Origin of the sequence: Kitasatospora sp. NPDC057936, from assembly GCF_042887525.1 — a bacterium.
GTDB lineage: Bacteria > Actinomycetota > Actinomycetes > Streptomycetales > Streptomycetaceae > Kitasatospora.
Map to the genome: position 1 here is coordinate 1 of NZ_JBHVPD010000053.1, position 57,391 is coordinate 57,391.

The 57,391-nt window shown below is 72.3% G+C and carries 48 protein-coding genes (1 of these 48 cut by a window edge); 35 read left to right on the plus strand and 13 right to left on the minus strand.

Translation table 11 applies throughout. The features are described 5' to 3' along the window. The first annotated feature begins 85 nt into the window (after positions 1-85). From ACFVU9_RS25595 to ACFVU9_RS25685, 19 genes are all read left to right on the plus strand, one after another. A complete protein-coding gene (locus tag ACFVU9_RS25595) occupies positions 86-2,617 on the plus strand; it encodes a SpoIIE family protein phosphatase (RefSeq protein ID WP_387597130.1) in 2,532 nt (843 codons plus the stop codon). A 265-nt stretch (positions 2,618-2,882) separates the two neighbouring features. Next, a complete protein-coding gene (locus tag ACFVU9_RS25600; protein ID WP_380438124.1) occupies positions 2,883-5,483 on the plus strand; it encodes a SpoIIE family protein phosphatase in 2,601 nt (866 codons plus the stop codon). Positions 5,484-5,576: 93 nt separating this feature from the next. Then, positions 5,577-7,382 carry an ABC transporter family substrate-binding protein gene (locus ACFVU9_RS25605; protein WP_387597133.1) on the plus strand — a complete coding sequence of 602 codons (1,806 nt, stop codon included), beginning with the start codon at positions 5,577-5,579 and terminating at the stop codon, positions 7,380-7,382. Between the two features lie 220 nt (positions 7,383-7,602). Next, entirely contained in the window at positions 7,603-9,507 is a 1,905-nt protein-coding gene (typA, locus tag ACFVU9_RS25610; RefSeq protein ID WP_380438128.1) for a translational GTPase TypA, read from the plus strand. 431 nt (positions 9,508-9,938) lie between these two features. Beyond that, entirely contained in the window at positions 9,939-11,564 is a 1,626-nt protein-coding gene (locus ACFVU9_RS25615; RefSeq protein WP_380438130.1) for an ABC transporter substrate-binding protein, read from the plus strand. 88 nt (positions 11,565-11,652) lie between these two features. Further along, a complete protein-coding gene (locus ACFVU9_RS25620) occupies positions 11,653-12,597 on the plus strand; it encodes an ABC transporter permease (protein ID WP_380438133.1) in 945 nt (314 codons plus the stop codon). Beyond that, positions 12,590-13,531 carry an ABC transporter permease gene (locus ACFVU9_RS25625; protein ID WP_380438135.1) on the plus strand — a complete coding sequence of 314 codons (942 nt, stop codon included), beginning with the start codon at positions 12,590-12,592 and terminating at the stop codon, positions 13,529-13,531. Before ACFVU9_RS25620 ends, ACFVU9_RS25625 begins: the two co-directional genes overlap by 8 nt. Before the next feature lie 19 nt (positions 13,532-13,550). After that, positions 13,551-14,600, plus strand: a complete 1,050-nt coding sequence (locus ACFVU9_RS25630) for an ABC transporter ATP-binding protein (RefSeq protein ID WP_380438137.1) — start codon at positions 13,551-13,553, stop codon at positions 14,598-14,600. Beyond that, positions 14,593-15,615: an ABC transporter ATP-binding protein gene (locus tag ACFVU9_RS25635; protein ID WP_380438139.1), complete on the plus strand. Its 1,023-nt coding sequence runs from the start codon at positions 14,593-14,595 to the stop codon at positions 15,613-15,615. Before ACFVU9_RS25630 ends, ACFVU9_RS25635 begins: the two co-directional genes overlap by 8 nt. A 226-nt stretch (positions 15,616-15,841) precedes the next feature. Then, positions 15,842-17,461, plus strand: a complete 1,620-nt coding sequence (locus ACFVU9_RS25640; RefSeq protein ID WP_380438141.1) for an ABC transporter substrate-binding protein — start codon at positions 15,842-15,844, stop codon at positions 17,459-17,461. A gap of 70 nt (positions 17,462-17,531) precedes the next feature. Further along, positions 17,532-18,458 carry an ABC transporter permease gene (locus ACFVU9_RS25645; protein ID WP_380438143.1) on the plus strand — a complete coding sequence of 309 codons (927 nt, stop codon included), beginning with the start codon at positions 17,532-17,534 and terminating at the stop codon, positions 18,456-18,458. A gap of 76 nt (positions 18,459-18,534) precedes the next feature. Further along, positions 18,535-19,449: an ABC transporter permease gene (locus tag ACFVU9_RS25650; RefSeq protein ID WP_380438272.1), complete on the plus strand. Its 915-nt coding sequence runs from the start codon at positions 18,535-18,537 to the stop codon at positions 19,447-19,449. A gap of 16 nt (positions 19,450-19,465) precedes the next feature. Then, entirely contained in the window at positions 19,466-20,518 is a 1,053-nt protein-coding gene (locus ACFVU9_RS25655; protein WP_380438144.1) for an ABC transporter ATP-binding protein, read from the plus strand. Then, positions 20,508-21,605 carry an ABC transporter ATP-binding protein gene (locus ACFVU9_RS25660; protein WP_387597140.1) on the plus strand — a complete coding sequence of 366 codons (1,098 nt, stop codon included), beginning with the start codon at positions 20,508-20,510 and terminating at the stop codon, positions 21,603-21,605. Before ACFVU9_RS25655 ends, ACFVU9_RS25660 begins: the two co-directional genes overlap by 11 nt. Before the next feature lie 512 nt (positions 21,606-22,117). Next, the gene (locus ACFVU9_RS25665) at positions 22,118-23,740 is read left to right on the plus strand and encodes an ABC transporter substrate-binding protein (RefSeq protein ID WP_380498029.1); all 1,623 of its coding nucleotides are present in this window, start codon (positions 22,118-22,120) and stop codon (positions 23,738-23,740) included. A 95-nt stretch (positions 23,741-23,835) separates the two neighbouring features. Continuing rightward, positions 23,836-24,780 carry an ABC transporter permease gene (locus tag ACFVU9_RS25670; RefSeq protein WP_380438150.1) on the plus strand — a complete coding sequence of 315 codons (945 nt, stop codon included), beginning with the start codon at positions 23,836-23,838 and terminating at the stop codon, positions 24,778-24,780. Beyond that, on the plus strand, positions 24,773-25,702 hold the full coding sequence (locus ACFVU9_RS25675) for an ABC transporter permease (protein WP_380438152.1): 930 nt from the start codon (positions 24,773-24,775) through the stop codon (positions 25,700-25,702). The genes ACFVU9_RS25670 and ACFVU9_RS25675 overlap by 8 nt, the downstream gene beginning before the upstream one ends. 63 nt (positions 25,703-25,765) lie before the next feature. Then, entirely contained in the window at positions 25,766-26,815 is a 1,050-nt protein-coding gene (locus tag ACFVU9_RS25680) for an ABC transporter ATP-binding protein (RefSeq protein WP_387597196.1), read from the plus strand. After that, on the plus strand, positions 26,808-27,827 hold the full coding sequence (locus ACFVU9_RS25685; RefSeq protein ID WP_380438153.1) for an ABC transporter ATP-binding protein: 1,020 nt from the start codon (positions 26,808-26,810) through the stop codon (positions 27,825-27,827). Before ACFVU9_RS25680 ends, ACFVU9_RS25685 begins: the two co-directional genes overlap by 8 nt. Before the next feature lie 85 nt (positions 27,828-27,912). Here ACFVU9_RS25685 and ACFVU9_RS25690 read toward each other — a convergent pair whose 3' ends face one another. From ACFVU9_RS25690 to ACFVU9_RS25710, 5 genes are all read right to left on the minus strand, one after another. Next, positions 27,913-29,625 (minus strand): ABC transporter family substrate-binding protein, encoded by a 1,713-nt coding sequence (locus ACFVU9_RS25690; RefSeq protein WP_387597145.1) that lies wholly within the window; start codon positions 29,623-29,625, stop codon positions 27,913-27,915. Positions 29,626-29,799: 174 nt separating this feature from the next. Continuing rightward, the gene (locus ACFVU9_RS25695) at positions 29,800-32,229 is read right to left on the minus strand and encodes a hypothetical protein (protein ID WP_387597147.1); all 2,430 of its coding nucleotides are present in this window, start codon (positions 32,227-32,229) and stop codon (positions 29,800-29,802) included. A 239-nt stretch (positions 32,230-32,468) separates the two neighbouring features. Continuing rightward, a complete protein-coding gene (locus ACFVU9_RS25700) occupies positions 32,469-32,972 on the minus strand; it encodes a DUF6113 family protein (protein ID WP_380438159.1) in 504 nt (167 codons plus the stop codon). Continuing rightward, positions 32,969-33,901 carry an N-acetyl-1-D-myo-inositol-2-amino-2-deoxy-alpha-D-glucopyranoside deacetylase gene (mshB, locus tag ACFVU9_RS25705; RefSeq protein ID WP_387597150.1) on the minus strand — a complete coding sequence of 311 codons (933 nt, stop codon included), beginning with the start codon at positions 33,899-33,901 and terminating at the stop codon, positions 32,969-32,971. The genes ACFVU9_RS25700 and mshB overlap by 4 nt, the downstream gene beginning before the upstream one ends. Before the next feature lie 48 nt (positions 33,902-33,949). After that, positions 33,950-34,144 carry a DUF2304 family protein gene (locus tag ACFVU9_RS25710; RefSeq protein ID WP_380438163.1) on the minus strand — a complete coding sequence of 65 codons (195 nt, stop codon included), beginning with the start codon at positions 34,142-34,144 and terminating at the stop codon, positions 33,950-33,952. 313 nt (positions 34,145-34,457) lie between these two features. Here ACFVU9_RS25710 and ACFVU9_RS25715 point away from each other — a divergent pair, with 313 nt between their 5' ends. From ACFVU9_RS25715 to ACFVU9_RS25730, 4 genes are all read left to right on the plus strand, one after another. Continuing rightward, positions 34,458-36,611, plus strand: a complete 2,154-nt coding sequence (locus ACFVU9_RS25715; RefSeq protein WP_387597153.1) for a prolyl oligopeptidase family serine peptidase — start codon at positions 34,458-34,460, stop codon at positions 36,609-36,611. A gap of 199 nt (positions 36,612-36,810) precedes the next feature. After that, positions 36,811-37,785: an ABC transporter ATP-binding protein gene (locus ACFVU9_RS25720; RefSeq protein WP_387597156.1), complete on the plus strand. Its 975-nt coding sequence runs from the start codon at positions 36,811-36,813 to the stop codon at positions 37,783-37,785. Next, the gene (locus ACFVU9_RS25725; protein ID WP_387597159.1) at positions 37,782-38,504 is read left to right on the plus strand and encodes an ABC transporter permease; all 723 of its coding nucleotides are present in this window, start codon (positions 37,782-37,784) and stop codon (positions 38,502-38,504) included. Before ACFVU9_RS25720 ends, ACFVU9_RS25725 begins: the two co-directional genes overlap by 4 nt. A gap of 8 nt (positions 38,505-38,512) precedes the next feature. Next, entirely contained in the window at positions 38,513-39,772 is a 1,260-nt protein-coding gene (locus tag ACFVU9_RS25730) for a sensor histidine kinase (RefSeq protein ID WP_380498021.1), read from the plus strand. A gap of 104 nt (positions 39,773-39,876) precedes the next feature. Here ACFVU9_RS25730 and ACFVU9_RS25735 read toward each other — a convergent pair whose 3' ends face one another. After that, a complete protein-coding gene (locus ACFVU9_RS25735; protein WP_387597162.1) occupies positions 39,877-40,473 on the minus strand; it encodes a hypothetical protein in 597 nt (198 codons plus the stop codon). Between the two features lie 353 nt (positions 40,474-40,826). Between ACFVU9_RS25735 and ACFVU9_RS25740 the strand changes: the two genes are divergently transcribed. The 3 genes from ACFVU9_RS25740 to ACFVU9_RS25750 are packed head-to-tail and all read left to right on the plus strand — an operon-like array spanning position 40,827 to position 43,733. After that, on the plus strand, positions 40,827-41,417 hold the full coding sequence (locus ACFVU9_RS25740) for a TnsA-like heteromeric transposase endonuclease subunit (protein ID WP_380438175.1): 591 nt from the start codon (positions 40,827-40,829) through the stop codon (positions 41,415-41,417). Continuing rightward, positions 41,414-43,111 (plus strand): Mu transposase C-terminal domain-containing protein, encoded by a 1,698-nt coding sequence (locus tag ACFVU9_RS25745; RefSeq protein WP_387597165.1) that lies wholly within the window; start codon positions 41,414-41,416, stop codon positions 43,109-43,111. The genes ACFVU9_RS25740 and ACFVU9_RS25745 overlap by 4 nt, the downstream gene beginning before the upstream one ends. Next, positions 43,104-43,733, plus strand: coding sequence for a response regulator transcription factor (locus ACFVU9_RS25750; protein ID WP_359963282.1), 630 nt, complete (start codon positions 43,104-43,106; stop codon positions 43,731-43,733). The genes ACFVU9_RS25745 and ACFVU9_RS25750 overlap by 8 nt, the downstream gene beginning before the upstream one ends. Positions 43,734-43,773: 40 nt before the next feature. Here the strand turns inward: ACFVU9_RS25750 and ACFVU9_RS25755 are convergent, their stop codons facing one another. Together ACFVU9_RS25755 and ACFVU9_RS25760 are read right to left on the minus strand one after the other, a co-directional pair. Further along, a complete protein-coding gene (locus ACFVU9_RS25755) occupies positions 43,774-44,646 on the minus strand; it encodes a transglutaminase family protein (RefSeq protein ID WP_380438180.1) in 873 nt (290 codons plus the stop codon). Positions 44,647-44,703: 57 nt separating this feature from the next. Further along, positions 44,704-45,720, minus strand: a complete 1,017-nt coding sequence (locus ACFVU9_RS25760) for a GNAT family N-acetyltransferase (RefSeq protein ID WP_387597169.1) — start codon at positions 45,718-45,720, stop codon at positions 44,704-44,706. A 131-nt stretch (positions 45,721-45,851) separates the two neighbouring features. Here ACFVU9_RS25760 and fdxA point away from each other — a divergent pair, with 131 nt between their 5' ends. Further along, on the plus strand, positions 45,852-46,178 hold the full coding sequence (fdxA, locus tag ACFVU9_RS25765) for a ferredoxin (RefSeq protein ID WP_030061559.1): 327 nt from the start codon (positions 45,852-45,854) through the stop codon (positions 46,176-46,178). A gap of 20 nt (positions 46,179-46,198) precedes the next feature. Next, positions 46,199-47,350, plus strand: a complete 1,152-nt coding sequence (dapC, locus tag ACFVU9_RS25770; RefSeq protein ID WP_380503123.1) for a succinyldiaminopimelate transaminase — start codon at positions 46,199-46,201, stop codon at positions 47,348-47,350. A gap of 101 nt (positions 47,351-47,451) precedes the next feature. Here the strand turns inward: dapC and ACFVU9_RS25775 are convergent, their stop codons facing one another. Together ACFVU9_RS25775 and ACFVU9_RS25780 are read right to left on the minus strand one after the other, a co-directional pair. Beyond that, complete coding sequence (locus ACFVU9_RS25775) at positions 47,452-48,225, minus strand: hypothetical protein (RefSeq protein ID WP_387597175.1); 774 nt, start codon at positions 48,223-48,225, stop codon at positions 47,452-47,454. Positions 48,226-48,517: 292 nt separating this feature from the next. After that, positions 48,518-49,582 (minus strand): hypothetical protein, encoded by a 1,065-nt coding sequence (locus tag ACFVU9_RS25780; RefSeq protein ID WP_380503127.1) that lies wholly within the window; start codon positions 49,580-49,582, stop codon positions 48,518-48,520. Between the two features lie 145 nt (positions 49,583-49,727). Here ACFVU9_RS25780 and dapE point away from each other — a divergent pair, with 145 nt between their 5' ends. Continuing rightward, on the plus strand, positions 49,728-50,804 hold the full coding sequence (gene dapE / locus ACFVU9_RS25785; RefSeq protein WP_380438190.1) for a succinyl-diaminopimelate desuccinylase: 1,077 nt from the start codon (positions 49,728-49,730) through the stop codon (positions 50,802-50,804). A gap of 113 nt (positions 50,805-50,917) precedes the next feature. Beyond that, positions 50,918-51,727, plus strand: coding sequence for a TIGR00730 family Rossman fold protein (locus ACFVU9_RS25790; RefSeq protein WP_380438192.1), 810 nt, complete (start codon positions 50,918-50,920; stop codon positions 51,725-51,727). A 69-nt stretch (positions 51,728-51,796) separates the two neighbouring features. On the opposite strand, the gene folP is transcribed toward ACFVU9_RS25790, so the two are convergent. Continuing rightward, the gene (folP, locus tag ACFVU9_RS25795) at positions 51,797-52,609 is read right to left on the minus strand and encodes a dihydropteroate synthase (RefSeq protein ID WP_380438276.1); all 813 of its coding nucleotides are present in this window, start codon (positions 52,607-52,609) and stop codon (positions 51,797-51,799) included. 118 nt (positions 52,610-52,727) lie between these two features. Between folP and ACFVU9_RS25800 the strand changes: the two genes are divergently transcribed. Then, on the plus strand, positions 52,728-53,198 hold the full coding sequence (locus tag ACFVU9_RS25800) for a DivIVA domain-containing protein (RefSeq protein WP_380438194.1): 471 nt from the start codon (positions 52,728-52,730) through the stop codon (positions 53,196-53,198). Next, complete coding sequence (locus ACFVU9_RS25805; RefSeq protein ID WP_380438196.1) at positions 53,195-53,815, plus strand: DNA-3-methyladenine glycosylase I; 621 nt, start codon at positions 53,195-53,197, stop codon at positions 53,813-53,815. Before ACFVU9_RS25800 ends, ACFVU9_RS25805 begins: the two co-directional genes overlap by 4 nt. 8 nt (positions 53,816-53,823) lie before the next feature. On the opposite strand, the gene ACFVU9_RS25810 is transcribed toward ACFVU9_RS25805, so the two are convergent. Next, positions 53,824-54,624, minus strand: coding sequence for an enoyl-CoA hydratase-related protein (locus ACFVU9_RS25810; protein ID WP_380438198.1), 801 nt, complete (start codon positions 54,622-54,624; stop codon positions 53,824-53,826). Between the two features lie 298 nt (positions 54,625-54,922). Between ACFVU9_RS25810 and ACFVU9_RS25815 the strand changes: the two genes are divergently transcribed. Further along, positions 54,923-55,090, plus strand: coding sequence for a DUF3117 domain-containing protein (locus tag ACFVU9_RS25815; RefSeq protein WP_014137929.1), 168 nt, complete (start codon positions 54,923-54,925; stop codon positions 55,088-55,090). A 135-nt stretch (positions 55,091-55,225) separates the two neighbouring features. Here ACFVU9_RS25815 and ACFVU9_RS25820 read toward each other — a convergent pair whose 3' ends face one another. Next, positions 55,226-55,858, minus strand: coding sequence for an O-methyltransferase (locus tag ACFVU9_RS25820; RefSeq protein ID WP_329928162.1), 633 nt, complete (start codon positions 55,856-55,858; stop codon positions 55,226-55,228). Between the two features lie 288 nt (positions 55,859-56,146). Here ACFVU9_RS25820 and sigE point away from each other — a divergent pair, with 288 nt between their 5' ends. Further along, positions 56,147-56,878 carry an RNA polymerase sigma factor SigE gene (sigE, locus tag ACFVU9_RS25825; protein WP_380438278.1) on the plus strand — a complete coding sequence of 244 codons (732 nt, stop codon included), beginning with the start codon at positions 56,147-56,149 and terminating at the stop codon, positions 56,876-56,878. Then, a protein-coding gene (locus tag ACFVU9_RS25830; protein WP_380438200.1) for a zf-HC2 domain-containing protein crosses the window boundary here: on the plus strand, positions 56,875-57,391 show its 5' portion. 485 nt of this gene lie beyond the right edge of the window; the window shows 517 of its 1,002 coding nt (coding positions 1-517); the start codon lies at positions 56,875-56,877; the stop codon falls past the right edge of the window. The genes sigE and ACFVU9_RS25830 overlap by 4 nt, the downstream gene beginning before the upstream one ends.

Sequence of the window (57,391 nt, forward strand, 5' to 3'; positions counted from 1 at the left end):
GTGGGCTCGGAGATGTATAGAAGAGACCGGTGCCGAGGCCGGCACCCCGCGGCCCGCGCCGACCCTCGACGTCCCTGCCCCGGGTTTGCGCAGCCGGCCCGCCCGCCCGTTCCCCGGCGGGCCCACCGAGCCGCCGGGCGGGGCCGGCAGCCCGGCCGAGGGCAGTCTGCTCGACATGCTCAAGGTCGCCATCGCGATCCTCGACACGGCCGGCCGCGTGGTGCTCTGGAGCCCCGCCGCCGAGGAGCTGCTCGGCTGGCCGAACGAGCTGCTGGTCGGCCGCCGGATCGACGAGCTCATCCCGGACCACGACCAGGTCGCCCGGATCCAGGCCGCCATCCGGGACACCCTGCGCAACGGCCGCTGGGCCGGGCCCGCCGAACTGCGCGACCGGGACGGCGTGCCGGTCGCCGTGGACGCCCGGATCTCGCTGCTGGTGGACGGCGACGGCACCCCGTTCCTCCAGGTCAACCTGGCCGAGGCGGCCGCCGTCCGGGCTGTCGAGCGCGACCTCGCGGTGCGTGACGCGCTGTTCGAGCAGTCCCCGCTCGGCATCGCCGTCCTCGACACCGACCTGCGCTACACCGCCGTCAACCAGACGCTCGCCGAGATGAACGGCGTCGCCACCGACGACCACGTCGGCCGCACCACCGGCGAGACCCTGCCCGAGCGGGCCGCCGACGAGATCACCGCCATCCAGCGCCAGGTGCTGGCCACCGGCGAGCCGGTCATCGACGTCACCCTCGCCTCGCCGGTCACCGCCCGCTCCGGCTACCGCTCGATCTCCTACAGCCGGATGACCGACCGCTCCGGCCGGGTGCTCGGCATCTCCGGCACCGTCATGGACGTCACCGAGCGCTACCGGGCCGTCGCCAAGGTCGAGCACGCCCGGCGCCGGCTCTCCCTGCTCAACGAGTTCGGCTCGCGGGTCGGCGACCTCCTCGACGCCGCCCGGATCGCCCAGGAGCTGGCCGGCTCCGTCGTCCCCCGGCTCACCGACCACTCCGCGGTGATCCTGCTGCAGGCCGTCGCCCACGGCGACGACCTGCCCCGCCACGGCCACGACCGGCGCACCTCGCTGCTCCAGCTCGGCACCGCCTCCGTCCAGGACGGCCCCGAGGTCGACGTGATGCTGCGCCGCGGCGCCCGGATCACCTTCGCCGAGGACTCCGCCTGCGGCCGGGTGCTGCGCACCGGCGTGCCCGAGCTGCTCTCCGGCGCCGACCAGCTGAACGACGTCACCTACCCGGGCGACCCGAAGATGCAGGCCGCGCACGACCTCGGCGTGCACTCGATGCTCGTCGTCCCGCTGCGCGCCCGCGGCATCGTGATCGGCCTGCTGCTGGTCAGCCGGGCCGGCTACCGCGAGGGCTTCGACCGGGACGACCTCGCCTTCACCGTCGAACTCGCCGACCGGGCCGGCAGCTCCCTCGACAACGCCCGCCTCTACGCCCGCGAGCGCACCGCCGCGCTCACCCTCCAGCGCACCCTGCTCCCGCAGCAGGTCCCGCAGCCCACCGGCGTCGAGGTCGCCTACCGCTACGTGCCCGGCTCCAGCGGCACCGAGGTCGGCGGCGACTGGTTCGACGTCATCCCGCTGCCCGGCGACCGCACCGCGCTGGTCGTCGGCGACGTCATGGGCCACGGCCTGCGCGCCGCCGCGACCATGGGCCGGCTGCGCACCGCCGTCCGGGTGCTCGCCGCCCTCGACCTGCCGCCGGACGTGCTGCTGCGGCACGTCCACGAGCTCGCCGACGACCTCGCCCAGGGGCCGGACGAGGCGCTGCTCGCGACCTGCGTCTACGCCGTCTTCGACCCCGGCACGGCCCGGCTGACCGTCGCCAAGGCCGGGCACATCCCCCCGGTGCTCGTGGTGCCCGGCCAGGAGACCGAGGAGCCGACCCGCACCGGCGGCCCGCTGCCCGGCGGCACCGGCCGGATCCTCGACCTGCCCTCCGGCGCCCCGCTCGGCGTCGGGGGCGTCCCGTTCGAGTCGGTCGAACTGAAGATCCCCGAGGGCAGCCTGCTCGCGCTGTGCACCGACGGCCTGGTCGAGTCCCGGGACAAGGACCTGGACGTCGGCCTCGGCCGGCTGGTCACCGTCCTCCAGGAGCCGCACGCGTCCATCCAGGCCGCCTGCGAGGCCGTGCTCGACACCATGGAGCAGGGGCGCGAGCCGGACGACGTCGCGTTGCTGCTGGCCCGGCTCGGTCACGGCCAGGCCGGCACCCCGACGGCCGGCTGGACGCTGCCGGCCGAGCCCACCGCCGTCTCCCGGGCCCGGCGGCTGGTGCGCTCCACGCTCGCCGAGTGGGGCGTCGAGGCGCTGACCGACATCGCGGAGCTGCTGGTCAGCGAGCTCGTCACGAACGCCGTCCGGTACGCCAGCGCCCCGATCGGGGTCCGGCTGACGCTCGGCGAGACGCTGCTGGTGGAGATCTCCGACCCGCTTCCCGACCCGCCCCGCGAGCGGCACGCGGCCGAGGCGGACGAGGGCGGCCGGGGCCTGGAGCTGGTCCGCCGGCTCGCACTGCGCTGGGGCGCCAGGGCCGAGGGCATCGGCAAGGTCGTCTGGTTCGAGCAGGCGCTCCCGGGTAATGAGCCCGACGAGCCGTGAGGCGTGCGGCGGGCGAGGGCGTGAGCCGGCGCGGAGGACCAGCGGGACGCGAGTAGAACGGAGCTGCATATGCCACCTGGCGGCCAGGGGGAGCGCGCACTCCGGCAGGGGGCGCGGGCGTGGCATTGTGGTTGCGCGGGCGGTAGGACAAAAACCTTCGCCCGATCTGATGTTGTGATGTTGAGGGCGTGTGAACGCACCCCTCGATGATGAATACTCGGTCTTCTCGACATCCGGACGGTCGCGGGTTGGAGGGGTCGGTCCGTTGAACAGCACCCCGGCGCGGAACGCGCCGAGCAGCAGCGGTCATGCCGCCGTGCCCGGGCAGGCCGGTTCACCGCACCTGCCCGCCCCGGTGACGGCCCGCGCGGCCGCCGCGGCCGAGGGCCGGCACGGCGCCGCCGCCCACGTCGGCACCCACGCGGGCGCCGGCTCGGTCTACGACTACATCCGGGTCGCCACCTTCGCGATCGGCCCCGACGGGCGGATCAGCCAGTGGAGCGAGCGCGCCGCCGAGTTCTTCGGCGTCCCCGCCACCGACGCGGTCGGCGCCGACCCGATCACCACGTTCGTGCCGCGCGAGCTCTGGCAGCGCGGCCGCGCCCGGCTGGAGCGCACCCTCGGCGGCGAGGAGTGGACCGGCACCACCCCGTACCTCGACGCCGCCGGCGGCGAGGGCCTGGCCGAGCTGTACCTGATGCCGGACACCGCCCTGCCCGCCGGCGCCACCTGTCTCGCCGTCGACCTCGGCCGGCTGCGCCGCGTGGAGACCGATCTCGCCGCCTCGGAGGCGGTTTTCGGCCAGACCCCGACCGGCTTCGTCCTGTTCGACGACCGGCTGCGCCTGCAGCGCGTCAACGACGCCTTCGCCTCCGGCATGGGCCTCGCCCCGGTCGACCTCGAAGGCCTCACCCCGCACGACCTCTTCCCACCCTCCGAGGCCGACCGGCTGAGCGCCGCCCTGCGCAAGGTGCTCGCCACCGGTGAGCCCGTGTTCGACCTGCGCTTCCACGGCGTCGTCCCCACCCGCGAGGGCAACCGGCTCTGGGCCGTGTCGCTCTACCGCCTCAACGGCGCCGCGGGCCAGCCCATCGGCGTCGCCGGGCAGGTCTCCGACGTCACCAGCCGGCACGTCGCCGAGCGCGAGGCCGACGGCGTGCGCCGCAACCTCGCGCTGCTCAACGAGGCCAGCGCGCACATCGGCTCCACCCTCGACCTGGAGACCACCGCCAAGGAGCTGCTGGACGTCGTCGTCCCGCCGTTCTGCGACCTCGCGACCGTCGACCTGTACACCGCGCTGCTCTCCGGCGAGAGCGTCCCGAGCGCCGGGCGCCTCGGCGACACCGTCCTCACCGACGGCAGCGGCGAGCTGCGCCGGGTCGCCGTCTCCAGCGTCGTCGGCGGCGCCTCCTCGGTGCTCGGCTCGGTCACCGGCCTGCCCATCGCCGAGGCCGGCGGCACGCTCTGCTACCCGCGCCGCTCCCCGCACGCCCGGGCCCTGCGCACCGGCCGCAGCGTCGTCCCCGAGCCGGGGCCCGACCCGCTGCTGCGCTCCACGCTGATCGTCCCGCTGGTCGCCCGCGACCAGGTCCTCGGGCTCGTCCAGCTCTCCCGCGCCATCGGCAGCGAGCCCTTCGACGCCCGCGACGTCGCCATCGCGGAGGAGCTCGTCGCCCGCGCCGCCGTCTGCATCGACAACGCCCGGCTCTACCGCCGCGAGCACGAGCGGGCCCTGATCCTCCAGCGCAGCCTCCTGCCGCCCGGCAACCCGGCCGCCAGCGGCCTGGAGATCGCCTGCCGCTACCTGCCCAGCAACAACAACACCGAGGTCGGCGGCGACTGGTTCGACGTCATCCCGCTGCCCGGCAACCGCACCGCGCTCGTCATCGGCGACGTCATGGGCCGCGGCCTGCGCGCCGCCGTCGCGATGGGCCAGCTGCGCACCGCCGTGCGCACTCTCGCGATGCTCGACCTCGACCCCGCCGAGGTGCTCGGCGCCCTCGACGAGATCGCCCGCGGCCTCGGCGACGACTCCGTACCGGCCGGCCCGGCCAGCCCGTACGGGCGGCTCACCTCGACGGCCGACGAGGAGGCCCGCGAGGTCTACCTGGCCACCTGCGTCTACGCGGTCTTCGACGCCGTCACCCGGCGCTGCGTGTTCGCCAACGCCGGCCACCTGCCGCCGGTCCTGCTCAGCCCCGGCGAGCCCGCCCGGATGCTCGACGTGCCGCCCGGCCTGCCGCTCGGCGTCGGCGGCGAGCCCTTCGAGGAGGTCGAGCTGACCCTGCCCGACGGCGCCGTCCTCGGCCTGTACACCGACGGCCTCGTGGAGAGCCGCAAGCACCAGCTGGACGAGGGCCTGCGGGCCTTCCGCACCGCGCTCTCCGCCGAGGGCAAGGGCCTGGAGGACCTCTGCGACCACGTCCTCGGCGAGCTCAACCCGCACCACGGCGAGGACGACATCGCCCTCCTGATGGCCAAGGTGCACGCCTTCCCCGAGGACAGCGTCGGCAACTGGTTTCTGCCGCCCGAGCCCACGTCCGTCGCCAAGGCCCGCGAACTCGCCTGCAGCTGGCTGCTCGCCCGCGGCCTGGACGAGCTCGTCGACACCACCGAGCTGCTCGTCAGCGAGCTGGTCACCAACGCGCTCAAGCACGGGCGGGGCGAGATCCGGCTGCGGCTGCTGCGCGACCGCGGGATGGTCTGCGAGGTCTGGGACGACGGCTACGCCCAGCCCCGGCAGCGCCGCGCGCAGGAGACCGACGAGGGCGGGCGCGGCCTGCAGCTCGTCAGCCTGCTCGCCGAGCGCTGGGGCAGCCGGCGGACGCCCAAGGGCAAGATCGTCTGGTTCGAGCTGGCGCTCTGAGGCGTCCGGGGGATCGGCCGTCCGGGTGCAGTCGCCCGGCGGCCCGCCGTGTCGGCGCGGGCGCGACCGGCCGGTCGGCGTTCGATGGCCGCCATGCGCGTCCGCCAGCTCACCGCCGCAGCCGCCGCGCTGCTGCTCGCCGCCGTGCTCGGCGGCTGCTCCGACCGCCCGGCCCCGGCCCGGCCCCCGGCCCCCGAGCCCGCCCCCGAGGCCACCGCCGCCACCGGGGACGTCCGGCCCGCCGACCGCGCCGCCGTCCGGGACGGCGGGACGCTGCGCTGGGCGGTGGACCGCGTCCCCGCGACGCTCAACGTCTACCAGCCCGCCGCGACCGCCGACTCGGCGCTGCTCGCGCACGCCCTCTACCCGTCGCTCTTCCGGCCCGACGGGCACGGCCGGCTCGTCCCCGACCCGGACTACCTGGCCGGCGCCGAGTCCACCCCGCCCGGTCAGCGGCCGCAGGTCGTCACCTACCGGCTCAACCCGCACGCCGTCTGGAGCGACGGCACCCCGCTGACCGCCGCCGACCTGATCGCCCAGCGGGCCGCGCTCTCCGGCCTCGACCCGGCGTACCGGGGCGGGCACCCGGCCGGGTACGACGCCATCGACTCGATCGGCCAGGGCGCCGACCCGCACGAGGTCAAGGTCACCTTCCGGCGGCCCTGCGCCGACTGGCCGTCCCTCTTCGGACCGCTGTACCCGGCCGCCGAGACGTCCACCGCGGCGGCGTTCAACCAGGCGCTCGCGGGCGGGGGCCACCTCGGCGCCGGGCCGTACGCGGTGTCCCGGTACGACGCCGAGGACGGACGGGTGACGCTGGAGCGCAACCCGCTCTGGTGGGGCGACCGGCCGAAGGCGGACCGGATCGACTTCCTCGCGGCGGCCCCCGAACGGCGCCTCGACGCCCTGGACCAGGACCTGCTGGACATCGCCCCGGTCACCGCCGCGGTGGACCGGGCGGTGCCCCCGGCGCCGTCCGCGAGCCCCTCCGCGGCCGCACCGCCCGCCGCCGCACCGCCCGCCGCCGCGCCCGAGGCGGCCGCGCTCGCCCTGCGGCGGGCCGAGTCGCTGCCCGGGATCACCGTGCACCGGGCCGCCGCCGCCTCGCTCACCCAGCTCACCCTCAACGCCGCCCGGGGCCCGCTCACCGACCCGGCGCTGCGCCTCGCGCTCGGCCGGGCCGTCGACCGGCGGCGGGTCGCCGCCGCGGCCCTCACCCCGCTCGGCGTCGCCCCGGCCGCCCTGGGCAGCCACCTCCTCGCGGGGGACCAGGACGGCTACCGCGACAACAGCGCGGCCGCAGGCCCGGCCGACGCCGCCCGGCTCTTCGACGAGGCCGGGTGGAAGCGGCCGGACGGCGGCGGCACGCGGGCCAAGGACGGCAAGCCGCTCACCCTCGACCTGCTCGTCCCGGCGGGCTCCGCGACCGCCAAGCGCACTGCCGACGCCCTCACCGCCGGCCTCGCCGAGCAGGGCGTCGCCCTGCGGACGGTGACCGCGCCCGCCGACACCTTCGTCAAGGACCACCTCGCGGTGGGCGACTACGACCTCGCCCTGTTCTCCTGGCCGGCCGGCCCCAGTCCGGCGAGCGAGCAGCGGCCCGCCTACGCCAAGCCCCGGCCCGACCCCGACGGCGCCCTCGACCCGGGCAGCAACTACGCCCGCAGCGGCACCGAGGAGATCGACCGCCTCTTCGACCGGGCGGCCGGCGAGCTCGACCGGGCCACCCGTCTGGACCTGCTCCAGGAGGCCGACGTCCGGATCTGGCAGCTCGGCCACTCGGTGCCGCTCTACCAGCGGCCGGAGCTGGTGGGCGTCCGCTCGGGCGTGGCCGGGGCCGGGGTGTGGGGCTTCGACTGGCCGCGCTTCCAGGACGTCGGGTGGGCCGTGACGCCGTAGCCCGGCGTGACCCGGCTGTGATCTTGATCCCGCCGGACGGGCTCGTTTCTGCCCCGGTGCGCCCTTCCCCGTACCATAGGAGAAAGCCGGGGCGTGTCCAGATGCCCGGCGGGTGGACCGGTAGTAGCAGGCGAACGGGTGACGGCGGCCGACGGCGGCCGCAAGTGCGCGTCTCGCGGCCGGGCGCCGTAACCCACGATTCCGGGAGAATCCGCTAGGCATGCCCACGCGCAACGACATCCGTAACGTCGCCATCGTCGCCCACGTCGACCACGGCAAGACCACCCTGGTCGACGCCATGCTGAAGCAGGCCGGCGCCTTCGCGGCCCACCAGCACCTCGACGACCGCATGATGGACTCGAACGACCTGGAGCGCGAGAAGGGCATCACCATTCTCGCGAAGAACACCGCGGTCAAGTACCACCCCAAGGATGGTGGCGCTCCGATCACCATCAACATCATCGACACCCCGGGCCACGCCGACTTCGGTGGCGAGGTCGAGCGCGGTCTGTCGATGGTGGACGCGGTCGTGCTCCTCGTCGACGCCTCCGAGGGCCCGCTGCCGCAGACCCGCTTCGTGCTCCGCAAGGCGCTCTCGGCCCGTCTGCCCGTCATCCTCTGCATCAACAAGACGGACCGCCCGGACTCCCGGATCGACGAGGTCATCAACGAGACCTACGACCTCTTCCTGGACCTGGACGCCGACGAGGACCAGATCGAGTTCCCGATCGTCTACGCCTGCGCCCGTGACGGCGTCGCGTCGCTGACGAAGCCGGAGAACGGCACCGTCCCGGCCGACAGCACCAGCCTGGAGCCGTTCTTCTCCACCCTGCTGGAGCACGTCCCGGCCCCGAGCTACGACGAGGACGCCCCGCTCCAGGCCCACGTCACCAACCTGGACGCCGACAACTTCCTCGGCCGCATCGCGCTGCTGCGCGTCGAGCAGGGCGAGCTGCGCAAGGGCCAGACCGTGGCCTGGATCAAGCGCGACGGCTCGATCCAGAACGTCCGCATCTCCGAGCTGCTGATGACCGAGGCGCTCACCCGCAAGCCGGCCGAGGTCGCCGGCCCCGGTGACATCTGCGCCGTCGCCGGCATCGGCGACATCATGATCGGCGAGACCCTGGCCGACCCGGAGAACCCGATCGCGCTGCCGCTGATCACGGTGGACGAGCCGGCCATCTCGATGACCATCGGCACCAACACCTCGCCGCTCGTCGGCCGTGGCGGCAGCGGCAAGGGCGCGGACGCCAAGGCCGGCGCCAAGGTGGACCGCAAGGTCACCGCCCGCCAGGTGAAGGACCGCCTGGACCGCGAGCTCATCGGTAACGTCTCGCTGCGCGTCCTGGACACCGAGCGCCCGGACGCCTGGGAGGTGCAGGGCCGTGGTGAGCTGGCGCTGGCCATCCTGATCGAGACCATGCGCCGCGAGGGCTTCGAGCTGACCGTCGGCAAGCCGCAGGTGGTCACCAAGGAGGTCAACGGCAAGACGCACGAGCCGGTCGAGCGCCTCACCGTGGACGTCCCCGAGGAGCACATGGGTGCCGTCACCCAGCTCATGGGCATCCGCAAGGGCCGGATGGACAACATGTCCAACCACGGCTCGGGCTGGGTCCGCATGGAGTTCGTCGTGCCGTCCCGCGGCCTGATCGGCTTCCGCACCGAGTTCCTCACCAACACCCGCGGCACCGGCATCGCCCACTCGATCCACGAGGGCCACGAGCCGTGGTTCGGCACGCTGACCACCCGCAACAACGGCTCGCTGGTCGCCGACCGGGCCGGCGTGGTCACCGCCTTCGCGATGACCAACCTGCAGGAGCGCGGCGTGCTCTTCTGCGAGCCGGGCACCGAGGTGTACGAGGGCATGATCGTCGGTGAGAACTCGCGCTCCGACGACATGGACGTGAACATCACCAAGGAGAAGAAGCTCACCAACATGCGGTCGTCGAACGCCGACGTCGCCGAGTCGATCGTCCCGCCGCGCAAGCTCTCGCTGGAGCAGTCGCTGGAGTTCTGCCGCGAGGACGAGTGCATCGAGGTGACCCCGGAAACGGTTCGCATCCGCAAGGTCGTCCTCGACCAGAAGGACCGCGGCCGCACCGCTTCGCGCGCCAAGAAGGCGTGATCCCGACGGTTTGATCGGCCTTTGGCCGGAAAGCTCCGCCCCCCTTTCCACTGGAGAGGGGGGCGAACTTTTTCAATCACCCCAAGTTGTCGATGCGCGTATAAACGGAATAGCGCCTATCACAGTGGAGTGTCCGCTGAGCGAACATGACAGTCCGTCATTCATGACGACTGTCCGTTTGGTACCTGTCTGGCTATGTCTCATATGTCCGGTTTTCGAAACTTACCGACCGTTCATGTGACCTAATTGAGATCGGCAGTGGTCACTTTCGTGTCCGTGCGTGACGGATAGTGGAGCCAGTCAGGCTCGGGTCAAGGGTTAACGCGCAGGGGTGCGCGCCGAAACCACGAGCGCGGACGGCACAGCGGATCCGGTATCAACCAACCGCGGTGCTCTCCTCGTTGGAAAGTCGATTTCAGGAGGCATCCCCCATGCGTGGTGCAACCCAGACCAAGTGGCTCGTTGCGGCGACCGCGATCGCCCTGGCCGCGACCGCTTGCAGCACCAGCTCGAAGAGCAGCGACTCGGCCTCGAAGGACGGCGGCAGCATCGCCGTCCAGCTCGGTGAGCCCCAGCACGGTCTGGTTCCGCAGAACACCGCGGAGTCCGAGGGCACGCAGGTCGTGTACTCGCTGTTCACCGGTCTGGTCGACTACGACATCAAGACCAACGCGCCGAAGCTCGCGATGGCCGAGTCGATCGACTCCGCGGACAGCACGACCTGGACGATCAAGCTCAAGGACGGCTACACCTTCCACAACGGCGAGAAGGTCACCGCCAAGTCCTTCGTGGACGCCTGGAACTGGGGTGCCAACCAGGACAACGCCGCCGAGGGCCTGCCCTTCTACGACAAGATCCTCGGCTCCGACGAGCTGGCTCCGGGCAAGGGCAAGACCCCGACCGCCAAGGAGCTCAAGGGCCTGAAGGTCGTCGACGACAAGACCTTCACCGTCACCCTGAAGGCGCCGTTCTCGCAGTTCAAGACGATGCTGGGTTACAACCCGTTCTACCCGCTGCCGACGGCGTTCTTCTCTGACCCGAAGGCGTTCGGCGAGCACCCCATCGGCAACGGTCCCTTCCAGATGGACGGCGACTGGGACCACAACAAGCAGATCAAGATCAAGCGTTACGACAACTACGGTGGCACCAAGGCCCACCTGCAGAACGTGACCTTCAAGATCTACGACAACCTGGACACCGCGTACAACGACCTGCGCGCCGACAACATCCAGGCCACCAACAAGCTCCCGATCTCCGCGATGTCCACCGTCGCCAGCGAGTTCGGCGACCGCTACATCAACAAGCCGGAGTCGGGCATCGGCTACATCGGCTTCCCGATCGCCTACAACCCGGCCTACCAGAAGCCGGAGATCCGCAAGGCGATCTCGATGGCGATCGACCGTGACCAGATCACCAAGACGATCTTCGCCGGCACCCGCGTCCCGGCCTCGGACTTCGTCAGCCCGCTGATCAACGGCTACCGCAAGGACGCCTGCGGCGACGCCTGCAAGTACGACCCGGCCAAGGCCAAGGACCTCTTCACCCAGGCCGGCGGTCTGCCGGGCAACACCCTGGAGCTCGGCTACAACGCCGACGGCGGCCACAAGGAGTGGATCGAGGCCGTCGGCAACCAGCTGAAGAAGAACCTCGGCGTCGAGGTCACCTTCAAGCCGTTCGAGAAGTTCGGCAAGATCCTGGACGCGCTCCAGGCCAAGCAGTACCAGGGCGCCTTCCGCATGGCCTGGTCGATGGACTACCCGTCGATCGAGGACTACCTGCGCCCGATCTTCTCCAAGGTCGCCATCGACAGCGGCTCGAACTACGGCGGTTACGTCAACGACCAGTTCGAGAGCCTGCTGACCCAGGCCGACGGGGCGAAGACCGAGGACGAGGGCATCAAGCTCTACCAGCAGGCCGACGACATCCTGATCAAGGACATGCCGTACATCCCGGTCTACACGTACCAGTCCTCCGCTGCGTACACCAAGAAGATCAAGAACTTCAACACGGATGCGCAGATGCGCTACAACCTGGCCGAAGTTGAGATGGCCGGCTGATCCGGTAGTCAGACGATCGGGGGCGGGTGGACCGGACCACAGTCCGGCTCGCCCGCCTCCCTTCCTTGTCCGAAAGTATGGAGGTCTGATGGGCCGCTATGTGATCCGCCGGTTGATACAGGCGATCCCTGTTCTCATCGGTGCGACGTTCCTGATCTATTTCATCGTCTTCTCGCTGCCGGGTGACCCGGTGCAGGCGCTGGCCGGTGAGAAGCGCGCCGACCCGATCGTGGCGGAGATGATCCGTCAGAGGTACCACCTGAACGACCCGTTCCTCGTTCAGTACTGGCACTACATCTCGGGCGTCTTCCAGGGCGACCTGGGCGAGAGCCTGCAGGGTCGCAGCGTGAGCGACATGATCGGCGACGCCTTCCCCTACACCCTGAACCTCGGCATGGTGGCGTTCGTCATCGAGGCGGTCGTCGGTGTGGCGGCGGGTGTCATGGCGGCCCTGCGCAAGGGCAAGTTCCTCGACCAGCTGGTCCTCCTGAGCACCCTGCTGGTCATCTCGGTCCCGGTCTTCGTCACCGGCTTCATCCTCCAGCTGGTGCTCGGCGTCCAGCTGAAGAACTCGTACGGCATCGACTTCTTCTCGGTCTCCTTCAACGAGGAGGACGGAATCCGGGCCTACCTGCTGCCGGCCTTCGTCCTCGCGTCGCTCTCGCTCGCGTACGTCGCCCGACTGACCCGCACCAGCCTGATGGAGACCATGCGCGCGGACTACGTCCGCACCGCCGTCGCCAAGGGCCTGAAGCGCCGTCGGGTGATCGGCCGGCACGCCCTGCGCAACGCGCTGATCCCGATCGTCACCTTCCTCGGCGCCGACCTCGGTGGCCTGATGGGCGGTGCGGTGATCACCGAGAAGATCTTCAACATCCACGGCATCGGCGGTCTGCTCGCCCAGGCCGTGTACCAGAAGCAGGGCACGATCATCGTCGGCGTCGTCACGCTGCTGGTGATGATCTACCTCGTGACCACCCTGCTCGTGGACATGCTGTACGCCGTGCTCGACCCGAGGATTCGCTATGAGTGACACCATCACCAAGGACGCCTCGGCGCCGGCCGGGGACAACAGCCCGAAGGCCGCGCCGGCGAAGAAGCAGAAGCCGGAGCGCGTTGCCAGCCTGTGGTCGGACGCGGTCCGCGACCTGCGCCGCAACCCGATGTTCATCATCGGCGGCGTGCTGGTGCTGGCGCTGATCGTCATCTCGATCGTGCCGCAGTGGTTCACCGACGGCAGCCCGTTCGACAACAACGCGTGCGACCTGTCGCACTCGCTGGAGCGTCCGAGCGCCGACCACTGGTTCGGCTACGACGTCCAGGGCTGCGACAACTACACCCGCACCATCTGGGGCGCCCGCAACTCGATCATCGTCGGCATCCTGACCACCACCATGGTCACCGTGGTCGGCTCCCTCCTCGGCCTGCTGGCCGGCTGGAAGGGCGGGATCGTCGACTCGGTCCTGTCGCGGTTCACCGAGATCTTCTTCTCGATCCCGACCCTGCTCGGCGGCATGCTGATCATGTCGATGCTCGGCAAGGGCAACGCCTACACCGTCTCCCTGGTGATGGCCGTCCTCGGCTGGCCGCAGATCTACCGCATCATGCGCGCCTCGGTGCTGGCGAACAAGAACAACGACTACGTGATGGCCGCCCGAGCCCTGGGCGCGGGTGCCGGCCGGATCACCTTCCGGCACATCCTGCCGAACGCCATCGCGCCGGTCATCGTCGTCGCCGCGATCAGCCTGGGTGTCTACATCGGCGCCGAGTCCGCCCTGTCCTACCTGGGCATCGGCGTCCAGTCGCCGGAGATCTCCTGGGGCCTGATGATCAGCGACGCCCAGGTCCGCTTCCTGGCGGCCCCGCACGTGCTGCTCTTCCCCGCCGCGGTCCTGAGCGTCACCGTGCTGGCCTTCATCATGCTCGGCGACGCGGTGCGCGACGCCCTCGACCCGAAGCTCCGCTGAGAGAAGAGGTGACGACCCGATGACCACCGTGATCGAGAAGAACCAGAAGAGCGGCCGGCTCGAAGTTGGCACCCCGCTGCTGGAGGTCAAGGACCTCCACGTGGAGTTCCACACCCGGGACGGCGTCGCGAAGGCCGTGAACGGAGTCAACTACTCCGTGGCCGCCGGTGAGACCCTGGCGGTGCTCGGCGAGTCCGGCTCCGGCAAGTCGGTGACCGCCCAGACCATCATGGGCATCCTCGACATGCCGCCCGGCAAGATCAGCCAGGGCCAGATCCTCTTCCGCGGCCAGGACATGCTGGCCATGAAGGAGGAGGAGCGCCGGCAGATCCGCGGCCAGAAGATCGCGATGATCTTCCAGGACGCGCTGTCCTCGCTGAACCCCGTCATGACCGTCGGCGCCCAGCTGGGCGAGATGTTCCGGGTGCACCGCGGCGCCTCCAAGAAGGAGGCCCGGGAGAAGGCCATCGAGCTGATGGAGCGGGTCCGCATCCCCGCCGCCAGGCAGCGCGTCGGCGACTACCCGCACCAGTTCTCCGGCGGCATGCGCCAGCGCATCATGATCGCGATGGCGCTCTCCATGGAGCCCGACCTGATCATCGCCGACGAGCCCACCACCGCCCTGGACGTGACCGTCCAGGCCCAGGTGATGGACCTCCTCGCCGAGCTGCAGGCCGAGTACAACATGGGCCTGATCCTGATCACCCACGACCTCGGCGTGGTCGCCGACGTCGCGGACAAGATCGCCGTCATGTACGCCGGCCGGATCGTCGAGACGGCCCCGGTGCGCGACCTGTACGCCAACCCGGCGCACCCGTACACCAAGGGCCTCCTGCGTTCCATCCCGCGCCTGGACCAGAAGGGCCAGGAGCTGTACGCGATCAAGGGTCTGCCCCCGAACCTGCTGAAGGTCCCGGCCGGCTGCGCGTTCAACCCCCGCTGTGACGTCGCCACCGACCTGTGCCGCACGGAGATCCCGGCGCTGCACCAGGTGACCGACAAGGACGGCAAGGAGCTCACCGGCCGCCGCAGCGCGTGCCACCTCTGGAAGGAGACCCTCCATGGCTGAGCCCATCCTGGAGGTCAAGGACCTGGTCAAGCACTACCCGCTGACCCAGGGCATCCTCTTCAAGAAGCAGGTCGGCGCGGTCAAGGCGGTCGACGGCATCTCCTTCGACCTGATGAAGGGCGAGACGCTCGGCATCGTCGGCGAGTCCGGCTGTGGCAAGTCCACGCTGGCCAAGGTGCTGATGAACCTGGAGCGGGCCACCTCCGGCCAGGTGCTGTTCAAGGGCGAGGACATCTCCAAGCTGACCGGCCAGGCCCTCAAGGCCGTGCGCCGGAACATCCAGATGGTGTTCCAGGACCCGTACACGTCGCTGAACCCGCGCATGACGGTCGGCGACATCATCGGCGAGCCGTTCGAGATCCACCCCGAGGTGGCGCCGAAGGGCGACCGCCGCAAGGCCGTCCAGGACCTCCTGGACGTCGTCGGCCTGAACCCGGAGTACATCAACCGGTACCCGCACCAGTTCTCCGGCGGTCAGCGCCAGCGCATCGGCATCGCCCGCGGCCTCGCGCTCAAGCCCGAGATCATCATCTGCGACGAGCCGGTCTCCGCCCTGGACGTGTCCGTCCAGGCGCAGGTGATCAACCTGCTGGAGCAGCTGCAGAGCGACTTCGGGCTCTCGTACATGTTCATCGCCCACGACCTCTCCATCGTCCGGCACATCTCCGACCGCGTCGGCGTGATGTACCTCGGCAAGATGGTCGAGATCGGCTCGGACGAGGAGATCTACGAGAACGCCACCCACCCGTACACCCAGGCGCTGCTCTCCGCGGTGCCGGTGCCGGACCCGACGGCGCGCGAGCACCGCGACCGGATCATCCTGACCGGCGACATCCCCTCGCCGGCCAACCCGCCGTCCGGCTGCCGCTTCCGCACCCGCTGCTGGAAGGCGGAGGACCGCTGCTCCGAGGAGATGCCGCTGCTCGCGGTGCCCTCGCTGCTCAAGGGCGCGGCCGCGCACGAGTCGGCCTGTCACTTCGCCGAGGTGCGCGAGACGGAGACGGCCGCGGCCTGACCGACGGCACCCGTGACGCACCCGGAAGGGCCCGTGGCTTCCCGCCACGGGCCCTTCCGGCATTCGGTAGGTCCGGTGCTGCGTAGATCCGGCGCTGCGTCGATCCGGCGCTGCGTCAACTCCGCGGGCGGTCACCGCACCCATCCGGGGGTACTCGACTCGCGCCGTCGCCGGGGCGCGCTTCTCATGGGGTGTGATGCGACACACACCCTGAGGAGGGACCTCCATGCCCGTAGCCGCCCGTGCTCGTTGGGTCCTCGCCGCTGCGACGTCCGTGGCCCTGGTGGCCACCGGGTGCAGCAGCAGCGGGGGCGGCAGCAGTTCGTCGGACACCAGCAAGACCTTCAGCTACCAGAGCAGTGAGCCGCAGAACCCGCTCCAGCCCGCCAACGCGAACGAGACCGGCGGCGGTCGCATCATCCAGAACCTGTTCAAGGGGCTCGTGGACTACGACCCCGGCACCGCGAAGATCCGCATGCAGGTCGCCGACAAGATCGACACCAGCGACTCGCAGACCTACACCGTCACGCTGAAGGACGGGTGGAAGTTCCACGACGGCACCCCGGTGCACGCCAAGAACTTCGTCGACGCCTGGAACTGGGGCGCGGCCACCACCAACAACCAGATCAACAGCTCCTGGTTCTCCGACATCGAGGGCTACAAGGACGTCCACCCGGCCACCGGCCAGCCGACCACGGACAAGATGTCCGGCCTGAGCGTCACCGACGACCTGCACTTCACGGTCAAGCTGAGCAACAAGGTCTCGTACTTCGAGTACAAGCTCGGCTACATCGCCTTCTCGCCGCTGCCGGACGGCTTCTTCAAGGACCCGGCCGGGTACGGGCAGAAGCCCGTCGGCAACGGGCCGTACCAGTTCGTCAGCTGGTCCCACAACCAGCAGGTGGTCACCAAGGCCTTCCCGGACTACCAGGGCGTGGACAAGCCGAAGAACGGCGGCGTCGTCTTCAAGATGTACAACACGTCCGAGGCCGCCTACGCCGACCTCCAGTCCAGCAACCTCGACGTGATGGACCAGGTGCCGCCGTCCGCGCTGGCCACCTACAAGAGCGACCTCGGCGACCGGGCGATCGACTCCCCCCAGGGCGCCATCCAGAACGTCGGGTTCACGCTCTACCAGGCCGACTGGTCCGCGCCCGACAAGGCCAAGGTCCGCCAGGGCATCTCGATGGCGATCGACCGCGACACCATCACCAAGACCGTGCTCCAGGGCTCCCGCAAGGCCGCCAGCGCCTGGGTGGCCGAAGGCGTCGAGGGCTACAAGGAAGGCGCCTGCGGCGACTTCTGCAAGTTCGACCCGGCCAAGGCGAAGACGCTGATCACCGAGGGCGGCGGTGTCCCCGGCAACAAGCTGACCATCCTGTACAACGCGGACGGCGGCCACAAGGAGTGGGTCGACGCGGTGTGCAACTCGATCCGGCAGAGCACCGGGGTGGACTGCACCGGCGACCCGAAGCCCGACTTCAAGACCGCGCGCGCGGCGATCACCGGGCACCAGGTCAACGGCATGTTCCGGACGGGCTGGGTGCAGGACTACCCGCTGAACGCCAACTTCCTCGCGGACGTGTACCGCACCGGCGCCGCGTCCAACGACACGGGGTACAGCAGCCCGCAGTTCGACCAGGCCGCCAAGCAGGCCGACGAGGCCGCCAGCGTCGCCGACACGGTCACCGGCTACCAGCAGGCCGAGGCGGTGCTGCCCGGCGACATGCCGGCCATCCCGCTCTGGTACTACCGCACCAACTCGGGCTACTCGACCAAGGTGCAGAACGTGAAGTTCGACTCCTTCGGCAACCCGGCCTGGACCCAGGTCGAGGTCAAGGGCTGATCCCCTCTCCCGCCGGCCCCGCCCTCACCGCACGGAGGGCGGGGCCCGGCCACCTCGGAAGGAGGCTCGGATGGGCAGTTACGTGCTGCGTCGGGTGCTGCAGATGATCCCGGTGTTCCTCGGCACCACGCTGCTGATCTTCCTGATGGTCTACACGCTGCCGGGCGACCCGGTGGCGGCGCTGTTCGGCGAGAAGGCCGCCGATCCGGCCGTGGTGGCCAGCATCAAGCACAAGTACTACCTCGACCAGCCGGTCTGGAAGCAGTACCTGCACTACATGGGCAACCTCTTCCAGGGGGACTTCGGGACCAGCTTCACCGGCCGTCCGGTCACCGACATCATGGCGGACGCCTTCCCGGTCACCATCCGGCTCGCGCTGCTGGCCTTCGTGTTCGAGATGGTCCTCGGCCTGTGCCTCGGGCTCGTCTCCGGCCTCAAACGCGGCAGCCTCCAGGACACCCTGGTGCTGATCCTCACCCTGCTGGTGATCTCCATCCCGGTCTTCGTGCTCGCGTACATCGCGCAGACGGTGTTCGCCACCAACCTGGGCTGGGTCACCCCGACGGTGCAGGACAGCTACGACCTGTCCCAGCTGCTCCTGCCGGCGATGGTGCTCGGCTCGCTCTCGCTCGCGTACGTCGCCCGGCTCACCCGCACCTCCATCGGCGAGAACCTGCGGGCCGACTACATGCGCACCGCGGTCGCCAAGGGCCTGCCCCGGCGGACCATCATCTCCCGCCACCTGCTGCGCAACTCGCTGATCCCGGTGGTCACGTTCCTCGGCACCGACCTGGGCGCCCTGATGGGCGGCGCGATCGTCACCGAGGGCATCTTCAACGTGCAGGGCATCGGCAACGTCCTGTACCGGGCGATCAACCAGAAGGAGGGGCCGACGGTGGTCGGCATCGTGACCGTCCTGGTGATCGTCTACCTGGTCGCCAGCCTCCTCGTCGACCTGCTCTACGCGGTCCTGGACCCGAGGATCCGCTATGCCTGACATCCATGACGAAGAGTCCTTCGAACCGCACCCCAAGCCCGGCGTCTCGCGCCTGGACTACGCGGGCGAGCAGGGCATGGCCGTCGAGCAGGACACCCTGGTCGAGGCCGACCCGGTCAAGCGCGAGGAGGCCCGCAGCCTCTGGGGCGACGCCTGGCGGGACCTGCGGCGGCGCCCGATCTTCCTGATCTCGGCGGTGCTCATCCTGCTGCTGGTCGTCATGGCGATCTTCCCGTGGGCGTTCACCGACGCCGACCCGCGCAAGGCCGACCTGGTGCACAACTACCTGCGCCGGCCGGACTGGTCGGACGTGTTCGGGGCCGGCTGGTTCGGCTACGACGGACAGGGCCGGTCGATCTTCGCCCGCGTCGTGTACGGCGCCCGCGCCTCGATCACCGTCGGCATCTGCGTCACCGCGGCGGTCACCGTGCTCGGCGGCCTGGCCGGCATGGTCGCCGGGTACTTCGGCGGCGGCGTGGACGCGGTGATCTCCCGGATCGTCGACATCTTCTTCGGGATCCCGCTGCTGCTCGGCTCGCTGGTGCTGCTGAACGCGTTCGCCACCCGCACGGTGTGGAGCGTGGTCATCGCCCTCGGCTTCCTCGGCTGGACCCAGATCGCCCGCGTCATGCGCGGCGCCGTGCTGACCGTCAAACAGGCCGACTACGTGGTGGCCGGACGGGCACTCGGGGCCGGGACCGGACGGCTGATGTTCCGGCACATCCTGCCGAACGCGATCGCGCCGGTGATCGTCGTCGCGACCATCGCGCTCGGCGGCTACATCGCGACCGAGGCGACGCTGAGCTTCCTCGGCATCGGCCTGCAGGACCCGACCATCTCCTGGGGCATCGACATCTCCTCCGCCCAGAAGGTGATCCGGACGGCGCCGTACGTCCTGTTCTTCCCGGCCGCGGCGCTCTCCGTCACCGTGCTGGCCTTCATCATGCTGGGCGACGCGGTGCGCGACGCCCTCGACCCGAAGCTTCGCTGAGCGAGGGGAACGCATCGTGACTACAGCTGTGGACACCACCGAACCCGGGCGGGACGCGCCGTACGAGGGACCGCTGCTCGACGTGCGCGACCTGCACGTCGAGTTCGTCACCCGGGACGGCGTGGCCCGGGCGGTCAACGGGGTCAACTACAGCGTCCGGGCGGGGGAGACGCTGGCGGTGCTCGGGGAGTCCGGGTCGGGCAAGTCGGTGACGGCGCAGGCGATCATGGGCATCCTGGACATGCCGCCGGCCCGCATCCCGCGCGGCGAGATCCGCTTCCGCGGCCAGGACATGCTGAAGATGGGCCGGGAGGAGCGGCGGCGCATCCGCGGCCGGAAGATCGCGATGATCTTCCAGGACGCGCTGTCCTCGCTCAATCCGGTGCTCAGCGTGGGCTTCCAGCTCGGCGAGATGTTCCGGGCGCACCAGGGGACGTCCCGCAAGGAGGCCAAGGACAAGGCCGTCGAGCTGATGGACCGCGTACGCATCCCGGCGGCGGCGCAGCGGGTGAACGACTACCCGCACCAGTTCTCCGGTGGCATGCGTCAGCGCATCATGATCGCGATGGCGCTGGCCCTCGAACCGGACCTGATCATCGCCGACGAGCCCACGACGGCGCTGGACGTGACGGTGCAGGCCCAGGTGATGGACCTGCTGGCGGAGCTCCAGGCGGAGTTCCAGATGGGCCTGATCCTGATCACCCACGACCTCGGCGTGGTGGCCGACGTCGCGGACAAGATCGCGGTGATGTACGCGGGGCGGATCGTCGAGACGGCGCCCGTGCACGAGTTGTACGCGCGCCCGGCCCACCCGTACACCCGGGGCCTGCTGGATTCGATCCCGCGACTGGACCAGAAGGGCCAGGAGCTCTACGCCATCAAGGGGCTGCCGCCCAACCTGCTGCGGATCCCGAAGGGCTGCGCGTTCAACCCGCGCTGCCCGCGGGCGCAGGACGTCTGCCGGGCCGAGGTGCCGGAGCTGTACCCCGTGACCGAGGAGGACGGCACCGCGCTGGCCGGGCGGGGCAGCGCGTGCTTCTTCTGGAAGGAGACCCTCCATGGCCGGTAACGGGGCGAGTGCGCTGGGGGCGACCACGGCGGCGGCGACCACGCCGGAGGAGCTCGTGTTCGACCAGAACGTGGCGCGCGGCGAGCCGATCCTCGAAGTCCGCGACCTGGTCAAGCACTTCCCGCTGACGAAGGGGGTGCTGCTCAAGAAGCAGGTCGGCGCGGTGAAGGCGGTGGACGGGGTCTCCTTCGACCTGATGCAGGGGGAGACGCTGGGCATCGTGGGCGAGTCGGGCTGCGGGAAGTCCACGCTGGCGAAGGTGCTGATGAGCCTGGAGCCGGCCACCGGGGGATCCGTCCGGTACAAGGGCGAGGAGATCTCCCGGCTGTCGGGGTCGGCGCTGAAGGCCGTGCGGCGGAACATCCAGATGGTGTTCCAGGACCCGTACACGTCGCTGAACCCGCGCATGACGGTCGGGGACATCATCGGAGAGCCGTTCGAGATCCACCCGGAGGTGGCGCCGAAGGGCGACCGCCGCAAGGCCGTTCAGGATCTGCTGGACGTCGTCGGGCTCAACCCGGAGTACATCAACCGGTATCCGCACCAGTTCTCCGGCGGTCAGCGTCAACGCATCGGCATCGCCCGGGGGTTGGCGCTCAAGCCGGAGATCATCATCTGTGACGAGCCGGTCTCCGCCCTGGACGTGTCCGTCCAGGCGCAGGTGATCAACCTGCTGGAGAAGCTCCAGGGCGAGTTCAACCTCTCGTACATGTTCATCGCGCACGACCTCTCGATCGTCCGGCACATCTCCGACCGCGTCGGCGTGATGTACCTCGGCAAGATGGTCGAGATCGGCTCCGACGCGGAGATCTACGACCACGCCACCCACCCGTACACCCAGGCGCTGCTGTCGGCCGTGCCGGTGCCCGACCCGACCGCGCGGGAGTCGCGGGACCGGATCGTGCTGACCGGGGACGTCCCCTCGCCGGCGAACCCGCCGTCGGGCTGCCGCTTCCGCACGCGCTGCTGGAAGGCGCAGGAGCGGTGCGCGGTGGAGGTCCCGCTGCTCGCGGCGCCGTCGTGGCTGGACGGGGCGGCCCGGCACGAGTCGGCGTGTCACTTCGCGGCGGAGCGCGAGATCGGGTAGAGCGCGGCGGAGCGCGAGATCAGGTAGAGCGCGGCGGAGCGCGAGATCGGGTAGAGCGCGGCCGAGCGGGACAACGGGAGGGGGGCCGCCGCGGCCGGGTAACAATTCGGTCGACGTCGCGGCAAGGCGGCGCACACCAAGGGCGCGTCCTCGATTCGAGGGCGCGCCCTGCGCTGTGCTGCGCAAACGCCGGAAAAAGATCGATTACTCCTCGTAAACGCGCGAATACCGGAGATCATCGTCCGCCTTCCGGAGATCGGAACGGGTGATCCCGTATGCGATATGCGGGAATTTGGCGAGCATTGTCCGGGCCGGGTCCGGCGCGTAATTGAAAAGAGATGTGACGCGGATTCCGAAAGCCGGTCGGTTGATCGATAGTTGCTTTGCGCGTATCAGTGGTCACCTCGCCAACTGTGCGGATCGGCCCTGAGATGTCGGCCTCCGTCACGCCCGGCACACCGAGTGGCGGGGCCGCCGTTCGTTCGCAAGCCCCCAAAACGAGGAGCAGTTGAATGAGGCTCACCAAGACGATGCGCCTGACCGCCCTGGCGGCCTGCACGGCGCTCGCGATCTCCGCGTGCACCACGGGCAGCGACAAGAAGCCCCCGGCCGGCAAGACCGGCGGGTCGATCAGCGTCCAGCTGGGTGAGCCGCAGAACGGCCTGGTCCCGCAGAACACCGCGGAGTCCGAGGGCACCCAGGTCGAGTACGCGCTCTTCACCGGGCTGGTCGACTACGACCCCAAGACCAGCACGCCCAAGCTCGCCATGGCCGAGTCGATCGACTCCCCGGACTCCACCGTCTGGACGATCAAGCTCAAGGACGGCTACACGTTCCACAACGGCGAGAAGGTGACCGCGCAGTCCTTCGTCGACGCCTGGAACTGGGGCGCCGACCAGGACAACGCCGCGCAGGCCCTGCCGTTCTTCGACAAGGTCCTCGGCTCCGACGAGCTCGCGCCCGGCAAGGACAAGAAGCCCACGGCCACGGCGCTCAAGGGCCTCAAGGTCGTGGACGACAAGACCTTCACCGTCACCCTCAAGGCGCCGTTCTCGCAGTTCAAGACCATGCTCGGGTACAACGCCTTCTACCCGCTCCCGAAGGCGTTCTTCAACGACCCGAAGGCCTTCGGCGACAACCCGATCGGCAACGGCCCGTTCCAGATGGACGGCCCGTGGCAGCACAACCAGCAGATCAAGGTCAAGCGCTACGACAACTACCCGGGCAAAAAGGCCAAGCTCGATTCGGTCACCTTCAAGATTTACGACAAGCTGGAAACCGCGTACAACGACCTCCGCGCGGACAACATCCAGATCACCAACAAGCTGCCGATCTCGGCGATGGCGACGGTGGCCCAGGAGTTCGGTGACCGCTACATCTACCAGCCGGAATCCGGCGTCGGCTACATCGGGTTCCCGATCGCGACCAACAAGGCGTTCGCGAGCCCCGACCTGCGCAAGGCGATCTCGATGGCGATCGACCGCGAGGCCATCACCAAGACGATCTTCTCCGGCACCCGCAAGCCGGCCGACGACTTCGTCAACCCGATCATCCCGGGTTACCGCCAGGGCGCGTGCGGCGACGCCTGCAAGTACGACCCGGCGAAGGCGAAGGCGCTCTACACCCAGTCCGGCGGCCTGCCCGAAAACAAGCTGGAGATCGGCTACAACGCGGACGGCGGCCACAAGGAGTGGATCGAGGCCGTCGGCAACCAGCTGAAGAACAACCTCGGGATCGACGTCACCTTCAAGCCGTTCGAGAAGTTCGGCAAGATCCTCGACGCGCTGGGGGCCAAGCAGTACTCCGGCGCCTTCCGCATGGCCTGGTCGATGGACTACCCGTCGATCGAGGACTACCTGCGCCCGATCTTCTCGAAGATCGCCATCGACAACGGCTCCAACTACGGCGGCTACGTCAACGAGGACTTCGAGGCGCTGCTCGCCAAGGCCGACCAGGCGAAGACCGAGGACGAGGGCCTGAAGCTGTACCAGCAGGCCGACGACATCCTGCTCAAGGAGCTGCCGTACATCCCGGTGTACACCTACATGAGCTCCGGGGCGTACACCAAGACCGTCAAGAACGTCATCATCGACGCCCAGAACCGGATCGACCTGACCTCCGTCGAACTCGCCTGACCCGACTCCCGCTGACCGGTGCGTCCCGCAGGGCGGCGCGGGAAACCCCCGTGCCGCCCGCCGGTGACGCGCCCCAACCACGAGGAGGCCGCCACATGGGCCGCTATGTGGTCCGTCGGGTCATCCAGGCCGTACCTGTGATCCTCGGCGCGACGTTCCTGATCTACGCACTGGTCTTCCTGCTGCCCGGTGACCCCATCCAAGCGCTGGCCGGTGAGAAACGCGCGGACCCGACGGTCGTCGCGATGCTGCACGACCGGTACCACCTGGACGATCCGTTCTTCCTCCAGTACTGGCACTACCTGGTCGGCCTGTTCCAGGGCGACTTCGGCGAGGACTACCGCGGCCACGCCGTCGTCGACGTGATGACGCGGGCCTTCCCGTACACCATCAACCTGGCCGGGACCGCGCTGGTCATCGAGATGGCGGTGGGCGTTACCGCCGGTGTGGTCGCCGCCCTGCGGCGCGGCCGGTTCATCGACAACCTGGTGCTGATCTCGACCCTGATGGTCATCTCGATCCCGACCTTCGTGATCGGCTTCGTGCTCCAGTTGCTCCTCGGGGTGAAGCTCCACAACGACTACGGCATCGACTTCTTCCCGGTCTCGTTCAACGAGGACGACGGCTTCCGCGCGTACCTCCTGCCGGCCTTCGTGCTCGCGTCCACCTCGCTCGCCTACATCGCCCGGCTCACCCGGACCAGCCTGACCGAGGTGATGCGGGCCGACTACGTGCGCACGGCGGTGGCCAAGGGCCTGAGCCCGCTGCGCGTCGTGGTGCGGCACGGGCTGCGCAACGCGCTGATCCCGATCGTCACCTACCTCGGCATGGACCTGGGGTCGCTGATGGGCGGCGCGGTGATCACCGAGGGCATCTTCAACATCCCCGGGATCGGGCACCAGCTGTTCCAGTCGGTGTACCTGCGCGAACGCACCATCGTGGTGGGCGTCGTGAGCGCCCTCGTCATGGTGTACCTCCTCACCAACCTGGTGGTCGACCTGCTCTACGCCGTTCTTGACCCGAGGATCCGCTATGAGTGAGCCGACGAACGCGCTGGACACGACGGCCCCGGTGACCGCGGCGGCGGCCGCCAAGGGCGACAAGGAGCGGGTGGGCAGCCTCTGGACGGACGCCTGGTACGACCTGCGGCGCAACCCGCTCTTCATCATCGGCGGGCTGCTGGTGCTGCTCATGGTGGTGATGGCCGTCGCCCCGCAGCTGTTCACCGACAAGGACCCGAACTCGGCCGGCTTCTGCGAACTCTCGTCCTCGCTGCAACGCCCCTCCGCGGACCACTGGTTCGGCTTCGACGTCCAGGGCTGCGACGTCTACACCCGGACGATCTGGGGCGCCCGCAACTCGATCATCGTCGGCATCCTGACCACGTCGCTGGTGGTCCTGGTCGGCGGCACGCTCGGGCTGCTGGCCGGCTGGATGGCCGGGTTCTGGGACAGCCTCCTGTCGCGCATCACCGAGATCTTCTTCGCGATCCCGCTGCTGCTCGGCGGCATGCTCATCATGTCGACCTGGCAGAAGGGCAACGCCTGGACGGTCTCGGCGGTGATGGCGGTGCTCGGCTGGCCGCAGATCTACCGGCTGATGCGCTCGGCGGTGATCTCCAACAAGCACAACGACTACGTGGTCGCCGCGCGCGCGCTCGGGGCCGGCACCGGGCGGATCGTCACCCGGCACATCCTGCCGAACGCGGTGGCGCCGGTGATCGTCGTCTCGACCATCAACCTCGGCGTGTTCATCGGCGCCGAGGCCGCGCTGTCCTACCTGGGCATCGGCATCCAGTCCCCGGCGATCTCCTGGGGCCTGATGATCAGCGACGCCCAGTCCCGCTTCCTGAACGCCCCGCACGTACTGCTCTTCCCGGCCGCCGTGCTGAGCATCACCGTGCTGGCGTTCATCATGCTCGGCGACGCGGTGCGCGACGCCCTCGACCCCAAGCTGCGCTGAGGAGGGCCGCGGACCATGACTGACACGACGAAGCCGTCCGGCACGAGGGACGGCGGGGCGCGCCTGAGCGCGATCGAGGTGACCGGCCCGCGCCGGGAGAACCTGGTGCCCGGCACGCCGCTGCTCGAAGTCGACGACCTGCACGTCGAGTTCGTCACCCGGGACGGCATCGCCAAGGCCGTCAACGGCGTCAGCTACTCGGTGTCGGCCGGGGAGACGCTGGCGGTGCTCGGCGAGTCCGGTTCGGGCAAGTCGGTGACGGCGCAGGCGATCATGGGCATCCTGGACATGCCGCCGGGGCGGATCACGGCCGGCAAGGTGCTGTTCCGGGGCCAGGACCTGCTGACGATGAGCCCCAAGGCCCGGCGCGCGGTGCGCGGCCGGAAGATCGCGATGATCTTCCAGGACGCGCTGTCCTCGCTCAACCCGGTCCTCAGCGTGGGCTACCAGCTCGGCGAGATGTTCCGGGTGCACCAGGGCGCCTCGCGCAAGGAGGCGAAGGACCGCTCGGTCGAGCTGATGGAGCGGGTGCGCATCCCGGCGGCGGCGCAGCGGGTGGACGACTTCCCGCACCAGTTCTCCGGCGGCATGCGCCAGCGCATCATGATCGCGATGGCGCTCTCGATGGAGCCCGACCTGATCATCGCGGACGAGCCCACCACTGCCCTGGACGTGACCGTCCAGGCCCAGGTGATGGACCTGCTGGCCGAGCTGCAGTCCGAGTTCCACATGGGGCTGATCCTGATCACCCACGACCTCGGCGTGGTGGCCGACGTCGCGGACAAGATCGCGGTGATGTACGCGGGGCGGATCGTCGAGACGGCGCCCGTGCACGAGCTGTACGCGCGCCCGGCCCACCCGTACACCCGGGGGCTGCTCAACTCGATTCCCCGGCTGGACCAGAAGGGGCAGAACCTGTACGCCATCCAGGGCCTGCCGCCGAACCTCCTGCACATTCCGGCCGGCTGCGCGTTCAATCCGCGCTGCGACCGGGTGCAGGACCGCTGCCGGTCCGAACTTCCGCCGCTCGTCCCGGTGCTGGACGCGGAGGGCAGGGACCTGCCGGGCCGGCACAGCGCCTGCCACTTCTGGAAGGAGACCCTCCGTGGCTGAGCCGATCCTGGAGGTCCGGGACCTGGTCAAGCACTACCCGCTGACGCAGGGGATCCTCTTCAAGCGGCAGGTCGGCGCGGTGAAGGCGGTGGACGGCATCTCCTTCGACCTGGTCACCGGGGAGACGCTGGGCATCGTCGGCGAGTCCGGCTGCGGGAAGTCCACGCTGGCCAAGGTGCTGATGAGCCTGGAGCGGGCGACCGCGGGCCAGGTGCGCTACAAGGGCCAGGACATCACCCGGCTGTCGGGGTCGGCGCTGAAGGCCGTGCGGCGGAACATCCAGATGGTGTTCCAGGACCCGTACACCTCGCTGAACCCGCGCATGACGGTCGGCGACATCATCGGCGAGCCGTTCGAGATCCACCCGGAGGTGGCTCCGAAGGGCGACCGCCGCAAGGCCGTCCAGGATCTGCTGGACGTCGTCGGGCTCAACCCGGAGTACATCAACCGGTATCCGCACCAGTTCTCCGGCGGTCAGCGTCAACGCATCGGCATCGCCCGGGGGTTGGCGCTCAAGCCGGAGATCATCATCTGCGACGAGCCGGTGTCGGCGCTCGACGTGTCCGTCCAGGCGCAGGTGATCAACCTGCTGGAGCAGCTGCAGACCGAATTCGGCCTGTCGTACATGTTCATCGCGCACGACCTCTCGATCGTCCGGCACATCTCCGACCGCGTCGGCGTGATGTACCTCGGCAAGATGGTCGAGATCGGCTCGGAGGACGAGATCTACGCCCATCCGACCCACCCGTACACCCAGGCCCTGCTGTCGGCCGTGCCGGTGCCCGACCCGACCGGCCGCGAGCAGCGCGAGCGCATCCTGCTCAGCGGCGACCTGCCGTCGCCGGCGAACCCGCCGTCCGGCTGCCGCTTCCGCACCCGCTGCTGGAAGGCGCAGCAGCGGTGCTCCGAGGAGGTGCCGCTGCTCGCGGTGCCCGCGCTGCTGGAGGGCCCGGCCGCGCACGAGTCGGCCTGCCACTTCGCCGAGGTGCGGGACGTGATCGGGAGCGCCTGAGCCCGTTCCCCGGCCGGGTCGCGGAGTCCGTCGACTCCGCGGCCCGGCCGCGTGGTTCCGGGGGGCCGTCAGCCCCCGGGGGCGGTCACTTCTCGAAGCCGACGTTCTCCCAGACGATGTCGGACAGGCCCTGCGCGCCGATGTTGGCGAGGTTGGCGCGGGCGCCGTACAGCTGCGGCCGCTGGTAGAGCGGGAGCATCCCGGCCACCTTCCACAGCTCGGCGTCGGCCTGGTTGATGGCCTCGGAGGCGGTGGCGGTGTCCGGCGCGGCGGCGGCCCGGTCGAGGGCGGCGTCGACGGCGGCGCTGCCGGTGCCGGCGTGGTTGTTGCCGCTGTTCTGGACGAAGCTGGCGCGGCTGCCACTGGCGGGGAAGGGCGTGCCGAGCAGCGCGTACACGGCGAGGTCGAAGTCCTGGCGGTTGACGTACTTGTCGAAGAACTCGTTCGGGCCGGCCTGGACGGTGGTGACCTTCACGCCGACGCCCTTGAGCATCCCGGTGAGGCTCGCGGCCTCGCTCTGGGCGGTGGCGACGCCGGCCGGGACGACCAACCGCAGGTTCAGCTCGCGGCCGTCCTTGTGGCGGACGTCGCCGTCGAGCTTCCAGCCGGCCGCGTCGAGCTTGCGGCGGGCCTCGGCGGGGTCGTAGCGGCTGAGGCCGAGCGAGTTGTCGCGGTAGGCGTTCTGGTTGGCGACCAGCAGGTGGTTGTTGAGCGTGGCCGGCGGCCAGTCCAGGCCCTTGAGGTCCTCGCGGGCGATCGCGTCCCGGTCGATCGCCTGGAACACGGCCTGGCGCACGGTCGCGTCGGTGAGCAGCGGGCTGCGGCCGTTGAGGGTGAGCTGGCGGAAGTCCGGCCCGCCGGCCCGCCGGACGACGGCGCCCTTGGTGCGCTTGATGGCCTCGTACCCGGCCACGTCCGGGCCGTTGTTGAAGAGGTCGATGTCGCCGCGGCCGAAGGCGGCGGCCATCGTCGCGGGCGTCATGGCGTGGAAGACGATGCGGTCCAGCAGCGGCTTGTCGCCCCACCAGGCCGGGTCGGCGACCAGGGTGACGGTCTGGGCCGCCGGGTCCAGCTTCTCGACCTTGAACGGGCCCGCGGTGACCGGGATGGCGTCCAGGTAGGCGGTGTTGAACAGGTCGGGGCCGCTCACCCTGCTCGCCGGCAGCAGCGGGGCGTTGGCGGCGCCGTTGAACATCGACTGCCACTCGGAGAAGGGCTGGTCGAAGGTCATCACGGCCTGGAAGTCGTCCTTGCCGGGCACCACCGAGGAGACCAGCTCGAAGCCGGTGCTGCTGGAGGACTTGTACGCCGGGTCCTTGCCGTTCATCGCGCGCCAGTCGGCCTCGATGTCGCGCCAGGTGATCGGGGTGCCGTCGGACCAGTGGGCCTTCGGGTTGAGCGTCCAGACGACCACCTGGTGGCCGTCCCTGAGCTCGGCGTGGGCGTCCTGGAGGTAGGCCGGGTTAGGGGTCTGGGTGCCGGCCGCGTCGGAGCGGAAGAAGGTGGGCAGCAGCGCCTTGGTGACGCTGCCGGTCGAGGACTCGGTGCCGTCGGCGTGGATCGGCGACCACTGGTGGGAGAACTGGGTGATCGCGAGGTTCAGGGTGCCGCCCTGGCGCAGCTGGGCGCGGTCGCGCGGATTGATGTCCGTCGCGGTGGACTTGGGCGACTTCGGGACGGACGCCATCGCGTCGCCGGGTGAGCCGTCCGGCTGGGACGCACACGAACAGAGCGTCAGCGAGAGCGCGAGCGCGGTGAGGCCGGCGAGCAGGGCCGTCCGGTGGTGGAGGCGGCCCATTGGCGTGCTCCCGAGGCAGGTGTGGCGGATGGTGTGGCGTCACATCTTGGCGAGCGGGACGGGAGTTGTCGAGGGGGAGGGCCGGGGAGCGGCCGAGGGGGCGGGCCGAGGGGCGGGCCCGCTCCTTCACGGGGAAGGCGGCGGACCCGCCCCTCGGCGGTCGGGCGCGGTCGCTCAGGCGACGGTGAACTTGAAGGTGCGGTCCTTGTCGCCGCTCTTGTCGAGCAGCGGGGTGAGCGCGTCGGCGACGTCCTGCGCGGTGATCGCCGCGGACTGGCCGTTCTTCTTGATCTTGACCTTGTCGAAGACGTTGCCGAGCTGGGCGTTGAGCGCGTCCAGGTCCCACTTGGGCGTCAGCTTGCCCGAGGCGTCCGGCACGAGGGTCAGCGCCTTGGCGGCGGTCAGCTTGCCGAAGTTAAACGTCTTGGCGCCGGCCGTGATGTGGATCGGGCCGCTGACCGCGGACTTGCCGAGGCCGTCCGCGGCGGCCTGCAGGGCCTGGGCGGAGACCTTCGGCTGGGCGGCCGTGACGTTCAGCGCGATCGGCTGGTCGGGCTTGCCGGCGGCGCGGTCGCGGTAGGCCTGCTCGACCACGGCGACGGCGCTCGCGGAGTCCAGCGCCTGACCGGCCTTGCCGGGCACGACGACCGGGTCGCCGGTGTCGCCGAACTTGACGTAGCCCTCCTGCAGGCCCTGGCCCGCCCCGGCGGCCAGGCCGTCGAGCGCGGCCTTGAGCTTGGCCCGGTCGACCTTGACCTCCGGCGCGACGTTCTTCGTGCCGCCCTGAAGCGACTTGATGACGTCGACCGGGCTGTAGCTGTGCTGGGTGAGGCCGTCGACGGTGGCCGTGGTGTCGAAGCCGAGTCCGGCGACGGTCGGGTCCAGGTCGACGCTCTGGTCGCCGATCTTCAGCTTGAGCGGCTGCTGGCCGGCCTTGCCCACCGTCTCGTCGAGCTGGTGGATGGCCTGGTCGCGGTTGTTGCCGCCGATGTCGGTGCCGAGCACCACGGTGCCCTTGGGGATGTCCGACTGGTTCAGCATCAGGCCGGTGCCGTACGCGGCGGCGCCGAGGAACAGGACGCCGCCGATGCCGTAGACGCCGAGCTTGACGATCTTCTTGCCGGCGCCGCCCTTCTTCTTGGCCTTGCCCTGCGCCTTGGCGGGCGCGGCCTTGGCGGGCTCCGCGGCGGCGGGGGCCGGGCCGCCGGCCTCCGGGCGGGGGCCGGGCGGGGGGGCCGGCAGCGGGGTGACCGCGGTGGCCTCCGGGTCGCGGCCGGGCTGCCGCGCGCCGGCCGGGGCGGCGCCGAACGGATCGGTGCCGAACGGGCCGGTGCCGAACGGGTCGGCGGGGGAGGCCTTGCCACCCGGCGCGCCCGGCGCGGCGGGGGCTCCGGGGAACAGGCCGCCGGGGGCGGCGAACGCGTCCTGGCCGGCGGGCGCACCGGGGCGCTGCGCGGCGAACGGGTCGGCGCCGGTGGGCGCGGAGGCGAACAGGCCCGGCTGCTGGCGGCCCTCGCCGGCACCCCGGCCGGCGCGCTGGGCGCCGTCCTGGGGCAGGCCGGGTATGGCGGCCGGCGCCGGAACGTCCTCGCGGATCGGCGCGAAGCCGTCGACGGAGGTGTCCTCGGGGTCGGCCGCGCCGCCGGCCGGGAAGGGCCGGGCGCCCTGCGGGCCGCGGTTCTGCGGGCGGCCGTCCGGGGCGCCGGCACCCTGCGGACCGCGCTTCTGCGGACGGCCGTTCTGCGGGCCGCGCGGACCGGCGGGGGTCGCCGCGGCGGGAGGAACGGGGGCGAACGGGTCGGCGGCGAACGGGGCCGCCGCGGCCTCGTACACGCCGGGCTCGTCGGCCCGGCCCTCCGGGCCGCCGAACGGCGCGGGAGCCGGGGCGGGCGCGGCGCCGTTGGCCTGCGCCTGGGCGGGGACCGGACGGCCGCCCTGCCGGGCGGAGCCCTGGCCGGAGCGCTGGGCGCCGTTCTGCGGGGCGCCGTCGGGGCGCGCGCCGTTCGGTTGGGGCTTGGGCCGGGCCTGGGCCTTGGCCTGCGGCTGGGCCTGGGGCTCGGCTCCGGCGCCCGGCGCACCGGCCGGGACCGGGGCGGGCGCGGCCTCGCCGGGCGCCGACGCGGCCTTCTTCTGCCGCGGCCGGAACCACGCGCCGGTCGACTCGGACTCGGAGGTCGCCGGCGGGATCGGCGGGATCTGCCACTCCGGCGGCAGGTTCGGCGGCGTCGCCGTGCGGCCGCCGCCCTCCATCACGCCGAGGACGGGGGAGGAGGGCGCGGAGCGGTGGCGCGCGCCGCCCGCCTCGGGGGCGGACGCCGGGGCCTCGTCGCCGGGGCCCTCCTCGTTCTTGACGGCGCTGCGGACGACGACCGGCGGGATCGGGCGCGAGCCGGGGATGTTGATCCGGACCCGGGTGGTCAGGGTGGTCTCGGTCTTCGGGACCTCGTCCTCGCCGCCCGACGCCGCGCCCTGGGCGGCACCGTTGCCGGCCCGGTCGCCGCCGGGCAGGCCCGGTGTGCCGTAGGGCGGGGTGCCCGACGGGTAGGCGTCCGGGCCCGTGCGCCGGGGCGTCGGGTGGGCGTTGTCAGATTCGCGGCTGCTCAATGCTGCTCTGCTCCGGGTTCGCGGGCGGGCCGTGCGGCGCGACCGCGGTTCGTGGTCGCCGGGCCTGGGGCGGGCGGCGGTCGGGTACGGCGTTCTGCGGCACCACCATACTGGGAAGAACTGAGCGGTGAACGGGTTCGGACAGATCCTGATACGTCCGGTTCCTCCGGTATGAGAGTACGGCCGTGTGGTCCTGACTGCGCGTCGTGCGCGGTACCGTACGCGCCGCACTCCCGGGCTCAGCGGGGCGGGTTGGGGACCCCGGGGAACCAGCTCGCGCGGGTGGGCAGGGTGGCGCAGATCACGCCCAGGATCGAGCCGGCGAACATCCAGGCGAGCGAGGTGGCATTGGGCCACAGCACGGTGTCGCCCTCCGGCCGCGGCACGATGACGACGACCAGGGCGATGAACCAGCCGGCCGCGGGCAGGGCGGCGCCCAGCCGGGTGCCGGTGACGCGCAGTCCGCCGTAGAAGGTGGCGGCGGTCGCGCCGAGCGCGAGCAGGACCCCCACGGGCGGCCACAAGGCCTGCACAAAGGATCCGCAGACCGAAACCGCGAAGCCGAGCGCGAAGAACAGGACATACGCCACGAACCGGGCGCCGCGCGGGGGCTGAGCCTCGGCCAGGCGCTCGTCCCGGGTGCCGAGGACGGTGGCGGCGAACGAGCGCTTCGGCGCCTGCGGCGGCTTCCGGTCGGCGGGGCCGGCGGACCCGGCCGGCGTGCGGTCGGCGGACTTGTTCATCGGGCGCCCTCCTCGGCGGTCGCCGCAGCGGTCTCTTCGGCGGTGGTGCGCTCGGCGTCCAGGCCGGCGAACAGGTCGCCCTCGGGCCGTCCGGGCCCCGCCTGCCCGCGCACCAGCTGGTAGTACTCGGTGGCCACCAGCGGCTGGCCGAGGTGGTTGGAGAGCGCGAACGAGGCGCCGTCCACGGTGATCTGGGTGACGTGCGCGGCCATCGCGGCGGCCTTCCGCCCGGCGTACGCGGCGCCGTCCACCGCGGTGGTGACCACCGCGTCGTCCACCACCCCGGGGACGTCCGACGGGGCGGCCGTGCCCGGGAAGGCCGCGCCGGCGGCGGTGGCGGCGAGCCCGGCCTCGATCACCGAGCGGGGCATCCGGTTCCAGTACACCTTGGCGATCCGCCAGGCCGGGCCGAGCCCGGGCCCGTACGCCGGGTCGGCCGCGAGGTCGTACGCGCGCATCGCGACCCGGTGCGCCTGGATGTGGTCCGGGTGCCCGTAGCCGCCGTTCTCGTCGTACGTGACCAGGACCTGCGGCCGCACCTCGCGGATCACGGCGACGAGGTGGCCGGCCGCCTCGTCCACGTCGGCCCGCCAGAAGCAGCCGGGCGCGTCGTTCTCGGGCACGCCCATCATCCCGGAGTCGCGGTAGCGCCCCGGGCCGCCGAGGAAGCGGAAGTCGGTGACGCCGAGGGCGGCCATGGCGTCGGTCAGCTCGCCGATCCGGTGCGCGCCGAGGGTGTCGTCCCGATCGGCCGTCAGGTGCGCCAACCCGGGCGGGATCACCTCGCCGCCCTCGCCGAGGGTGCAGGTCACCAGGGTGACGCGGGCGCCCTCGGCGGCGTACCGGGCCATGGTGGCGCCGTTGCCGATCGACTCGTCGTCGGGGTGGGCGTGCACCAGCAGCAGGCGGCGTCCGGTAGTCGAGGTCATGGGAGGAAGCCTAACGACCGGCCCGGCGGGCGCGGGAGCGCGCGCGGTTCAGAGCTTCAGGCCGTTGATCATCCCGGCGAGGTTGCTGGTGACCTGGCTGATCGACGGGGCGATGGAGCTGGACGCCAGGTAGAAGCCGAGCAGCGCGCAGATGATCGCGTGCGAGAGCTTCAGGCCGGAGCGGCGGACCATCACCACCACGATGACCAGCATCAGCATGGCTGCGGAGACGGACAAAGCCATGTCGGCTCACACCCCTTCTCGGGTGCGCCGCCCCCTGGGGAGGTCGGCGGTCGGACCGTGCGGGACTTGCGGTCGGGCGACCGGCGGTCCGGGACGGGGCCGGACGATCACCCGCCTGATCAGTCTTACCCGATGGGTGAGCGGAGCATTACGTTCGGTGAGTCCGCGCGCGCCGGGGTACGGCAGCACTCGTGGGGCGCATGGGCCGGTCGGAGGGGGTGCGGACCACTTTGGGGCGTACTTCCCGACGATGCTCCGAACGAGTGATCAAAACGCTCCCGGCAGCGCGCGCGAGAGGTCGTAGGGTCTGGCCATGACCTCCCACACCCCTGCGGACACCTTCCCCCGGCAGTACGCGCGGACCCTGCGCTACACCGTCGGCGCGCCCCGGTCGTTCTCCGTCGCACCAGACGGCTCCCGGGTCGTCTTCCTCCGCTCCCGCTCGGGCAGCGACCGGGCGAACCTGCTCTGGACCCTCGCCACCGCCACCGCCGAGGAGCGGATCGCCGCCGACCCGGCCGTCCTGCTCGGCGGCGGCGAGGAGGACCTCTCCCCGGCCGAGAAGGCCCGCCGCGAGCGCAGCCGCGAGGGCTCGGCCGGCATCGTCGGCTACGCCCTCGACGCGGCCGGCCGGCTGGCCGCCTTCGCCCTGTCCGGCCGCCTGTTCACCGCCGACCTCGTGACCGGCGCCACCGCCGAACTCCCCGCCGAGGGCCCGCTGCTGGACCCGCGCCCGTCCCCGGACGGCAGGTACGTCGCGTACGCCAACACCGCCGGCGAACTGCGGCTCACCCGCACCGACGGCAGCGGCGACCGCGCCCTCGCCGAGCCCGACGGGCCGAACGTCACGTGGGGGCAGGCCGAGTTCATCGCCCAGGAGGAGATGAGCCGCGACCGCGGCCACTGGTGGTCCCCGCAGGGCGACCGGCTGCTGGTCGAGCGCGCCGACGACACCCCGGTGCGCCGCTGGTGGATCGCCGACCCGGCCAACCCGGAGCGCGAGCCCGCCGAGGTCGCCTACCCCGCCGCCGGCACCGCCGACGCCGAGGTCGGGCTCTGGGTGTTCGACCTGGACGGCGGCCGCACCGAGGTCGACTGGGACCGCGCGGCCTTCCCCTACCTCGCCCGGGTGCACTGGTCCGGGGGCGGCGTGCCGCTGCTGCTCGTCCAGGCCCGCGACCAGCGCAGCCAGCGGATCCTCGGCCTCGACGTCGCCACCGGCGCCACCGAGGTGCTGTTCGAGGAGCACGACGACACCTGGCTGGAGCTGTTCCAGGGCGTTCCGGCCTGGACGCCGGACGGCAAGCTCGTGCGGATCTCCGACGAGGGCGGGGGCCGGGCGCTGGTGATCGGCGACCAGGCCGTCACCGGGGACGACCTGCACCTGCGCTCCGTCGTCGCGGTCACCGCCGACGAGGTGTTCTTCACCGCCTCCGGCGGCGCCGCCGAGACCGACCCCGAGCCCGGCTGGGTCGCCGTCGGCCGGATCGGCCACGACGGCAAGCGGCTCGCCTGGGAGGCCGCCAACGGCCGCCCGTTCACCTCCGTCACCACCGCCGTGCACGCGGCCGGCATCACCGTCCGGGCCACCGCCGAGCCCGACCTGCCCGGCAGCCTCGTCCAGGTCTCCCGGGACCTGCCCGAGGGCGTGGTCGTCGACGACGTCGCCACCATCGCCTCGTACGCCGAGACCCCGGTCATCACCGCCCGCCCGGTCTTCCGCTTCGCCGGCGAGCGCCGCATCCCCGCCGCCGTCTTCCTGCCCACCGGCTACGACCGCGAGCGCGACGGCCTGCTGCCCGTCCTCATGGACCCGTACGGCGGCCCGCACGGCCAGCGCGTCGTCCAGGCGCACAACCCGCACCTCACCTCGCAGTGGTTCGCCGACCAGGGCTTCGCCGTGATCGTCGCCGACGGGCGCGGCACCCCCGGGCGCGGTCCGGACTGGGAGAAGTCGATCGCCTTCGACTTCGCCGGGAGCACCCTGGACGACCAGGTGGACGCGCTCCAGGCGCTGGCCGGGGAGTTCCCGCTCGACCTCGGCAAGGTCGCCATCCGCGGCTGGTCCTACGGCGGCTACCTGTCCGCGCTCGCCGTGCTGCGCCGCCCGGACGTCTTCCACGCGGCCGTCGCCGGCGCGCCGGTGGCCGACTGGGAGCTGTACGACACCCACTACACCGAGCGCTACCTGGGCCACCCGGCCGAGCGGCCCGAGGTGTACGCGGCGAACTCGCTCACCGGGTACGCGGCCGGTCTGGAGCGCCCGCTGATGATCATCCACGGGCTCGCGGACGACAACGTGGTGGCCGCCCACACCCTGCGCCTGTCCTCCGCCCTGCTCGCCGCCGGCCGCCCGCACACCGTGCTGCCGCTGTCGGGCGTCACCCACATGACGCCGCAGGAGGAGGTCGCGGAGAACCTGCTGCTGCTCCAGGTCGACTTCGTGAAGCGCTCGCTGGGGATGTGACCCCGGCAGGGGCGCGCCAAAGCCCCTGACCAGCGGTTTCGGCGGCCGGTACCCCTGACGGGGGTACCGGCCGCCAGCATGACATCCGTCATACGGAACGCACGACGGCGGACACTGCCGCCGTACCCGGCCCGCGCGGGACTCTGAGGTGGTGCGAACGGCACCGGACGCGACACCACCAGGGGACAGGAGCAGGGCGATGGGCACGGATGTGGCCGCCTTCCGCGGCGTCGGCAAGAGCTACGGGCGGGTACGGGCTGTCGACGGGCTGGACCTCGTGCTGCGGCCGGGCGAGACCGTCGCCCTGCTCGGGCCCAACGGCGCGGGCAAGTCGACCAGCCTCGACCTGCTGCTCGGCCTGCGGGAGCCCGACCAGGGCACCGTCTCGCTGTTCGGCACCGGCCCGCGCGAGGCGATCGCGGCCGGGCGGGTCGGCGCGATGCTGCAGAGCGGCGGGCTGATGGCCGACGTCAAGGTCCGCGAACTGGTCAAGCTCGCCTGCGACGTCCACCCGCGCGGCCGCGAGGTCGCCCAGGTACTGACCGACGCGGGGGTCACCGAGCTGGCCGAGCGCCGGGTCGACAAGCTGTCCGGCGGCCAGGAGCAGCGGGTCCGCTTCGCCCTCGCGATCGCCGGCGACAGCGACCTGATCGTGCTGGACGAGCCCACCACCGGCATGGACGTCACCGTCCGGCAGGCGTTCTGGGCGAGCATGCGCGCCCAGGCCGACGCCGGGCGGACGGTGCTGTTCGCCACCCACTACCTGGAGGAGGCGGACTCGATCGCCGACCGCGTCCTGGTCCTGCACCGGGGCCGGCTGATCGCCGACGGCACCTCCGCGGAGATCAAGGCGCGTGCGGGCGCCCGCCGGGTGGCCTTCGAGCTCCACGACGCCGACCTCGCTCCGGACGCCGGCCCGTTCGACGGCGGCGTGCTGCGCACCCTGCCGGGCGTGCAGTCCCTGGACGTCACCGCCCGCGTGCCCGGCGTGCGGACGGTCCGGATCCGGACGGCGGACGCGGACGCGAGCGTCGCCGGGCTCTACCGGGCGGGCCTGTACCCGCGCGGACTGGAGGTCACCGGGCTGGGCCTGGAGCAGGCCTTCCTCACCATCACCGGCGAGCAGGACGACCGCGACGACCGGAACGCCGCCCCGAAGGAGACCGTGCGATGACCACCCTGATCCAGTTGGAGATCCTGCGGACCTTCCGCAACCGGCGCTACCTGTTCTTCACCGTCGCCTACCCGGCGCTGATGTACTTCTTCTTCATCCACGCCTACAGCTCCGCCAACCAGGCGGGCGGCCTCCCGGTGAAGACGTACTTCATGGTCTCGATGGCCACCTTCGGCGCGGTCGGCGCGGTGCTCACCGGCAACGCGCAGCGGATCTCGCTGGAGCGCAAGAGCGGCTGGACGCGCCAGCTGCGGCTGACGGCGCTGCCGGGCCGGGCGTACACCGTCGGCAAGATCGCGGCGAGCGCGGTGACCACGCTGCCGGCGATCCTGGTGGTGTTCGCGGTCGGCGCGAGCCAGGGCGTGTCGCTGGGCGCCGCGCAGTGGATCGGCCTCGCGGCCGCGCTGTGGCTGGGCAGCTTCGTGTTCGCCGCGCTCGGCGTGGCGCTCGGGTACGCGGCGGCGCCGGACTCGGTGCAGCCGATCGTGATGATCACCTACATGGCGATGGCGCTGCTCGGCGGCACCTGGTTCCCGGTGAGCGGTTCGCTGGAGAAGTTCGCCCGCTTCAACCCGGTGTTCCTGTACAACAAGCTGGCCGCCTTCACCCAGCCCGGGCACTCGCTGGACACCGTCGCCGTCGCGGGGCTGGCCGCCTTCCTCGCGGTGTTCGTCGCCGCCGCCACCGCCTTGTACCGGCGCGACACCCGACAGGCATGATGATCCACATGGACGACACCCGCCGCACCCACCGCACCGACGAGCAGCCGGAGGTGGGTGTGGCGCGCGCGTCGTTCATGAACGTCCCCGGATCCCCGGTGGAGACCAGGCGGCAGATGCTGGTCAAGGTCGCCTGGATGCTGCTGTGGATGCTCTACCTGGCCTACCCGGCGGGCGAGCTGCTGCGCGGCGGCCACAGCGAGGCCGCCCGGGTCTTCGGCTGGGTGTGCCTGGTCGGCTTCGTGGCCGCCTACGTCCTGCTGGTGATCTTCCGCTCGACGGCGGGGATGAAGCCGCGGGCCTGCCGGGTGATCGTCGCGATGATGGTCGTGCTCGCGGTCGTGGCCACCTTCGTCCTCGGCGGCACCTTCCTGACGCTCTTCATCTACGCCTCGGTCTGCCTCGCGATCATCACGCCGGTGCGGCTCGCGCCGCGCGCGCTCCTCGGCATGGCGGTGCTCACCGGCGCCACCGGCCTGGCCGTCGACGCCGGTTCGGACGCCACCACGACCTTCGCCCTCAGCGCCTTCCTCTCCGGCATCGCGATGACCGGCCTGCAGCGGCTCGTCGCCACCATGAAGGAGCTGCGCGAGGCCCGGGCCGCCGTCGCGCACCTGGCCGCCTCCGAGGAGCGGCTGCGGCTCGCCCGCGACCTGCACGACCTGCTCGGGCACTCGCTGTCGCTGATCACGCTGAAGAGCGAGCTCGCCGGGCGGTTCATGGACGCCGGGAAGGACGAGGCGGCGCGGGCGCAGGTCGCGGACATCGAGCAGGTGGCGCGGCAGTCGCTGATCGACGTCCGGGAGGCGGTGACCGGCTTCCGCCGGCCCACCCTGCCGGTCGAACTCGCCGCCGCCCGCACGGCGCTGGCCGCGGCGCAGGTGCGGCTGGACGCGTCGCCGGAGCTCGTCGACAGCTGGCCGGGCCTCGCCACCGAGGAGGCGGGCGCGCTGGCCTGGGCGCTGCGCGAGGCCGTCACCAACATCGTCCGTCACGGCGAGGGCGCCACTGTCTGCACCGTCACCGCCGACACGGCGTGGGAGGGCAGCGGCGAGCGCTTCGCCGTCCTGCAGATCACCGACGACGGGCGCGGCCCGGGCAAGTCCCAGCCGGGCAACGGCCTCTCGGGCCTGGACGAGCGCCTCGCCCTCGTCGGCGGCCGCCTGGAGAGCGGCCCGGGGGAGCGCGGCAAGGGCTTCCGGCTGCGCGCGATGGTGCCGCTGCGCGAGGTGCCGGCGCCGGTGACGCCGACGGCCGAGCGCTCGTAGGGGGAACGTAGAGGAGCCCGTGCGCGGGTGCGCACGGGCTCCTCCTGTTCACGGTGGGCGGACCGAGCCCCACGGGGTGCCGCCGGTCACCCCGGCCGCGGCGGTCAGCCGCAGGAGCTCGCCACCGCGCCGAGGCCGCTGATGTCGCCGAAGGCCGCCAGCAGGGCCTTCATGCGCTGCTCGAAGTTCTTGCCCTTGATGAGCAGCTTGGCGAGCTTCACCACGCCGCCGAACTTGCGGATCTTCGAGACCGCGAGCGCGTTGCCCGCGATGAAACCGCCGACGGCACCCACGCACTTGGCCAGGTGCCAGGCGTCGCCCCAGCCCCAGAACTGCGGGGTGACGGCGCCCTCCGGCGCGCCGGTGCCGGTCGCGTCGTCCGAGGACGCGTCGTCCGCCGCCGCGGTGAGGTAGGCGAGGGCCGACGCCTGGGCGTCCTCGTCGTCCGGGTACATCGCCTGGACGACCTGGTCGAGCGAGGCGTCCTCCGGCAGGTCCGCCAGGCGGTCCTCCAGCCCGTCCTCGACGATCGTCGGGGCGGGCGTGCCCTCGAAGGCCTGGGCGAGGGCGTGCGCCTCGACGGTGGCCTGCGCGAGCCGGACGTTGTGCTGCTCGGTGGCGCTCGCCATGCCCGCACCACTGCCCAGTGCGAGAGCGGTGACGACCGTGACGGCGGCCATGCGGAGCTGGTTCTTGGTCACTTTCGTTTCCCTGTCTGTTGTGCGCACACAGGGGTCCTCGTATCCGTTCGGGAGGAAGTGCACAACCGCGAGCAGGATCCCCCGAATTGCGGCGCCGAAGCCCCCGAGCGCGCCGATCCCCGTCGGTCCGGGACGATCACGGATGATCGCGCCCCCGGCGGTGGTCGAGCCCGCCGGTCCGGACGAGTGGAAAACGTAGCGGAAACCGGTGACCAAGGCCCGTAAATGAGGGTGACCGGACCAACGTGATAGTGCAATTGTCAGCGGGGGACTGCTACTTGATAGTGGTCCGGACTGCACGGGTCCGAGAATCGGGGGAAGCGGCTGTGCCTGCGCACGGGGGAGACGCGACGTTGACGGCGGGGCCGGCCCGGGAGTCCGGGCCGGACGCCTACTGGTCCGCCACGACGGGTGACCTGGTCGAGTACCGGACCGGACTGGAGCGCGCCTGGCTGACGCTCCTCGACTTCGACCCGGGGATCACCGCGTTCGCCACCCGGCCGCTGCGGTTCGGCGCGGTCGACGACGACGGCCCGTGGCGGCACGCCCCGTTCGTCCTGGCGCGCCGCGCCGACGGCCGGAGCCTGGTCCTGGAGACCGACGAGCCGGCGCCCGGGCACCGGGCCGAGCGGGTCCGGCGCGCCTGCGCCGAACTGGGCTGGGACCACCGCCGGGTGGGCGAGCCGGACCGCCAGCGCTGGGCGAACGTCGAGTTCCTCTCCGGAGCGAGACGCCCGGTCCACCTCGGTGCCGAACTCGCCCCCCGGCTGCTGCGACTGGCCCGCGGCGGCACCACGATCGGCGGCCTGCTGGCCCGCATGCCGTACCCCGACCTGGCCCGCGGCGTGCTGTTCCACCTGATGTGGCACCACCGCGTGGTCGCCGACCTCGACGTACCCCTGCGGGAGGCGACCCTCGTCACGACCGCCGGGGAGCCGGCGTGACCCCGGCCACCCGCGGACCGTTCCGGCTGCACTGCGGCGCCCGGCTCTGGCTCGACGGCCGGCCGCACACCGTCACCGGCATCACCGACGACACGGTCCGGCTCCGCGCGGACACCGGAGCACTCACCCTGATCGGCGCCGGCGCCCTGCTCGCCGAGCCCACCTTCCGGCCGTACGGCCAGGCGCCGGACGGCACGGCCCCCGAGGAGGGCCGCCCGGACGCCGGCGCCCTGCTGGACCGGCTGAGTCCCCAGCAGTGGCGCGAACTCTTACGGGCCCAGGAGCACCTCCTGGAACTCACCACCGGCTACCGTTCCGGCTGCCCGGACGACTCCAGGCCGGACGAGCCCCGGGCCCAGTACGCGCCGGGGCTCTCCCTGACCCGCCGGGTGGAGAGCAAGGCCGCCGAACTCGGCTACGCGCCCGTGCAGATGTGGCGGCGCCTGAAGCGCTGGCGGGAGGAGGGCCTGTGGGGGCTGGTGGACCGCCGCTCGCTGCGCCGCTCCGGCCCCGCCGGCCCGGCGGGCGCACCCGCGAAGCCCGACCGGGCCGAGCCGCCGGAGATCCCCGGCCTGCCCCTGGTGGCGGACCGCCCCGGCGCGGTGGTGCTGGTCGACACCGTCCCGCTGGACGTGAGCGCCGTCGACCCGGCCACCGGCGCCGTGACCCCGGTCGGCCTGACCGCCGCCGTCGACCTCTGCACCCGCAGCCTGCTGGGCTGGCGCCTGTTGCCGGGCGGTGCGGGGCCGGTGGACGCCGGGCTCGTGATCGCCGACGCCCTCGTGCCCGAGCCGATGCGGCCGGGCTGGCCGGACGATCTGCGGCACCGGACGCTGCGGCTGCCCTGCGAACCGCTGCTGGCGGCGGACGAGCGGTTCGCGGCCGCCGCGGCCCGTCCGGTGGTCTTCCCCGAGCGGATCGTCGTCGACCGCGGCGCGGCGGTCGTCCCGGAGACGGTCAAGGACGTCTGCCGCCGCTACGGCATCGTCGTCCAGGGCGGCCGGGCGTACCCGCCGGCCGGCAAACCCCAGGCCGTCGCCGCCCTCGCGCACGTCCGGGCGCAGTTCGCCGCCCACCTCGCCGGCCGCGGCGAGAAGCCGGACCGCCCCCGGACGACCGGCGAACTGGAGGAGCTCTTCGCCGAGTACGCCGTCGCCGGCTACCAGCGCCGCCGCCAGCCCGGACTGGCCCTGCCCGGCCTGCCCGGCCCCGACCTCAGCCCGAACGAGGCCTACCGGCTCGCGGTCCACCGCTGCGGCTACATCGCCGCCCCGCGCGATCCGGCGCTGTTCCTCGAACTCCTCCCGATCCACTGGGCCGTGATCCGCCCCGACGGGGTGCACAAGGACGGCCTGCGCTACGACGGCCGCGCGCTGCGGCGCCACGTCGGCCGGCCGTCGCCGTACCCCGGGGGCCGGTGGCCGATCCGCTACGACCCCCGCGACCCCGGCCGGGTCCACTTCCACGACCCGGGCACCGGGACGTGGTCGGCGCTGGCCAGGACCTCCGGCCCGGGCGGGGTCGAGCCGTTCGCGGACCTGACGCCGGCTCTGCGGGAGGTCCTCGCCCACCGCGGCGCCCGCACCGGCGCCGTCCCCGCGCAGCGCGGCCCGCTGAGCCGGGAGCGGGCCGCCGAACCGGCCGGCGGACTCCCGGGGGAGCAGGCCGCCGTGCCAAGATCAGCCAATGAGTGACGATCAGAACGGCCCCTCGATCCGCGTGCTGCTGGCCGAGGACCAGGGGATGGTCCGGGAGGCGCTGGCGGCGCTGCTCGGACTGGAGGGGGACATCGACGTCGTGGCGCAGGTGGGCCGCGGCGACGAGGTGGTGGCGGCGGTGCTGGCGAACGACGTCCAGGTCGCCGTACTGGACATCGAGATGCCCGGCATGACGGGCATCGAGGCGGCGGCGAAGCTGCACCGGGAGGCGCCGGGGACGAAGGTCGTGATCGCGACGACCTTCGGGCGGCCCGGCTACCTGCGGCGGGCGATGGAGTCCGGCGCGGACGCGTTCCTGGTGAAGGACGCGCCCGCCTCCGAACTCGCCGAGGCGATCCGCCGGGTGCTGCGCGGGGAGCGGGTGATCGACCCGGCGCTGGCCGCCGCCGCGCTGGCCGAGGGCGCCAACCCGCTGACCGCCCGCGAGCGGGACGTCCTCGGGGCGGCGGCGGACGGCGCGGTGAACGCGGACATCGCCAAGCGCCTGCACCTGTCCGAGGGCACGGTCCGCAACTACCTCTCGATGGCGATCCAGAAGACCGAGGCCCGCAACCGCACCGAGGCGGTCCGCATCGCCCGCGAGAAGGGCTGGCTGTAGTCCGTCGGTCGAGTCAGTCGAGTCAGTCGAGTCGGTCGAGTCAGTTGAGCCGGTGCCGGGCCGCCCTGGCCTCCTGGCGGACCTTGGCCGCCGCGTCCGGGTCGAAGGCGTCGAGGATCTCGGCGTAGGCGTCCATCTCGGCCGAGCCGCCGAGGAAGTCCCCGGTCCGGACGAGGAGTTCGGCGCGTTCGAGGCGCAGCTGGGCGGGGTGGCGGGGGAGCAGCAGGGCAAGTTCGGTGGCCCAGAGCTGGGTGCGGGCGTGTTCGGGCCGTTCGGAGGCCCAGGCCCGGATGTTGCCGAGGACGCGGTGGACGATGTCGAGCGGCTGGGCGGGGGTGAGCAGCGCGGGCGCGAAGGGGTGCCCGGTGGCCTCGACGAGGCGCTCGGCGTCGCCGGGGTCGAGCAGCCGTCCGCCGTGGAAGGGGTCGGCCAGGACGTACTCCTCGCCGCCGGCCGGGCCGCCGACGGCGACGATGAAGTGGCCGGGCAGCGCGATGCCGTGGACGGTGAGCCCGGCCCGCCGGCCGACCGCCATCCACACCAGGGACAGCGTGATGGGCAGCCCGCGCCGCCGCCGCAGGACCTCCGGCAGCAGCGAGGACTCCAGCCGCCGGTAGTCGGACTGCCGCCCGTGGAACCGCTCCCGCCCGCCGAGGACGGCGGCGAGCAGGGCGGCGGTCTCCTCGGGCCCGGCGGGGGCGCGTTCGGCGACCGCGAGGCGGACGGCGGCGGCGTGCCGGTCGAGGGCGGCCCCGCACGCGGCGAGCAGGGCGTCGAGGCCCGGCGGCTCGCCGGGGTCGTCCGGGTCGGTGAGGGGGCCGTGTTCGGCGGCGGCGAGCAGGCAGAGCAGCACGGGGTCGGGCTGTTCGGCGCGGGCGGCGGTCCGGAAGCGGTCTCTGCTCTGCTCGGTCACGGTGACGGCGACGGCTTTCCTACGGCGGGCGGGCGATCGGGCAAGCGGTGGCCTGGGCTACCCCTGGGGCGGCCGGGCGTAGTGGTAAGTGTGACTGGTCGTGAAGCCGAGTCCGTCATAGAGCGCGACCGCACCGTCGTTGTCCGCCTCGACCTGCAGGTAGGCCCCGGTGGCGCCCTCCTCGGCGGCGCGGGCGGCGAGCACCGCCATGACGGCCGTGGCCAGCCCGGCCCGCCGGGCGTGCGGCTGGACCTCGATGGCGCCGAAGCAGGCCCACGGGCCGTCGACGACGCAGCGTCCGATGGCCAGCGGCGGCTGTCCCGCGGCGCCGGGCACGGTGGCGAACCAGACCGAGGGCCCGCCGTGCAGGACCCGCCGGGCGGCCTCGCGCACCGCCGGGTCCGCGCTCAGCTTCCCGTACAGGGACATCCAGTCGGGCCCGGCCGTGCGGGAGAGCCGCACCCGGTCGTGCCCGGAGCCGATCCTGGCGAGTGCGGCCAGCGGGGCGGTGCGCACCAGCGTCGGCGACTGCGCGGGGCCGAGCAGTTCGCGCAGTCCGTCCGCGGTGCCGGGCGTGACGACCTCGACGAGGGCGGGCAGTTCGCGCTCGGCGTACCAGTCCCGGACGGCGGCCAGTGCCGCCGGCAGCGGCAGCCCGGGGTCGCCGAGCGCCTGGACGGAGTTGGCCCGCTGGGTGAACCCGGCCGAGGCGCGCAGGGTCCACTCGCCGAGCGCCTCCTGCTCGACGCCGGGCCAGCCGCGCGCCGCGATCCGCTGGAGCTCGACCGGCGTCGCGGCCGGCAGCGGGGCCCGTCGGGCCGGGAAGAGCGGGACCACCTTGCCCGCGACCAGCAGTTTCTCGGGGAAGGAGACCGGCTCGCCCGCGCGGGGCACGACCGTCAACCCGTGATCGTCCCACGATGTGAGCACGCCGATCACATCACGGAAGACCGGCCGGTCGTCCACGAACCCGGACAGCCGCCGGGCGGACACGCGTCGTCCCACGTCGGAGCGATCTATCCGGACCTCCGGACGGTCCTGCGGACGGCTGCTTTCCGGGCCGCCTGCCGTCATCTGGGCACCTCCTGTGCATTTGCGGTCTCCGACCCGCGATACTAGGGGCGGGCATCGACGACGCCGCGCTCACCGCGCACGCGAGCAGAACAGAACGGGCCGCCAGGGCCCTTCCGAGGAGGAACGACAGCGTGACTTACGTCATCGCGCAGCCTTGTGTCGACGTGAAGGACAAGGCGTGCATCGAAGAGTGCCCGGTTGACTGCATCTACGAGGGCGAGCGATCGCTCTACATCCACCCGGATGAGTGTGTCGACTGTGGCGCTTGCGAGCCGGTCTGCCCGGTCGAGGCGATCTTCTACGAGGACGACACTCCGGAGGAGTGGAAGGACTACTACAAGGCGAACGTCGAGTTCTTCGACGACCTCGGTTCGCCCGGTGGCGCCTCGAAGCTCGGCCTGATCGAGCGTGACCACCCGTTCATCGCCGCTCTGCCGCCGCAGAACGCCGACCACTGACGATCGGTGGCATCTGAGCTGTGAGCACCGACAACAGCACGCGCGCGCCGTTCCCGGGCCACCCGGGGGCGGCGCGCCGCGTTTCGGACCGCCTGCCCGTCTTCCCGTGGGACAAGCTGGAGCCGTACAAGCGGACGGCCCTCGCCCACCCGGGCGGCCTGTGCGACTTCTCCGTCGGCACCCCCGTCGACCCGGTCCCCGAGGTGATCCAGAAGGCGCTGGCCGCCCACTCGGACACCCCCGGTTACCCGACCGTCTGGGGCCCGCTGGAGCTGCGCGAGGCGATCGCCGGCTGGCTGCGCCGCCGCTGCGGCGCCGAGATCGGCCCGCAGGCCGTGCTGCCGACCATCGGCTCCAAGGAGCTGGTGGCCTGGCTGCCGACCCAGCTCGGCCTCGGCCCGGGCGACCAGGTCGCCTACCCGCGCCTCGCCTACCCCACCTACGAGGTGGGCGCGCGGCTGTGCGGCGCGGAGCCCGTCGAGTACGACTCGGTGGACGAGCTGGACGGCTCGCGCGTGCGCCTGCTCTGGGTGAACACGCCGTCCAACCCGACCGGCCGGGTGCTCGGCGCGGACGAGCTGCGCCGCACCGTCGCGTGGGCCAGGGAGCACCGGGTGCTGCTGGTCAGCGACGAGTGCTACCTGGAGCTCGGCTGGGAGGCCGAGCCGGTGTCCGTCCTGCGCCCGGACGTGTGCGGGAGCGACCACGAGGGCCTGCTGGCCGTCCACTCGCTCTCCAAGCGCTCCAACCTGGCCGGCTACCGCTCCTCCTTCCTGGCGGGCGACCCGGTCGTGGTCAAGGAGCTGCTGGGGCTGCGCAAGCACGGCGGCATGATGGTCGCCGCGCCCGTGCAGGCCGCGACGATCGCCGCGCTGGACGACGACGCCCACGTGGCCGAGCAGCGGGAGCGCTACGCGGCCCGGCGCTCGGCGCTGCGGGCGGCCCTGGAGGCGTACGGCTTCCGGATCGAGCACTCGGAGGCGAGCCTCTACCTGTGGGCCACCCAGGACCGCCCGTGCTGGGAGACGGTGGCCGAACTGGCCGCCCTCGGCATCCTGGTGGCGCCCGGGGAGTTCTACGGCCCGGCCGGCGGGCAGTTCGTCCGGGTCGCCTTCACGGCGACGGACGAGCGGGTCGCCGCGGCCGTCGAGCGGCTGAACGCGGCGCGCTAGCGGGACCGCACGAAGGGCCGGTGTCCGCCTCGGACACCGGCCCTTCGCCGTCTTCGTCGTACGTCGTCGAGGCCCCGTCAGCGGGCCCGTCCGGGGGTGGCCTAGAGGCCGACGCCGCCGCCGTTCACGGCGCCCAGCAGGCCGCCGATCGGGCCGAGCGCACCGGTGACGCCGGACAGCGGGTTGTTCGGGCCGAGGTCGGCGCCGCCGAGGCGGTTGGCCGAGCCGTGCTCGGCGAGGCCGAGGACGTCGGCGCCGGGCAGGGCGCTCGCCAGGCCGCCGGCCGGCAGCGAGCGCTCGACGGAGCCCAGCGGCAGTGCGTCGGTGACGGCGCTGGTGCTGGGCACGCCGTTGGTGAGGCTGCCGAGGCTGGGCACCTGCTTGGCGACCGAGCCGGTCTGGGCGAGCCCGCCGACCGGGCTGGCGGCGCTGCGGGTGCCCATGGCCTTGCCGGTGACGGCCTCGCCGAGCTTGCCGGCCAGCGCGGAGGCGACCTTCGGGGTGACGGCGGAGAGCTGCCCGGTGGTGGCGGCGGTCTGGTCGACCGGGGCGGTCAGCGAGCTGGCCTTCTCGTTCGCCTCGGGCAGCTGGTGGGCGACGATGTTGCCGGCGGCGTCGGCGGAGGCCGGTACGCCCGCGGCGACGGTGGCGGCGCCGGTGGTCCCGGCGGCCTCGCCGAGCTGGTGGGTGGTGTGCTGGAGGCTGGAACCCGCGTCGGTGTTGGTCAGCTGGCCCAGCGGAGCGGCGAGGTCGCTCTTGGGCAGCAGGGCGTCGCCGCCCAGGGCGGACGCGGAGCCGGCCGCGACCAGCGGGGTCGCTCCGGCCGCCACGACGAGCGCGGCCTGGGCGATCCGGCGCGTGAGGGGGTGAGACATGGGGCTCCTCGAAGGGTCTGGGTCCGTCCCGTCCGCCGGGTGGACGACCGGGCGGACGACGTTGTTACCGCTTGAGAAGCCAGAAGGTTTCGGCCGGTGCAAGGAAAGTGTCCGACCGACCATCGGATCGTATGACCGCGCGGGGGTGCCCTGGCGGAGCCCGTCGGAGCCCGTGGATCCTGCACCGGGCAAGGGGAGTGACGGTTCTCCGGCGGGGGTCGCCGGAACGGGCGGCCGGTCCACAAAGGTTGACCGGAATCACCCGTCCGGCGGCAACCCGTACGTCAGTGCGTCAGCTCTTGTCGGACGGCGCCAGGGTGACCTGGACGAGCTTGGTCGTCGTCCCCGTCGGCTGCGACTGCCAGCCGTCCTCCGACGAGGTCTTGCGCCAGATCTTCCCGTCGTAGGCCACCGTCGCGATGCCCAGCTGCTGCGCCTGGGCGACCGCCCAGTGCGCGACCTCCCAGCCGCTCGCCCGCTCGGCGGCCGCGGCGGCGTCGGCCCCGGCGTCCGCCGAGGTGGTCAGCGCGGCGGCGGACGGGTCCGGGGTCAGCGCGACGGCGTTCTCGGCCCCCTTGATCGACGACGTGTAGCCGGGGGCCGCGGCGACCGTGCGGCCGAACTCGCGGCGCACCCGGTCGGAGAGCACCTGGGTGCGGTCCGGCGCCGCCGCCGGGGTCGCGGAGGCGGACGCGGTCGGCGAGGCGGAGTCGGCGGAGTCGTCCGTCCCCGGCTTGGCGTAGTCGTGCACGACGCAGCTGAACGAGGCGGGCTCGCGGCCGGCCAGCGCCGAGGTGAGCAGCGTCGCCTTGGTCTCGTGCTTGGCGTACGCCTGCGGGTAGCCGCTCTTCTGCACCGCCTGGGCGGCGTCGGTCAGCGGCAGCCGGGTGTAGCCGGGCACCTTGACCAGGCCGTCCAGGAACTTGTTGGTCGCGTAGACCGGGTCCTGGATCTGCGCCGCGGTGCCCCAGCCCATCGAGGGGCGCTGCTGGAACAGGCCGAGCGAGTCCCGGTCGCCGCCGGCGAGGTTGCGCAGCTTGGACTCCTGCATGGCCGTGGCCAGCGAGATCGCCGTCGCCCGGTCCGGCAGCCCGCGCGAGCGGGCCACCGCGGCGATCGTCGCGGCGTTGGCGGCCTGCGACACCTCCAGGGTGCCCTCGCCGGTCGCGGTCTTCACGGTGCAGCCCTCGGGCTCGGTGCCCTTGAAACCGAACCACCAGATGCCGACCACGGCCGCCCCGCCGACCAGCGCGAGACCGAGCAGCCCGACGATCACGAGCAGCAGGGCACGCAGCGGCCCGCGGCGGGGGGGCTCCAATTCGTCGCCCTGGTCCTCGCTGCTCTTCTTCCTGGCCACCCTCGCCCCTCTCGCGCCTGCTTCTTGATCCGACACCGTACCCACTCGGACGGGTGTGCGGCGCCCCCCGGTTGCCGTTACGCTTCGCCGACCCTGTCACAGGACCGCTACGCAGGGTCTCCGCGGCGCGCACTAGGCTGGCGTCATGAGCAGCCCCGAGACGACGCCCCTGGACCTCACCCTCGACGGCGGCACGCTGACCGCCCGCCTCGTCGACTTCCCGTCCGTGAGCGGCGACGAGCAGCCGCTCGCCGACGCCGTGGAGGCCGCCCTGCGCGCCTACCCGCACCTGACCGTCGACCGGTACGGGAACAACGTGGTGGCCCGCACCCGCCTCGGCCGCTCCGAGCGCGTCCTGCTGGCCGGCCACCTGGACACCGTCCCGATCGCCGACAACGTGCCCTCGTACGTCGACGGGGATCTGCTCTACGGCTGCGGCACCTCGGACATGAAGTCCGGTGTCGCCGTCCAGCTGCGGCTCGCGGCCACGCTGCCCGAGCCCAACCGCGACCTGACCTTCGTGTTCTACGACTGCGAGGAGGTGGAGGCCCACCGCAACGGCCTCGGCCACCTCGCCAGGGAGCGGCCCGACTGGCTGGCCGCCGACTTCGCGGTGCTGCTGGAGCCCAGCGGCGGCGTCGTCGAGGGCGGCTGCCAGGGCACCCTGCGGGCCCAGGTCAGGCTCACCGGCGTGCGCGCCCACGCGGCCCGCAGCTGGCTCGGCGACAACGCCATCCACCACGCCGCCGAGGTGCTCTCCCGGCTCGCGGCCTACGAGCCGCGCCGGGTGGAGATCGACGGCCTGGAGTACCGCGAGGGCCTGAACGCGGTGCGGATCGACGGCGGCGTGGCCGGCAACGTCATCCCGGACGAGTGCGTCGTGACGGTCAACTTCCGCTACGCGCCGGACCGCAGCGAGGCGGAGGCGGAGAAGCACGTCCGCGAGGTCTTCGACGGCTTCGAGGTGACCGTCACCGACTTCGCCCCCGGCGCCCTGCCCGGCCTCGCCCAGCCGGCCGCGCAGGCCTTCCTGGCGGCCACCGGCGGCCAGGCCAGGGCCAAGTTCGGCTGGACCGACGTCGCCCGCTTCAGCGCGCTCGGCGTCCCGGCGGTCAACTACGGCCCCGGTGACCCGAACCTCGCGCACAAGCGGGAGGAGCACTGCTCGCTGAGCGCCATCGCCGAGGCCGAGGAGCGGCTGCGCGCCTGGCTCACCAGCTGACCGCCGGCTGCTCGGCAGCTGATCCGATCAGAAGCCGAACGCCATCTTCCGGTTCCCCAACCGACCTTCCCCCGTTGCCTGAAAACGGGGGAGGTCCGGCGTAGGGTTTCGTCATGACAGGCACCGGAGACGAGAAGCAGTACGGGCACGGCCCCGAGCAGGTCGGCGTGCCGCGGAAGAAGAAGGCCTGGCCGGAGAAGCAGAAGGGCCCGGTGCTGGTGCGCCGGGACCAGGTCGGCACGAGCACCACGGACCAGCGCCTGCTGGACACCACCGGGCCGACCGACTGGCTGCACACCGATCCGTGGCGGGTGCTGCGGATCACCTCGGAGTTCGTCGAGGGCTTCGGCGCCCTCGCCGAACTCCCGCCCGCGATCAGCGTGTTCGGCTCGGCCCGGACGCCGGTCGACTCGCCCGAGTACGAGTCCGGCGTGGCCATCGGCCGCGCGCTCGCCGAGGCCGGCTACGCGGTGATCACCGGCGGTGGCCCGGGGGCCATGGAGGCCGCCAACCGCGGCGCCTCCGAGGCCGGCGGCCTGAGCGTGGGCCTCGGCATCGAGCTGCCCTTCGAGCAGGGGCTGAACGAGTTCGTCGACCTCGGGCTGAACTTCCGTTACTTCTTCGTCCGCAAGACGATGTTCGTGAAGTACGCCCAGGGCTTCGTGGTCCTGCCCGGCGGGCTGGGCACGCTGGACGAGCTGTTCGAGGCGCTCACCCTCGTCCAGACGAAGAAGGTCACCCGCTTCCCGGTGATCCTCTTCGGCAGCTCCTACTGGGGCGGGCTCTACGAGTGGCTCAAGAACACCCTCGTCGCGCAGGGCAAGGCGGCCCCGCGCGACCTGGAGCTGTTCCACATCACCGACGAGATCGACGACGTCCTGAAGATCCTCGCCGACGCCCGCCGGCCGGTCAACGAGATCTGAGCCGACGGGATCCGAGCCGACGGGATCCGGGCAAGCGGGATCCGGGCCGACCGGATCCGGGCGCCGCGGTCAGGCCAGTCCCCGGCGGGCCACCGCCGGGGGCCGGGTGCCCCGGATCGAGGCGACCATGTCCAGCACCTGCCGGGTCTCGGCGACCTGGTGCACCCGGTAGACCCGCGCGCCCAGCCAGGCCGAGACGGCCGTCGTCGCGAGCGTGCCCAGCAGCCGCTCGTCCACCGGCTTGTCGAGCGTCTCGCCGACGAAGTCCTTGTTGGACAGCGACACCAGCACCGGGAAGCCGGTCGCGGTCATCTCCGGCAGCCGCCGGGTCGCCTCCAGCGAGTGCCGGGTGTTCTTGCCGAAGTCGTGCCCGGGGTCGATGATCAGCGCGTCCCGCCGCACGCCCAGCTCCACGGCCCGCTCGGCCAGGCCGACGGTCACCCGCAGGATGTCCGCCATGACGTCCTCGTAGCCCACCCGGTGCGGCCGGGTGCGCGGCTCGGCGCCGCCCGCGTGCGTGCAGACCAGCCCCGCGTCGTACCGCGCGGCCACCTCGGCGAGCTTCGGGTCCACCCCGCCCCAGGCGTCGTTCAGCAGGTCCGCGCCGGCCTCGCAGACCGCCTCGCCGACCTCGTGCCGCCAGGTGTCCACGCTGATCACGGCGTCCGGGTGGCGCTTGCGCAGCTCCGCGACGAACGGCACCGTGCGGCGCAGCTCCTCCTCGACGGTGACCTCGTCGCCCGGCCCGGCCTTGACCCCGCCGATGTCCAGGATCGCGGCGCCCTCGGCCACCGCCCGGTCGGCGGCCGCGAAGGCGGCCTCGTCCGCGAACGTCGCCCCCCGGTCGAAGAACGAGTCCGGGGTCCGGTTGACGATGGCCATGATCACCAGCTCGTCGTCACCGAATTCGCGCGGTCCCAGGCGCAGCGCCACCGATGTCTCCTCCACGGCTCCCCAGGGTGCGATGATGGCCCCCGGCCTCACTAGGGACCATGCTGTCATGATCAGCGCGGTCCGGGCACCTGACAGCAGGCCGGCCGGGAAGTCGGGAGGACAGCTCGTGTTCTGGGTGATCGTGGTCGCCATGGCCGTGGTGGTCGGCGGCGCCGCGCTGGTGGCGCTCGGCGGCGGCGGTTCGATGCCCGAGGCGGTTCAGGACCGCCTCGCGGCGCGGCTGCCGCAGGACCGTCCGCTGCACAAGACGGACGTGGACGACCTGCGCCTGCCGATGGCCGTGCGCGGCTACCGGATGGACGAGGTCGACGACGTCCTGGACCGCCTCGGCGCCGAACTCGCCTACCGCGACTCGCGGATCGCCGAACTGGAGGCCGCCGCCCACCTGCGCGGCGCGGTCGAGGCCACCACGGGACCCGACGCCGGCGCCGAACCGCTGCCGGGCCTGGAGGCGTTCGCCAAGGTCGTCGAGCCGGCCGGGGCGCCCGAGGACGCGAAGCCGGTGGAGGACCGGTGACCGGTCCGCAGGACGGCACCGTCCTCGGCGCCGACGGCCTGCGCCGCTGCGGCTGGGGCGACTCGACCGACGACTACCGGGTCTACCACGACACCGAGTGGGGCCGCCCGGTGCACGGCGACGACGCCCTGTTCGAACGGGTCTGCCTGGAGGCCTTCCAGTCCGGCCTGTCCTGGCTGACCATCCTGCGCCGCCGCGAGGGCTTCCGAGCCGCGTTCGCCGGTTTCGAGATCGCCGCGGTCGCCGAGTTCGGCGAGGCCGACGTCGAGCGGCTGCTCGCCGACGCCGGCATCATCCGCAATCGGGCCAAGATCGAGGCGGCCATCGCCAACGCCCGGGTCGCCCGCGGGCTCGACGGCGGCCTGGAGGAGCTGATCTGGGGCTTCGCCGGCGACCCGGACCGGCCGGCCCCCCGCACGCTCGCGGAGGTCCCGGCCGTCACGCCCGGGTCGACGGCGCTCGCGAAGGCGCTCAAGAAGGAGGGCTTCCGCTTCGTCGGCCCCACCACCGCCTACGCGCTCATGCAGGCCTGCGGCCTGGTCGACGACCACCTGGCGGCCTGCCACGTGCGCACCGAGCTCCGGAGCCCGTCCGGCAAGGCCCGGCGGCCCCGGTAACGCGGCGCTCAGCGGCCCCGGTAGGCGGGCTTCTCCTTGGCGATGAAGGCGCGGACCGCGATCCGGTGGTCCTCGCTCTCACCGGCCAGGGTCTGCAGCTCGTCCTCCTTGTCGAGCAGTTCGTCCAGCGAGTGCGAAGCCCCGTACGCCAGCGACTCCTTGATGGCGCCGTAGGCCACCGTCGGGCCCTCGGCCAGCTCGCGGGCGAAGACCCGTGCGGTGGCGGCCAGTTCCTCGGGCGCGACGACCTTGGTGGCCAGGCCCAGCTCCATCGCCTCGGTGGCCCTGACCGTCCGCGGCAGCATCAGCAGCTCGGTGGCCTTGGCGTGCCCGACCAGCCGGGGGAGCGTCCAGGAGGCGCCCGAGTCCGCGGTCAGCCCGATCCCGGCGAACGCGGTGTTGAAGCCGGCCTTCTCGGACAGGATCCGGAAGTCGCAGGCGAAGGCGAGCGAGGCGCCCGCGCCCGCCGCGACCCCGCCGACCGCCGCGACGGTCGGCTTGCGCATGCCCGCCAGCGCCCGCACCAGCGGGTTGTAGTGCTCGGCGACGGTCCGCAGCGCGCCCTCGCCGGTCTCGTCGGCCCGCTTGAGCATCGCGAGGTGTTCGTTGAGGTCCTGTCCGACGCAGAACGCGCGCTCGCCCGCCCCGGTCAGCAGCACGGCGCGCACCGCCGGGTCGGCCGCCGCGGCGGTCATCGTGTCCCGCAGCGCGACCTTCGTCGCGACGTCCAGCGCGTTCATCGCCTCCGGACGGTTGATCGTGATGACGGCCAGGCCGCCGTCCAGCTCGTACAGCACGGAATCGGACATGGGCGAGGGGTCTCCCTTGTGATCGCTGCGGTCTCGTCGGGTGTCAGGATGCCGGAGCACCGGGCCGCCTGGGGAGTGTGAGGTATCGCACCTTCCGGTGGTGTCCGCACCGCCGGCGTGCCGGGGCTTATGACGGCAAATGCGGCGGTTGGGGCGGATCCGGCCGAGGTTGCACCGAGAGTGATGTTGGTCATCAGGCCGTGGCATGCGGGATAATGGCTTCCGATCAATGCGTTCGATACCGGCGGTGGACGGACTGCCGGTGCGTAGCTGAGCGGTTGCAGGAAGGGGAACGAGCATGGCGGCCATGAAGCCGCGGACGGGTGACGGCCCGCTCGAAGTCACCAAAGAGGGGCGGGGCATCATCATGCGCGTTCCGCTCGAAGGCGGCGGACGCCTCGTGGTGGAGCTCACGCCTGACGAGGCCGACGCCCTCGGCGAGGCCCTGAAGAAGGCCTGCGGCTGACCGCAGCGGGTGCTCCCCATCTCCTGGAGATGTACTGCCGGCCCGGGTCCGACGTCATGTCGGCCCGGGCCGGCGGCTTCCCGGGACCGGCCCGGGACCGGCCCGGAGGCGCTCCCGGGGGCGCTCCTGGGGCGCTCAGCGTTTGACGGCGCAGAGCAGCCCGTCCGAGACCGGCAGCAGCGCGGGCAGCAGCCCGTCGCTCTCCCGGACGTCCTGGACCAGGTTGCGCACCGCGTCCGTCTGCGGGTCCTGCAGCTCCGGCTCGGCCAGCCGGCCCTCCTGGAAGACCCCCTCGAAGCAGACCATCCCGCCCGGCCGCAGCAGCCGCAGCGCCTCCGCCAGGTACTCCCGCGACTCCGCCGGATCGCCGTCGCAGAACACCAGGTCGTACTGGCCGTCCGCGAGCCTCGGCAGCACCTCCAGCGCCCGTCCCGGTATGAACCGCGAGCGGTTGGCCGCGAAACCCGCCGCCTGGTACGCCTCGCGCGCCAGCTGCTGGCGCACCGGCTCGGAGTCCACCGTGGTCAGCACGCCGTCCGGCCGCATCCCGCGCAGCAGGTAGACCCCGGAGACGCCCGTCCCGGTACCGATCTCGGCGACCGCCTTGGCGTCCAGCGCGGCCGCCATCAGTCTCAGGCACGCCCCGCCGCTCGGCCCGATCGCCCTTATCCCCGTCCGCGCGGACTGCGCCCGGGCGTAGGTCAGCACCGCGTCCTCGCCCACGTAGGTGTCTGCGAGGGCCGCGCGCGCGGGCCCGAACTCGCTGATGGCTGCCTCTTTCGGAGCCCCGGGTGGCGGCCCGGTGCCGGGGGATGTCGATATTTCCTGCCACAGATTACTGGCCGGGCGGGAACCGCGTACGGCGGCGGGCCGTTGTGAGGAGGGACCGGGTGCGGGAGACCTCCCGGGCACTTTTATCCGGGCTTGACGGGTGAGGTGGATATGGTGGTGGCCCTGCTGGGCAGAAGAGCCGACCGAGGAGGTGTGGCCGAGGGCGACGTCCCCGTGCGGCGGCACGTCCGCGGCACCGCGTCGGCCCGTACGCCGAAGCCCGTGATGAACCAGCCTGCGCACTCCGACCTGGACCAGCCCGCCGCCGCGACGCCGGACGCCGGTACCACCGAGGCCCCCGCCCTCGCGACCTTCACCGAGGGCCCCGACGCGCAGTCCTGGACTCCCCCCACGTGGGAGGAGATCGTCGAGGCCCACAGTGCCCGCGTCTACCGCCTCGCCTACCGCCTGACGGGCAACCAGCACGACGCCGAGGACCTCACGCAGGAGGTCTTCGTCCGGGTGTTCCGTTCGCTGTCCACGTACACCCCCGGCACGTTCGAGGGCTGGCTGCACCGGATCACCACCAACCTGTTCCTGGACATGGTCCGCCGCCGCCAGCGCATCCGCTTCGACGCGCTCGGCGACGACGCGGCCGAGCGCCTCGCCTCCCGCGAGCCCAGCCCGGCCCAGCACTTCAGCGACACCCACTTCGACGCCGACGTCCAGCAGGCGCTGGACACCCTCGCGCCGGAGTTCCGCGCCGCCGTGGTGCTCTGCGACATCGAGGGCCTGTCCTACGAGGAGATCGCCGCCACGCTGGGCGTCAAGCTCGGCACCGTCCGCAGCCGCATCCACCGCGGCCGCTCCCACCTGCGCGCCGCGCTCAAGCACCGCGCCCCCGGCTCGGCCCCCGGGCGCGAGCGCCGCGGCGGCTCGGAGGAGCCGGTGCCGGTGGGCGCCGCCGCCGGCGAGGTCCCGGCAGCACCGGGCGGGCGCGGACGGAGGCGATCGTGAGCGGAACCGGCCGCTCGGGGTCGGGCCGTCCGGAGCCGTCCGGCCGGTCCGCCGCCAGGCGGGGCTGGTCCCTGCCCGGCCGCCGCGGCGGTGACGAGCCGGGCGAGCCGCTGCCGTCCGCCGCCCCGCTGCCCGGCGACGCCGAGCTGCGGGCCGTGGCCGTGCGCCCCGCCGAGCCCGCCGCCGAGGAGCACCACCTCGGCGAGCGGCTGTCCGCCTTCCTGGACGGCGAGCTCGGGCACGACTCCCGCGAACGCGTCCAGGCCCACCTGGCGACCTGCCCGCAGTGCCTGGCCGAGGCGGACGAGGGCCGCGGCGTCAAGCACCTGCTGACCCGCACCGGCACCCCCGGCCCGTCCTCGGGCCTGATGGCCCGCCTGATGGCCGTCGGGAGCCTGCCGGACGACGAGCAGCCCGGCTCCGACTGGCGCGACGGCCGGGACGACGACGACCTGCCCGGCGGCGGCGTCACCGGCCCCGGCACGCTCGGCGGCAGCCGGCTCGACGGCGGCT

Bases quoted from the DNA above. Each gene is read 5' to 3' on its own strand.
- ACFVU9_RS25605 (WP_387597133.1), top strand. From the start codon at position 5,577: ATGCGCGTCCGCCAGCTCACCGCCGCAGCCGCCGCGCTGCTGCTCGCC.
- typA (WP_380438128.1), top strand. From the start codon at position 7,603: ATGCCCACGCGCAACGACATCCGTAACGTCGCCATCGTCGCCCACGTC.
- ACFVU9_RS25615 (WP_380438130.1), top strand. From the start codon at position 9,939: ATGCGTGGTGCAACCCAGACCAAGTGGCTCGTTGCGGCGACCGCGATC.
- ACFVU9_RS25620 (WP_380438133.1), top strand. From the start codon at position 11,653: ATGGGCCGCTATGTGATCCGCCGGTTGATACAGGCGATCCCTGTTCTC.
- ACFVU9_RS25625 (WP_380438135.1), top strand. From the start codon at position 12,590: ATGAGTGACACCATCACCAAGGACGCCTCGGCGCCGGCCGGGGACAAC.
- ACFVU9_RS25630 (WP_380438137.1), top strand. From the start codon at position 13,551: ATGACCACCGTGATCGAGAAGAACCAGAAGAGCGGCCGGCTCGAAGTT.
- ACFVU9_RS25635 (WP_380438139.1), top strand. From the start codon at position 14,593: ATGGCTGAGCCCATCCTGGAGGTCAAGGACCTGGTCAAGCACTACCCG.
- ACFVU9_RS25640 (WP_380438141.1), top strand. From the start codon at position 15,842: ATGCCCGTAGCCGCCCGTGCTCGTTGGGTCCTCGCCGCTGCGACGTCC.
- ACFVU9_RS25645 (WP_380438143.1), top strand. From the start codon at position 17,532: ATGGGCAGTTACGTGCTGCGTCGGGTGCTGCAGATGATCCCGGTGTTC.
- ACFVU9_RS25650 (WP_380438272.1), top strand. From the start codon at position 18,535: ATGGCCGTCGAGCAGGACACCCTGGTCGAGGCCGACCCGGTCAAGCGC.
- ACFVU9_RS25660 (WP_387597140.1), top strand. From the start codon at position 20,508: ATGGCCGGTAACGGGGCGAGTGCGCTGGGGGCGACCACGGCGGCGGCG.
- ACFVU9_RS25665 (WP_380498029.1), top strand. From the start codon at position 22,118: ATGAGGCTCACCAAGACGATGCGCCTGACCGCCCTGGCGGCCTGCACG.
- ACFVU9_RS25670 (WP_380438150.1), top strand. From the start codon at position 23,836: ATGGGCCGCTATGTGGTCCGTCGGGTCATCCAGGCCGTACCTGTGATC.
- ACFVU9_RS25675 (WP_380438152.1), top strand. From the start codon at position 24,773: ATGAGTGAGCCGACGAACGCGCTGGACACGACGGCCCCGGTGACCGCG.
- ACFVU9_RS25690 (WP_387597145.1), bottom strand. From the start codon at position 29,625: ATGGGCCGCCTCCACCACCGGACGGCCCTGCTCGCCGGCCTCACCGCG.
- ACFVU9_RS25700 (WP_380438159.1), bottom strand. From the start codon at position 32,972: ATGAACAAGTCCGCCGACCGCACGCCGGCCGGGTCCGCCGGCCCCGCC.
- mshB (WP_387597150.1), bottom strand. From the start codon at position 33,901: ATGACCTCGACTACCGGACGCCGCCTGCTGCTGGTGCACGCCCACCCC.
- ACFVU9_RS25710 (WP_380438163.1), bottom strand. From the start codon at position 34,144: ATGGCTTTGTCCGTCTCCGCAGCCATGCTGATGCTGGTCATCGTGGTG.
- ACFVU9_RS25715 (WP_387597153.1), top strand. From the start codon at position 34,458: ATGACCTCCCACACCCCTGCGGACACCTTCCCCCGGCAGTACGCGCGG.
- ACFVU9_RS25720 (WP_387597156.1), top strand. From the start codon at position 36,811: ATGGGCACGGATGTGGCCGCCTTCCGCGGCGTCGGCAAGAGCTACGGG.
- ACFVU9_RS25725 (WP_387597159.1), top strand. From the start codon at position 37,782: ATGACCACCCTGATCCAGTTGGAGATCCTGCGGACCTTCCGCAACCGG.
- ACFVU9_RS25730 (WP_380498021.1), top strand. From the start codon at position 38,513: ATGGACGACACCCGCCGCACCCACCGCACCGACGAGCAGCCGGAGGTG.
- ACFVU9_RS25750 (WP_359963282.1), top strand. From the start codon at position 43,104: ATGAGTGACGATCAGAACGGCCCCTCGATCCGCGTGCTGCTGGCCGAG.
- ACFVU9_RS25760 (WP_387597169.1), bottom strand. From the start codon at position 45,720: ATGACGGCAGGCGGCCCGGAAAGCAGCCGTCCGCAGGACCGTCCGGAG.
- ACFVU9_RS25775 (WP_387597175.1), bottom strand. From the start codon at position 48,225: ATGTCTCACCCCCTCACGCGCCGGATCGCCCAGGCCGCGCTCGTCGTG.
- dapE (WP_380438190.1), top strand. From the start codon at position 49,728: ATGAGCAGCCCCGAGACGACGCCCCTGGACCTCACCCTCGACGGCGGC.
- ACFVU9_RS25790 (WP_380438192.1), top strand. From the start codon at position 50,918: ATGACAGGCACCGGAGACGAGAAGCAGTACGGGCACGGCCCCGAGCAG.
- folP (WP_380438276.1), bottom strand. From the start codon at position 52,609: ATGGCCATCGTCAACCGGACCCCGGACTCGTTCTTCGACCGGGGGGCG.
- ACFVU9_RS25800 (WP_380438194.1), top strand. From the start codon at position 52,728: ATGATCAGCGCGGTCCGGGCACCTGACAGCAGGCCGGCCGGGAAGTCG.
- ACFVU9_RS25810 (WP_380438198.1), bottom strand. From the start codon at position 54,624: ATGTCCGATTCCGTGCTGTACGAGCTGGACGGCGGCCTGGCCGTCATC.
- ACFVU9_RS25815 (WP_014137929.1), top strand. From the start codon at position 54,923: ATGGCGGCCATGAAGCCGCGGACGGGTGACGGCCCGCTCGAAGTCACC.
- sigE (WP_380438278.1), top strand. From the start codon at position 56,147: ATGAACCAGCCTGCGCACTCCGACCTGGACCAGCCCGCCGCCGCGACG.